The organism is Ruminococcus sp. N15.MGS-57 (assembly GCF_000980385.1).
GTDB lineage: Bacteria > Bacillota > Clostridia > Oscillospirales > Ruminococcaceae > Hominimerdicola > Hominimerdicola aceti.
The window spans coordinates 1-47,123 of sequence record NZ_LARF01000015.1 but is presented as its reverse complement, the minus strand read 5'-3'; the positions used below and the strand labels follow the sequence as shown (position 1 = coordinate 47,123).

Here is a 47,123-nt window from a genome sequence, read left to right as displayed (position 1 = left end):
GGCTTCCGATTTTTTCGTGCTTTCTAATGCGCTGTCTTAAATCAGCTTATCTATTGTATCATATTAGCTAAGCTTTGTCAAGACTTTTCTTTGTGAATTCTTTATGAATTCGTTTGAACTCTTTTGTGAAGTTCTTTTTGAGCTACTCCTCAGGTCTCTTCTGTTCTCCCGAACCTTTTACCTTCGTTTCGCTTCTTCCTCTATCGCTCTCTCTCGAGGCGACTTGTTTATTCTATCACTTTTATGCCCTTTTGTCAACCCCTTTTTTTGCTTTCTGCTTTTTTTACACTTTATTTCCCTTTTCTTATCTCTTTTTGTCCATTTTGCTTTGCTCCTTTGTTCTTTTCATACAAAAAGTGACAACTGTGCGTCGCTCAGCTGTCACTTTGGATTGTTTATTATATTTAGACAAAAAAATAAACTCACAGAACAGAAGCTCTGTGAGTCATTGGAGGCGCCACCCAGATTTGAACTGGGGATCAAGGTGTTGCAGACCTATGCCTTACCACTTGGCTATAGCGCCATATTGGAGCGGATTACGAGGCTCGAACTCGCTACCTCCACCTTGGCAAGGTGGCGCTCTACCAGATGAGCTAAATCCGCATTTAGTGGCATCTACAATATTATATGCAAGATACCGAAACCTGATACATAAGGAATGTATTGGCGACCGGAATGGGGCTCGAACCCACGACCTCTAGCGTGACAGGCTAGCGTTCTAACCAGCTGAACTACCCGGCCATATGAGCGGACTTTATAAGTCCGCTTGGTGGGAACAACAGGGCTCGAACCTGTGACCCTCTGCTTGTAAGGCAGATGCTCTCCCAGCTGAGCTATGCTCCCGTTAGCTGTCGTTTTGAGTTGTATCTCTCAGCGACGATATTTATTATACACTATCCAAAGCCATTTGTCAAGAGTTTTTTTGAAATTTCTCAAAAAAAGTTTAAGTCCGCAAACGCTTTATTATCGGGCATTTGAATAGTGTACATAAAATATTCATTAAATATTATTCTTTTATTAACCCTAAAATCTCCTCAGGAGTAAAGTGATATTTCTTATCACAGAAGTGACACTCAACGTCAGTACCACCATCTTTAGAAAGATCTTCAAGTTCTGCCCTGCCCAAAGATATAAGAGCATTCTCTACTCTTTCCCTCGAACAATCGCAACGATAATTAACCTCAAAATCATCAAGAACGTTCGGTTCAAGACCCTCCAAGGCTTTCATTGCAATAGCTTCTGTGGTCATACCACCACATATAAGCTTTGTTACAGACTCCATTCCGTTTATATTCTTCTCTATCTGATCTATAGCTGACTCAGGTGCAAACGGCAAAAGCTGAATAAGAAATCCACCAGCACAATTCACTGTCAGATCTGGATTTACAAGTACGCCAAGAGCGCAGACGCTTGGCACCTGCTCACTGACAGCAAGATAGTTAGTTATGTCCTCTGCGATTTCGCCTGAAACAATAGGCACTTGTCCGCAGTACGGCTCTTTAAGTCCCATGTCCTTGACCACACTAAGCGTACCATTAGAGCCTACAGCCCCTCTGACATCAAGCTTGCCTTTATTGTTAAGCGGCAGTTCCACCACTGGATTTTGTACATACGCCTTAACATTTCCCATGCTGTCAGAAACGCATATAAGCGCACCTGTAGGACCGTCACCGTCCATTTTTACAGTAATAGAATCATCTTTGCCTTTAAGTCCAAATCCCATGAGCGAAGTACCCATAGCAAGTCTGCCAAGTGCCGCCGTGACCACAGCGGAAGTTTTATGTATCTCCTCAATGCGTGAAACAATATCCTTTCCGTCGATAGCGCTGCACACAACGGAAGCGTCTTTACTTATAACTCTAACTATTCTACCCATAAAATCACCCTCTGTTTATTCTCCTGCACACATAAAGAACTCTCTGCGTTTTATCATTAACTAGCGAGTCCTCAAATCCGTCATACTTTTCTATAAGCTCAAAATCATTTGACTTTACAAGCTCGCTCAAAAACTCGTCCGTATATATCCTCTCTGTGAAATCCTCACTAAAACGACAATAAGAGCCGTCCTCCTGCTCCTCAAAGAAGTCAAGATATATGCTCACGCTGTCATCATCATTAAGCTCATTCTGCCATGCACAGAAAAGCCCATCAAGATCATAGCAGAACGCATTGTCTGCAAGGATCACTCGGTGCTTGTACACAGTATTTACATCAAATATGAAAAGTCCACCATCGCAGGTAAATTTTGATACACACTCAAAAGTCTTTCTGACAGCTTCCTCATTTTCAAGGTGATTTATGCTGTCAAGAACACAAACAACAGCATCAACTGCGCCATACAGATCAAGCTCAGTCATATCCTGCATAAGATACTGTATGTTCAGACCGCTTTCATAGCGCTTATCCATGGCTTCTTCCAGCATTTGATCCGACAGATCAACGCCTACCACATCATAATCAAGACGTGCAAGTGCTTCACTGAGCGAACCTGTGCCGCAGGCAAGATCCAAAACTACCTCATGCTCTGAACTGTATCGTTTTATAAACTCATGACACCGTGCCGCAATTTTTCCGTAATCGACATTCTCTGTAAGCTTATCATAGTAACAGGCAAATCTGCCGTATCCGCTCATTACTTATCTTCCTTCTTATCCAATCTGTCAAAAACGATATTATATCCGCCTGAGCCGTCGTAAGAAAGCGAGCGGTTCACACGGCTTATAGTTGCCGTTGAAGCACCTGTTTCGTTTACTATATCGCTGTAAACATGATCCTTTGTGAGCATTTTTGCAACCTGAAAACGCTGCGAAAGTGCTTTCAGCTCAGGTATAGTGCAAAGATCTTTAAAAAACAACCTGCATTCCTCGACAGTTTCAAGACAAAGCACTGCTTCATAAAGATCGTCTAAATTTTTGATCTCAAGTTTCTCTTTCATGAAAAAAATCTCCTTTACGTTTCATGGTGTAAAGTGTTAAACCATAAATATATTTTAACACAAGTCATGAAAAATGTAAAGGAGAATTATGAATTTTTTATTTACTTACTCTTAATTTTTTCTTCTATTAGGCGTTAGAAAACCGCCGAATGACTTCGGCTCATCAGAAATATCCTCTTTATCATCGTAGTATTCCTCTTCTTCGTCCTCTGTATCGCTTTCTAGTTTCTCTGGTGGCGTTATCTCAGCCCCCTCGGATATATCGTCTATTATTGCCCTCAGTTCATCTACGCCCTCACCTGTGATAGCAGAGAACTCCACACAGGTGATGTCCTCAAAGCATGGTATCTCTGTCTTGAAAGCTTCCATACGTGCTTTTCTGGCGTTAGGCTTGAGCTTATCCGCCTTGGTGAACACGATTATAAATGGTATCTCAGCGTCAATAAGATAATTTATCATCATCAGATCGTCTTTGCTCGGCGGATGACGCATATCCACAAGCTGAAAAACAAGTGCAAGCTGTCTGCTGCCGTCATCAAGATAGCCTCCTATAAGACTGCCCCACTGCCTTTTCTCGGACTTTGATACGCTGGCATAGCCATATCCAGGCAGATCAACGATATAGATATTCTCCACCGAAAAGAAGTTTATTGTAACAGTTTTACCCGGCATAGAGCTTACTCTCGCCAAGTTTTTTCTGTTAAGAAGCTTGTTTATCAGCGACGACTTTCCCACATTCGACCTGCCGGAAAAGGCAAATTCAAGTCTGTCAGACTTGGGTATCTGTGAGAATTTTCCAAAGGAAGTATAAAATTCTGCTTTGTTATAATTCATAGGCGGCCCTTTCTATACCGTTAATTTTTTTCGCTCCGGCTCGTTCTTGCTTAGGAGTTCAAGCGGAACATTATTTTTGCTGTTTGGAACAAGTGCAACGTCAAGCACATCCTGAATAGTCTTTGCGAACACGAACTCGCAACAAAGCTTTACTGTATCGTCAACGTCATCAAGATCGCCCTTATTAGCAAAAGGCACAATAATAGTCTTTACCCCCGCCTTGTATGCAGCCATAGTCTTTTCACGGAGACCGCCTATAGGCAGTACTTTGCCGCTAAGAGTTATCTCGCCTGTCATAGCAACGTCACTGCGTACTTTTATATTACCCAATGCAGAGATAATGCCCGTTATCATGGTAACACCTGCAGATGGACCGTCCTTAGGCACAGCACCCTCGGGAGCGTGTATATGCAAATCTTTTTTCTCGTAAAAGTCTTTATCGATGCCATATTTGTCAGCAACGCTTCTGCAATAGCTTACGGCAATCTTTGCAGACTCCTTCATAACGTCGCCGAGTGAGCCTGTAAGCTCTATTCTGCCCTTTCCGTCAAGTACAAGGACTTCCAAAGGCATGACAACTCCGCCCACTGACGTCCATGCCAGACCATTTACAGAGCCAACAGCATCTTTATCTGATACAACATCAGGGAGATATTTCTCATGGCCAAGATATTTTTCAAGATTATCCGCCTTGAAAGTAACTTTCTTAACGCCGTCTTCAACTATCTCCTTAGCAGCCTTTCGGCAAAGCGAGCCTATCTGTCTTTCAAGATTTCTCACGCCAGCCTCTCTTGTGTAGCTGTCTATAAGCTTATAAATAGCATCATTGCAGATGCGTATCTGAGATGCTTTAAGACCGTTCTTACCTTCCTGCTTTTTAATAAGATGTTCCTTTGCAATATGGAACTTCTCCTCCCTAGTATAGCTAGACAACTCTATGACCTCCATACGGTCGAGAAGAGGTGCTTGAACAGTATCGAGAGTATTTGCAGTTGTAATAAACAGCACATCACTTAGATCAAATGGCACTTCAATATAATGATCTCTGAAAGCATTGTTCTGCTCGCTGTCAAGAACCTCAAGCATAGCAGACGATGGATCGCCCCTGAAATCATTGCTCATCTTGTCTATCTCATCAAGAAGAACGACAGGATTTTTACTTCCTGCAAGCTTCATGGCATTCATTATTCTTCCTGGCATTGCACCAACATACGTCTTTCTGTGACCTCTGATATCACTTTCGTCCTTAACACCGCCCAATGAGACCCTTACAAAGTTTCGATTAAGTGCTCTAGCAACAGACTTTGCCACTGACGTTTTGCCAACGCCTGGAGGACCAACAAGACAGAGGATCTGCCCCTTGACATCAGGAGTAAGCGCTCTTACAGCAAGATTTTCAAGTATTCTATCCTTGACCTTTGCCATGCCATAGTGATCCTTGTCAAGTATCTGCTTTGCCTTTTTAACGTCTGTCCTATCCTTTGTGACAGCATTCCACGGCAATGCAAGCACTGTGTCGAGATAATTTCTCAGCACAACACCCTCTTGTGACATCATACCCATCTTGGAAAGCTTCCTGACCTCGCCCATAAGCTTATCACGAACTTCTTCGGACAGTATAAGTGAATCTATCCTATGTGTGTACTCATCGATCTCATTTACATCTGAGCCGTCTTCATTTTCACCCAACTCATTCTGTAACGCCTTGATCTGCTCACGAATATAGTATTCGCGCTGACTTTCTTCTATCTGAGAATGGACCTGACTATGTATCCTTCTTTCAAGAGATAAAACATTGGTCTCTCGTGAAAGAATAGTGATCATAAGAATTAGCTTATCTAAAGCAGATGGGGCTTCAAGAAGCGACTGTCTGTCAGTAAAAGCTAACGGAATATTAAATGCCAAACTTTCAAAAAGTTGAACAGGCGTTTTAGAACCGAGTATCTGGGCATAAAGCTCTTCAGGCATTTTAGGAACCACCTTAACATACTCTTCAAACTCATCTAAGACCGAACGAAAAACAGCAAGTTGTTCGTCCTCGTCAAGCCTATCCTTTGAATAATTTGGTACAAGTCTTACATCAGCTTCATAGCAATCATCATACTGATAAAACTCAGCAAGTCTCGCTTTACGCAGACCTTCTACATAGCATCTGTATATTCCATCAGGTGCTTTAACGATCTGTCTTACCTTTGCTACAGTACCCACCTTGAACATATCCTTTTTTTCAGGCATTTCAAGATAAACGTCTTTTTGCGCACAAAGAAAAACAAATCGATCGCCGTCCATGGCATTTTTCATGCTCTTTATAGTTCTTGGTCTGCCAACATCAAAATGCATAGACATTCCAGGAAAAACTACCAGATCTCTCGTTGGAACACACGGCATAATATTATTTATTTTAACATCAGTTTTATCTTTCATAGTTGCTCCATTTCCTTACAGCTCTACAAATACTGTAATGCTTTGTTATACAGCTTTAGTATATAATATCACATTTATGATACATTTGCAAGCCCCACTCAGAAACTTCCCCTTAACAAAAAGAGGCACCTATAAAGGTACCTCAAAATAGAAAACACTATTAGTCAGCTACATATGGAAGAAGTGCCACATGACGTGCTCTCTTGATAGCTGTTGTAAGTTCTCTCTGATGATAAGCACAAGTGCCAGTTACACGTCTAGGGAGGATCTTAGCTCTCTCTGTCATGCACTTTCTAAGCTTTGCGATATCCTTATAGTCGATCTTTTCAGCTCTGTCTGCACAGAACATACAAACCTTCTTACGACCTCTCTTCATAGGTCTGCTTGTATTTCTTTCCTTTTCCATGGTAAATTTCCCTCCTTAGAGAAATATTTTTTCAAAACTCCTCTGCTTAGAACGGTACTCCGTCATCGGTCAATACTTCTTCAAAATCATCAAGGTCACCAATGGACAAAGCGTCATTTGATGGAGCATTGTTATAGTTATTCTGATTAGAATTGTTTGCAGGCTGTGAATATCCACCATTGTTCTGCTGGTAATTATTCTGCTGATAACCACCATTTCCGTAGTTATTGGAATAGTTACCTGCTCCCTGCTGTTTTGGTTCACCTGTGAAAGACACACTGTCAACATTGACCTCAGTTGTATAATGCTTTACACCATTCTTGTCATCATAAGAACCTGTTCTTATCTGACCTTCAAGAGCGATCATTCTGCCCTTTGAAAAGTATCTGTTGATAAATTCAGCTCTCTGCCCCCAAGCAGTGCAAGTAATAAAATCAGTTTGCCTTTCAGCACCCTGACGGACTGGTCTGTCAACTGCAACATTGAATCTCAAAACTGCATTTCCACTAGGAGTCTGTCTTACTTCAAGATCCTGAGTGATCCTACCCATTAAAATAACTCTGTTAAGCATAACTTTTCCCTCTTTCGCAGTTTTACTTGACCGTTACTAAGAAACGGATCACGCCGTCTGTGATACCAAGAATTCTCTCAAGCTCAGCTGGAAACTCAGGCGTAGATGTGAATGACCACAGTACATAAGTACCTTCTGTTTCATAATTGATAGCATAAGCCAGCTTACGCTTGCCCCAATTACTAAGTGTAACGTCACTTGCGTTTGCCTCGATCAAGTCATTGAACTTAGCTGTGAGTGCGTTTACAGCCTCCTCGTCAAGCTTAGAGCTGAAAATTACCATAGCCTCATAAGACTCATTAATTTTTGCCATTGCATTTGCACCTCCTTTTGGATTTCGCCTGTGCCGCAATTTGCACAAGCAAGGATAACTCAATTATTATAACACAAGACCGATTATCTGTCAAGTGTCACTTGCGTTTTTTTATGAACTTTTTGTAAAATCATGCAAATATCTTTGTAACACCAAAAATGCCAAACACAACTATCGCAGAATAAACGGCAAAGCCAAGAATAACAGCCCCCCATGACGTACCGCCCTTTGCTACTATCTTTTCGGCTATCTCCTGCTCAGTGCCGTCCTCCGACCTTATCTCACGGATCTTTTTTTGTGCAAACTTATAATACATATAATTGCCGAAAAAGCCTGCCACAAACTGAAGTGCCATTGAAACATACCATGTCGCAGCGGAAATGCCCTGAAAAACCCTTCCGGTCACATCGATGCCGATATCAAGCGAGAAACCCATTGTTCCTGCACTAAGATATTCTATCGCAGTAGGGATATTGAGCAGTGCTGTAGCCACAAGCATGATGATACCCACAAGATTCATTTTTCTAAACAGAAAATATAGGTGTGGAAAAAGAAAAGCCGCAAAGTTTATGGAAATCTTTCCACCAAATTTACCAAAACGTATAAAGTTAGACAAGAATATGAGCGGATTTGTCTTTACAAATTTTGCATAGTCATCTAGTTTAATGCCTTCAAGATCTGAGTCCTTATCAAATACAACCTGTCTGCCAAACGGACCGTAAGGCTGTCCGTCAGGGCCGGTCTGCTGAGCGTTATTTTGCGTGTCCATGTCGTTGAATGGACGTTCCTCAGTATCATTTTTCGTAAGCGGTGTTCCGCACTTTTCACAAAACAGCTTGTCAGGCGGATTTTCAAAACCGCAGCGTATACAGCGTATATTCTCACTTTCTACACTCTCCTGAGTTTGCTCCCAGCTCTGACAACTTTCATGCAAAGTGTCATTTATGCACTTTCCTTCTTTGAGATAACACTCACGATGATAAGGTGTGCCACACTCAGGACATACAACTATATCGTCACCATCTTTGAATACTTCTCCGCAGGAAAAGCATTTTTTTCCTGTATAATTAGCCATATCGGGTTTCCTTTCTTGCTGAAACAGGCTTTTTAAAGCCTTTAAATAATATTATAGCACAACTTTCAGGAAAATGCTATAGTTTTTTTATATTTTTCCTTTACTTTTCACAAAAAAAGTTTTATAATATATAATGATATAAAATAAGGAGAAAAAGATATGGTATTTTTAGAAAACTTAAAGTCAGAGCTTGAAGCTCTTAGACCTATCATCAGCGAGCTGCATGACGTATACGATATTGAACGTTCTCAGGAAAGGATTGCAGAGCTTCACGAAAAAGCCGCAGAGCCTAATTTTTGGGACGACATGGAGAAATCACAGAAGGTTTTGCAGGAAACAAGAAATCTTGAGGGCAAGCTGGAAAAATACAATAAATTCAAGTCGTCATTTGAGGATATCGAAGTGCTTATTGAAATGGCAGCCGATGAGGGTGACGAGGACATGATCGACGAAATACAGTCTGAGCTTAAAACTCTAAAAGAGGGTCTTGACGCCGCACAGCTTGACACTCTGCTCACAGGCGAGTATGATCACAACAACGCTATCATCAACTTTCATGCAGGAGCAGGCGGAACTGAGGCGCAGGATTGGAGCGAAATGCTTTTCAGGATGTATCACAAATGGTGTGAAAGTCACGGCTTCAAAATGACTACTCTTGATTATCTCGAGGGTGCAGAGGCTGGCATGAAGAGTGCCTCCGTTATCGTGGAGGGTGAAAACGCTTATGGCTATCTTAAAAGCGAAGCAGGAATACACAGACTTGTGCGTATCTCACCTTTCGACAGCTCAGGAAGCAGACACACGTCATTCTCAGCGGTGGACGTTATGCCTGAAATAGACGATACAATCGAAGTAGATATCCGTCCTGAGGACATTAAAATGGACGTTTATCGTGCAAGCGGTGCAGGTGGACAGCACATCAACAAAACGTCATCAGCCGTAAGACTTACCCACATACCAACGGGCATCGTTACATCATGCCAGACACAGCGTTCACAGTTCCAGAACAGGGATTATGCAATGAAAATGCTCAAAGCAGAGCTTATCAAAATAAAAGAGCGTGAACATCTAGAGAAGATAGAGGATATCAAGGGTGTTCAGAAAGAGATCGCATGGGGTGCTCAGATACGTTCCTATGTTTTCATGCCATACACTCTTGTAAAAGATCACAGAACGGGTTTTGAAAACAGCAATGTAAACGCTGTTATGGACGGCGACCTGGACGGTTTCATAAACGCTTATCTCAAAGCGCTTTCACTTGGCGAGATCGAAAAATAATTAGCATAAACAAAGGACAGTTCAAATGAGCTGTCCTTATGTTTTTTATGAGATTGTTTTGCCTTTTTTTCTGCTCTCTTTGGTCTTGACAGGAGTTTCTTCCGCCGCTCTATCCTCAAAGAGCTGTTCGTCAGGTTCTGCATTCTTGTATGCAAACTCAGGATTGCTTTCACCACGCTGATCGTAGTAAGGCTGGATAACGTGTTTTCTGATAACAGGATAACAATTGAAGCAAGTCACGAAGCATATGAACGAAAGAGGCCAAAATGGCAATATGAACAGAGAATATGGCAGGAAAAGATACATCATAACAATAACGATAAGCGATGCCAGAAGTGACCAAAGAGACTGCTTTATGCCAAGACTCACAAGATAAAACGAGTTCTTTATTATCTGCTTCATGTTAAGGTTAGTGGAGCTTATCATAAGATAGATGTAAAAGTGCATCATGAAGAATACAATAAGACAGCTTATGCAGATAACAAACGGAATGTATATCATGGAGTTCTGCTCTGCCCAATATTTATACATTGGAATCCCGACCATAAATCCTATAGCGAAGATGATATCTATGGCACCCATGATAGTGCCCTGCTTGAAATTCTTCTTGAAAGAATCCCAGAAATCATGTAGCAGAAACGCATTTCTTTCCTGAGAATAATTTCGGCAAACCTTTGTCATTGCAGCCGTTGCAGGTCCTACCAATACTGACGGTATCGCCAGTAAGAGCCATATTGGATTTGATGTCATAAGCATAAGTATGACCATAAGCGTCATCGGTATGCAGAAAACGAAATACAGCAAATTAAGCTCCATAAGCTTCCACATATGCCTGCCATAGACTTCAAAAAACTTAAAAATACCCTTTTTCTCCTGAGGTGCTTTAAGCACACCTCTGCCAGGGGTATTGTAATTACCAAATAAAGACATTACACCACTCCTTAAAATTAATAGTCCCCGAAATTGCCCCGAATTTTATTTCATTCTTTGTATACTGTATACTAAATTCGTCCTGCAAAAATAATCGTCAGCAGACATTCAAGCGCAGCCGCAACAGCCGCCACCGCTTCAAGCACAAGAAACTTAACAGCATAAAGCCGCACCGTCTGTCGCAGACCGCTATGCTGTCCTTCAGAAAAAACAATGCACAGCAGGATATTTGACATAGCGACAGCTTCCCTTGCGGCTATCATAAGTGCCGCCGCTGTTATGACCGCAGGAAGAAGTACAAACATTGCTGAAAGTAATGCACCATGTCCGCCGTAAATGCTGTAAAGCTGAGACATTGCAACACCCCAGCCCATGCCACGTAACAGCAATACTGCAACAGCTAAAGGCTGTCCAAGTGAAGAAAAACCTGACAAAAACACAACTGCTAAAAAAACAGTCGAACTGAAAAAAGACCTCACAAGAATTTCTTCAAGATCACCTGACGACCTCACGTCAACGAAGCTGTTTGAAAACACCGACAGCATTGAAAGCTCGTCGCTGCCCATAAAGCAAAAAGTAACAGCACCCAAAAGCGCACCAATCAGGATAGCTCCTGCAAAAAATGCAAGAACTCCGCTTTTGTATATGCCTGTCCCGCTGTTCATTATACATCACTCCTTTGAGTAATGTATATGCCACGGTGCAGAAAAAATAACTATTTTGAAAGCTCGTAAGCTCTCTTAGTGCAAGCCTTGCAGCAGTCCTCAACAGCCTTTGGCAGACCGCCCTCACGGAGCTTTTCAAGACCAGCGATAGTTGTGCCACCCTTTGATGATACCATTTCAATAAGCTCGTCAAGTGACTTGCCACTGTCAGTTATCATTTTGGCAGAGCCGATAAGCGACTTTGCAAAAAGATCTCTTGCAACTGTTTCATCGATGTCAACGCTCTTCGCATACTCTACGAATGCCTGAGCATACAGATAGATAAAAGCAGGAGATGAGCCGTTTATTGCTATTATCTCTTTCATTTTATCCTTTGATATGACGGCGTACATACCGCATGAGCCAAAGATATTGCAAACAAGCTCAAACTCCTCATCTGTTACGCTGTCAGAGCGTGAAAGAGCAGTTGCGCCCTCCCCAAGAAGAAGAGGAGTGTTTGGCATAACAAGCACTACCTTTGCGCCAGCCACAGTTTTTGAAGCGATATAATCATCTGTAATGCCTGCGCATATAGAAACTATGACAGTATCTTTCGTTACCGCAGGAGCTATCTCATCAAGCACCTCGTCAAGCTGCTGAGGCTTAATTGCAAGAAAAACATATTCTGACTTTTCAACTACCTCTGCACAGCCTGAACATTTTACTGTTCCAAGCTCGTCAAGTCTATCAAGTATCGGAGCATATTTATCAAAAGCGTAAAGCTGAATATCCTTACCCATTTTACTGCCTGCAATGCCTTTCATGATAGCATAGCCCATATTTCCTGCACCGATAAAACCAACATTTATCATACACTCAAGACCTTTCTGAATAAAAGGCAGAAGCCTGCCTTAAAAATAACTTAATTTTAATTATACACTAAATCTCAACGGATTTCAAGTGTTTCACCTAAATTTCACATTAGTACCCCATTTTTCTTGTATATTTTCACGCAAAAAAACAGCGACATTTCTGCCGCTGCTTTAAATCATATATTTGTCGCTTTATGTCCAAACTGTGTTCTTACTTTTTCATAAGCAAACTTCACAGCAGGCAGGAATATCATTAGCAAGATCAGATCCACAGGGAGCTGGATAAGATTTTTCGCTATTCTCGGTGTGCAGTATGTAAGAAAACCGCTCATTCCTTCTTTGGTGAGGTTTGTGATGCCAAAAGTCTTGTTTACATAAAGTGTATACAGGAAATAAGAATTAAGTCCTATATTACAGAAAAGTATAACACTTCCTCTTGCAATTGCGATCCTTATGTAGCTTTGAAGCTTTTTGTTGTTAAAATCGCACTTATATAACAGACAGCCGTAGATGATACCTGAAATAATAACTACCATTGCAAGCTGTGGGCTGTAGGCTCTCGGAGATTTGTTCTGCACTATATATCCTAGAAAGTCTAGCACAAATGTAGACATTCCACATACCACAGGTCCGTAAAGCATACCTATAGTACAGGTTGCAAGAAAAGTGAAACCAATCCTCAAGTCAGGCGTTACCTCAATGGAAAATGATCTGATAGCAAACGCCAACGCTATCAGTATTCCTGCTGTTGTCAATGTTCTAAGATCTTTCAGTGACTTGAAAGAGTCATAGAACATTCTTCCGAAGCTCTTCATAAATTTACCTCCTTATTCTGCGAGCTTGTCGCTTTGTGCATAACGGAGCATAAAAACAGCTCTGCACACTACCCATGCGGGATGTGCAGAGCCGCTATAAAAAGCTTCAATTACACATTCAGCGGGATGCGAAAACCGAACCGCAAAGATTCTGCCTTTTTCGTTCCGACGGCAACTCCCCGTCCGACGGACACTTAACGCTCAGTTTTCTACTCTGTAATATGTCAAAGTCTTAAAGACTCAGACCTCATGAAAAATTAGAATGCAGTTTCATTGAGGATCTTGTAAAGCTCCTCCTCGAAAGGCTTCTTCATTGAAAGAGCCTCCTGAATATCTACATCATATATCTTGTTGTCCTTCATACCAACAACTCTGTTGCCAATGCCCTGCTCTAGCAGTTCAACAGCGTGATAGCCCATTTCAGTTGCGACAACTCTATCTCTTACTGTAGGAGAGCCACCTCTCTGAACATGACCGAGAATAGTAGCTCTTGACTCGACACCAGTAATATCCTGAAGAGTTCTTGTGATATACTCTGTCTTGCCAACACCCTCAGCAACTACAATGATAAAATGTGTCTTGCCTGACTTCTTTGTCTGCTCCATCTTCTGAGCAATAGCATTGAGGTCATAAGGCTTCTCAGGTGTGATAACAGCCTCAGCGCCTACAGCAGCAGCAACGTTGATAGCAATGTGACCAGCGTTTCTGCCCATTACCTCAACTACTGAACATCTGTCATGTGACTGTGCTGTATCTCTGATCTTATCGATCATTTCCATAGCTGTGTTCATAGCTGTGTCATAACCGATAGTATATTCTGTGCATGAAATATCGTTGTCTATAGTACCAGGCAGACCGATACATGGGATACCCTGTGCTGAAAGGTCAGCCGCACCTCTGAATGAGCCGTCACCACCGATAACTACGATACCGTCAAGACCCATTTCAAGACACTTATCTCTGCCCTTCTTTACGCCCTCGATATCTCTGAATTCAGGACATCTTGCAGTATAAAGACAAGTACCGCCTCTCTGGATTATGCCTGAAACAGTTCTTGCATTCATCTCAATAACTTCACCGTTAAGAAGGCCGTTATATCCCCTGAGGATACCTACGACTTCCATACTCTTTGCAAGACCAGCTCTGCATACTGCTCTGACAGCAGCGTTCATTCCCGGAGCATCTCCTCCGCTGGTAAGTACACCAATTTTCTTAGCCATGTAAAATACCTCCAAACCAGGAAACAATTTATCCTGTTACTTTCCTAATAATCTATAATGAGCATAGCACAAAGCCCCTGAATTGTCAAGGGCTTTGTTTATTTTTTAACATTTTATTAAACGTTTTCGTTATTCAGCAGGCGCAACAGCCGGAACTGGTGTTGTTTCAGAAGAGCTGCCTGTGTTCGTATCAGGTTTAGGCTCTGTTGCCTTTGTTGTAGTGGTCGTAGTCACAAGACCTGCGGAAACTGTAACTGTAAGCACATCACCATTTTTAACATTCACAGTGTTTCCAACATTAACGCTTGTCGCCATAACATATCCTGCAGAAACAGAGCTTGAGAAATCGGTAACGACCTTATACTTGATATTATAAGAATCAAGCAGCTCAAGGTAAGCCTTCTTCGACAGGCCAGAGAAATCAGGAACAGGAACATTTTCAGGGCCTGCACATACTTTAAGAACAAGCTCATTTTTCAAAGACGGATCAAAATCAGTACCCTCTGGTATGCTCTGCTCTTTAACAACGTCCTTATCGTCAACATCAGAATAATAATATTCAGCCTTGATAGTAAAATCCTCACCAAGTTGTTTTACAACAGTATTGTATTCCAGACCCACAACGTTAGGCATTATAGCGCCATAGCCATATTCTGACTGACTTTCAGCATCAGTCACCTTAGGCGTAGCAACTGTGGTGCTGTAAACGAATACCTCGCTGTCAACTCCATCTGCATCATCAGAAGAAATGACCTTATCCTCAGACGAATCATTATTGCTGTCCGACGGACCTGAAAACAACTCATATAGCAGAAAAACTGAAAGCAAAAGCACTATCACAAGCACCGTCCAGCCTATTATCGTAGCCGTTTTATTCTTAGGCTTTTCTTCCTCACGAGTCTGCTGTGGCATTTGCCTTGACTGCGTTCTTTGTCTTGGAACATGCTGTATAGGAATAGTCTGAGTTGAACCCTTAGGGTGTTCCATATGCGTTGTATGCTGCTCAAAAAGTGCAGTAACAAGCTCTGAAACTGTCTGTATTCTTTCTTCGCCACGAACTCTCATAGCTCTTGAAAGAACTCGTGAGATATGCTGTGGTATTCTCGGATTGACTCTGCAAGCTTCGACCATAGTATCATTCTTTGTACGGGTATAAGCATCAAGGGGCATACAGCCTGTTAGTATTCTATAAAGAACTGCAGCAAGTGCATAAACGTCAGTCCATGTGCCCTGCCATTCTAACGAAGAATATTGCTCAGGGGCGGTATATCCTGAATAGAACTCAGGAGAAAGCCCTGTATTAGATGTTCTTATAGAACTTATGCAAAAGCCTGTAAGTTTAAGCTCACAATCAGTTGTAACAATAATATTTTCAGGAGATATTCCCCTGTGTATGATACCTGCATTATGTATAATGCTCAATGTTGTAAACAATGGCACAAAAAGCTTTTTGACCTGTTCCCATGTGAGAAAGCCTGTATTTGACTGTAAAAATTTCTTTAGCGTCACGCCCTCCACATATTCGAGTATGACATAGGTCGTATTATTCTCGCAAAACATATCCTTTGCCGTGGCGATATGCTGAAGATTTCTCATGCGTGAAAGAACTTTGTTCACGTCTGCAAACTCAGACATAAATGTCTTATACTTAGCCAGACAATCTGGATTCACCACAAGTCGCTGACTTTCGCTATCTCTTTCGCAAAGAGTGTCAGGCATATACTCTCTTGCCACACACTTGCATTTGCCAACCATATCGTAGCAAATGTAAGACGCACCCTCACCATTATATGAAAGCATTTTTCCGACTATATATCTGTTGTCAAGCACTGTTCTCGGTGCAAGATAAGCCTGTAAATGCGGGATATCGTCGGTATAGCTACAATAATGACAGCGACCGTCAGAACCAAGTTCGTTCATACAGCCCATACATAATTTAGTACTAGGATCCATACCGAACCTCCTTTTTACGTTATTCATCAATTTATATTAGCAACAAACCGAGCATAAGTCAAGTTTTTTTGTGCAATTGTAGAATTTACGCAACAATTTGTATTTCTTTTGTAACATTATGACCCTTTTACAGATACTCAGGATAAATAAGCGTAGAAGAATAATACAGATACTTATTATCCGTATCGAACGTTACATTAAGCACCACAGGCTGATCATCACCTGCGTCATTCTCATACCAATAGCGGTATATATAATTTTTAGTGTCTTTTGACCATACGATGCCGTAATATTCAAGGTCTATGGCATCTGACAAGCCACTCCACTTTGCTCCTTGTTCAAACTTATCAAGGTTGATAGCTTTACTCTTTTTTTCACCGTTTGCATTGTTTTTAAGCACCTTGAAATTTGAATATTTTACAGTTTGTATACGTTCTTCATCATCAACAGTAACAAGTGCCGCCCATTCAGGATAATTTATGCCATCAACATTAACACTGTCATCAGACTCAATGATATAATCAAAATTCAGTGCATTGTTCACTCCCTGAAAAACCGATTCGTCCTTAAAGTGCATATCAAGCTTTTTCTGAGCCTTTGCAACATCTACGCCGATATATTCAGAAATGCTCTCAGCGGTGTTTTCACCCTTTCCGCTTATAATATTCACAACGATAAGGACGACAAGCACCACAAGGAGCACTACCGCCACTGTTATAAGAATAAGCTTGAGCTTGCTTTCAGACAATTTATGTTTTTTCTCACCCACTATTTCTACGTTTAGCGGTTTATTCTGCTTTTTGAAACGCTTCATGATAGATGTATTTTTGTCTGGTCTTAATCTAGTGTCACAGTTAGGACAGAAAATGTCATCATCGTCAACTGACTTGTGGCATTTAGGACACTCCATAAAAACAACTCCCGTTTGCAACATCCGTGCATTTGCACACTTTTTCAAAACAAGTATACCATAATCTCTGTAAAAAGTCAACAAACGAAAAACAGCGGACAGAAGTCTATCCGCTGTAAAAAACATATATCAGAAGTGCATCTGGTCTGGATCTTCGATATCCTTTGCAAAACAGCCTGCAACAGGTATCGTTTTGCTGCGATATTTTGAAAGGCCTGCTGCTGTCTCATCGTCAACGATAAACGCCTTATCAACAACTGCATTCTTCGCCTTAAGTGTCATGACCTGAACGCCTATAGTATCTCTCGTGGACTTAGGCATAAGAAGTGCAGTATCAAATATCATTGCTCTGCCGTTAGTTGTGCGAAGCATTATCTCAGCGTTATCCTGCACAAAGAACATTCCCACAAGCTTAGCCTTTGCAGAATAAGCGTTGGCAAGCTTCTTTCTGTTGGTCTTTGTTTCATAGGCATTGAGCGGCACTTTTGCCACCTTTCCGTTTTCAAAACAGAATATCATATAGCCCGAATAATCCACAGTATTCACCATGGACACAACGCCCTCACAGTCATCAAAACCAAGCTTTGCAGGAATATAGTCGCCAAGAGAGCTTGCCTTTGTGTCGGCAAACTGCGATACCTTGGTCTTATACACAGCCGCCTTGTCCGAGAAGAACAGAAGCTCCGTTTTGTTGGTGCTTTCCATTTCCTGAAGCGGACCGTCGCCCTCTTTATACTTCTGCTCGCTTGCCATTCTCAGTGATTGCGGAGTACATTTCTTGAAATAACCGCTTTGAGATAGGAAAAGCTTGCAGGCGTAGTCAGGGATATCGTCCTCTATGTCTATCTCCTCGATATCAGTCTTATAATAGAACTGAGTTTTTCTTGGCTGACCATACTTCTTTGAAACTTCCTTTAATTCGGAAATGATGATATTCTTTATTTTTCTGTCGCTTCCAAGAATATCTTCAAGCTCTGCAATAGCTTTTTCAAGGTCCTCAGTTTCGGCAGTTCTTTTGAGGATATACTCACGGTTAAGGTGTCTGAGCTTTATTTCAGCCACATAATCAGCCTGTATCTCATCAATGCCGAAGCCTATCATCAGGTTTGGAACGACTTCAGTTTCTTCCTCTGTCTCCCTGATTATTTTTATAGCCTTGTCTATATCAAGGAGTATCTTTCCAAGACCTTTCAGAAGGTGGAGCTTGTCTTTCTTCTTTGCAAGATCAAATCTTGTTCTGCGTCGAACGCAATCCATTCTGAACGCTACCCATTCTTTAATTATATCATAAACGCCCATTATTCTTGGATAGCCGTGAACAAGTATATAGAAATTGCATGAATATGAGTCCTGAAGCGGTGTCAGCTTATAAAGCTTTTGCATAAGCTTATCAGGGTCTACGCCCTTTTTGATATCTATACCTATTTTCAGACCGTTAATATCCGTTTCATCACGGATATATGATACCTCTCTTATCTTGCCTGCCTTAACGAGAGCGATTATCTTCTCGATTATTGCTTCAACTGTGGTAGTGGCAGGTATCTCAACGATCTCAAGACACCTTGACTCCTTGTCATACTGATATTTTGCTCTCAGCTTAACAGAGCCTTTTCCTGTGCGGTATATCTTATCAAGCTCTTCCTCATCATAGAGAAGTGAAGCACCGCCCGGAAAGTCAGGTCCTTTCAGCGTTTCAAGAGCGTTGAAATCAGGATTTTTCATAAGTCCGATAGTTGTCTCGCAAACCTCGCTGAGATTGAACGGACAAACTGATGAAGCCATAGAAACGCCTATACCAACGTTTGCATTAACAAGTATTGACGGGTAAGTAGCAGGAAGCAAGGTCGGCTCTGTGGTGGTGTTATCATAGTTAGGAACAAAATCCACAGTGTCCTTGTCTATATCTCCGAAAAGCTCCTGACAGATAGGCATGAGCTTTGCCTCAGTGTATCGTGAGGCAGCATAAGCCATATCTCTTGAATATGCCTTACCGAAGTTACCCTTGCTCATTACATATGGGTGCAAAAGCGCTTCATTGCCCTGTGAAAGTCTTACCATGGTTTCATATATAGCGCCGTCTCCGTGAGGATTGAGCCTCATGGTCGCACCAACGATATTGGCAGACTTTGTGAGCTTTCCGTTTAAAAGTCCCATTTTATACATGGTATAAAGCAATTTTCTGTGTGAAGGCTTAAAGCCGTCTATCTCTGGGAACGCTCTTGATACCAAAACGCTCATGGCATACGGCATATAGTTCTTTTCAAGGGACATTGTTATCTTTTCGTCTGCAACAAGTCCTGCACCCTCGATATATGCGTTGTTATTTGGTTTAGCAGTCTTTTTAGGCTCTGCCTTTTTTCTTGCCATAAAATCTATCCTTTCATAAAGTTCGTAAGGTCGGTGCACTTTTTGCCTGTATACTGCATAGCGATCCTGCTTTCGGGATCGGCGTCAAACATATACAGCACCGCAATAAAAATAAATTCAAGTGGTTTCATAAGGATATAGACCACATCTGCACGCAATTTCGTCGATATATGCTGTGAAATGGGATATCCGTGTTTATCGTAAAAGCTTCTCACACATTTGTGAAAACGTGGAAGCTTATCCTGTATAAGCTCTTCAAATGCGTTTGCAACACAAAGCTGTCTGTTCACAACTATCTTATCCCCACGCCGCAGACCCATTCGCTGAGGTTTGACGAGCTTAGCGTGTCCCCCTGCCGCAACTGTGCAAAGATAATGCCCTTGTGAGTAATCAGGCGGCGGAGGTATCTGCTGAGAAAACGTCCAATCGGCTGTTTCCGTGAAAGCCTTTACTATGCTGTCAGGGCGCTGTCCAAATAAAACAAGTATCAAAAGCATCACCGCAAGGAGCGGTATCATTGCCACAAAGCTGATAAGATACCAACCAAGGCTTTTTGTGAGAAGCTTATTAAGCCAGCCCATAAAGCCGCTTTTCTCCGCCGAATTGCTGAGATATCCCGTCTGCGCCTTTATTTCACGGCGAATGAGCCTTACGGACATAAGCATATAATTCATTGGAAAAACCAACATCATCACCGTGAAAAAGTTATCCATATTCTTCAAAAGCTGTATCACCAGCAGTATATCAAGCACATTGCCCATATACACCCCTGCAATGAGCATAGCCGCAAACAACGGCGGTTTTCTCTTTGTTATAACACTCAACAGTACAATGCACACCATAGCTATAAAAAACAGGAAGAAAAAACTAAACCTATACTCCCCTGCTATGGGTGTATGAAATTCCCCATGAACAGTTAGAGGAACATCATATTCAACGCCAAGACCTAACCCGTCAAGGTCAAAAACAGACAGCAGCGAACCGATTACCACCGTCAGCACATCAAACAGCGGTCTGTCCAATTCTTTAGGTGCATTCTCAAAAAGCCTTATAACATTTATTACTGTGAAAAACAATGGAAGTCCAACACATATCACAAGCGCAGACGACCATATAAAAATTGCGTCCATAATGCTCTCACCTCAAACAGCTTATGAAATATCTGCCATATCCAGATAATCAACACCATTATTGGTGATGAAATCTTTTCTGCCCTGCAGATCGTCACCCAAGAGCATATCGAACATCCACTGTGTCTGCTCGATATCGTCAGGCTCTATCTTTATAAGACGTCTTGTGGCAGGGTCCATTGTCGTAAGGCTCATCATCTCCGCCTCGTTCTCGCCAAGACCTTTTGAACGCTGGATATCAAACTTTTTATTGCCTATCATTTTGAGTATCTTTGTCTTTTCGTTCTCGTCATATGCAAAGTAAGTCTTGTCGGAAGTCGTTATCTCAAAGAGCGGTGACTCCGCAATATAAACATATCCTTTTTCAATAAGGGTCGGCACAAGTCTGTAAAGCATTGTGAGTATAAGCGTTCTGATATGGAAGCCGTCAACATCGGCATCAGTACAGATAACTATCTTGTTCCAACGAAGATTGTCAAGATTGAACATAGATATCTCCTTGTTCTTGCCAGTCTTGACCTCAACGCCGCAGCCTATGACTTTTATAAGATCTGTGATTATCTCGTTCTTGAAAATCTTATCATAGTCAGCTTTCAAACAGTTGAGTATCTTTCCTCTCACAGGGATAACAGCCTGAAACTCTGCATTTCTTGCCATTTTTACAGAACCGAGCGCCGAGTCGCCCTCCACGATATAAAGCTCACGCTGAGAAAGGTCTTTTGAACGGCAGTCAACGAATTTCTGCACCTGATTTGAAAGGTCGATAGAGCCTGCAAGCTTTTTCTTCAGGTCTATTCTTGACTTCTCAGCCTTTTCACGGCTTCTCTTGTTTACAAGAACCTGCTCTGCTATCTTCACCGCTTCGTCAGGATTTTCAATAAAGTATATCTCGAGATTGTGCTTCAAGAACTCTGTCATGCACTCCTTGATAAACTTGTTTGTGATAGCTTTCTTTGTCTGATTGGCATATGAAGTCTGTGTAGAAAACGAACTTGAAACAAGCACCAAGCAATCCTCGATATCCTGAAAAGTAATAGGCTTTTCGTTTTTCAGATACTTATTGTTGCTTTTGAGATAAGCATTTATCTGAGATGTAAAAGCACTCTTTACAGCGTCCTCCGGTGAGCCACCATGTTCCAGAAAGCTTGAATTGTGATAATATTCAAGACATTTTACCTGATTAGAGAAAGTGAATGCCACAGAAAGCTTTACCTTGTAATCGTCCTTGTCCTCACGGTCACGACCCTTGCGGTCGCCTGTGAAAAACTGCACCGAGGTCAGAGGCTTTTCACCTGCTATCTCTGCAACATAATCAGCGATACCATTCTCATAATAGAACGTCTTTTCTTCAAAAGAATTGTTCTCACGCTGTATACGCAGGATAAATGTGATATTAGGGTTTACTACAGCCTGCTTTTTCAGAACGTCCTCCAAATATTCGTTCTCAATTTTTATATCAGTGAAAACTTCAAGGTCAGGTCGCCAATGTGTCTTTGTACCTGTCTTTTTCTGCTTTGTTTCTTCCTTTTTAAGACCGCCGACGTTTCTTCCCTTTTCAAAGTGCAGGTCATACTTATATCCGTCACGGAAAACCTCGACGTCCATAAACTCAGATGAATACTGCGTCGCACAAGCACCTAGTCCGTTAAGGCCCAACGAATATTCATAGTTATCTCCGCTGTTATTATTATACTTACCGCCTGCATAAAGCTCGCAGTAAACAAGCTCCCAGTTATATTTTTTCTCACGCTGGTTATAGTCAACAGGACAGCCACGTCCGAAGTCTTCCACCTCGATAGAATCGTCATTGTACTTTGTAACGATTATCTTATCGCCATGACCATCACGAGCCTCATCTATAGAGTTTGAAAGAATTTCAAAAACAGAATGTTTACAGCCCTCAAGTCCGTCAGAGCCGAATATTACCGCAGGACGCTTTCTTACTCTGTCCTCCCCCTTAAGGGATACTATATCTTCATTTGTATATTCCTTTTTATTTGCCATTTCTCATTTCCTTTCTTACGGATCTGAAGAATTTTTTACATACAAATTATATTATAACACAAAGTCAACGATTTTGTAAATACATTAATTAAACATTTCTGAATATCAAGCAGAACATATGTTTTGTGACAAATAAACAAAAAAGCAGACTATTGATTATTTCAGAAAAATATTATATAATATAGATAACTTAGAAATATCGGAGGATAAAATGGATATTACGATAAATATGCCGCAGACTGAAAACAACTCTAATTCTGCAAAGGCATTGTCACTCAACAATGGACTGATATGGTTCATATGCTTTGTGCCGCTTATTGGCTTGTTTCTTGAAAACTACGCAAACTCAGCCACTGCGGGAGCGGTGCTTTGGATACTTGTGCCGCTTTTTATGATAGGCTGTTCAGTCGCAGACTGTAAGCAGCTTATAAAGCATGATATTGCCGCCACCCACCTTTATAAATGGGTATGGCTCACGCCGGTTTATGTATACAAGCGTGAAAAGCTGTGTGGCAGAGAGCTTTACAAAGCGATAATGTGCGGATTTTTCATTATCGCTGCCCTGTTCATGAACGGGTTTACACAAAGCATTAAAATCGACGCTGACTACATGACCGTTTCAGCACAGAACAGCTACGTTCAAAGCCTTGACAACTTCTCAGGCAGCTCTTCAAAGATAATCGGCGAATGTATAGCCTCATACCTTGGCGATGACGCTGAGTGGGACTGCACAAAGGACGGGCACAACTACACAGTGACCGTAAAAGGCAAGCACGGCTCTGATAACTACACTATATCCTTTATAATAGTATACGACGGTTTCACCTACAGAAAGTTCGCTATATCAGACGTTGTGAAAAATGACGTTTCCCTCAGAGATGAAGATTTCAGCTCAGTTTGCAAAGCTATCTTCATTAACGGCGGCGACAGCAGCGATACTGATAGTTCAAGTTCATCAGCAGAATAATTTTTAGAGCGGACATTGTTCCACTCTTTTTTGTTGTCACTATATATGAATGTGCACGATCAGTTGTCACACAGTTTGTATACCTGCACAAAAGTGATGAATTTGTCACTTTTCCATTGACAGAGCAAAACAAGGGTGATATAATTGTCACATAAGGTGATAAATAAATCACTTTGATTATACAGCTGTGTAAAGAACAAAAGAAAGAAGAGATAGTAGTGAAAAACAAAACTGATGAAATATCAAACAAGATATCATATAAAAAATACTACAGACTTATGGGTATCTTAGGTACAGCAGGCGGTTCAATGTGGATATTTTATTGGGTCATGGATAAGTTCCTGCCTGATATCAAAAAAGGACATACGCTCACCAATGTGATAAACCTTATCGTATCTTTGGGAACGCTTGCGCTGATCGCCATATGCATAACAAAGATGATATCCACGGCCGGCAAAAGAGATACAGATGACGAGCTTACTCAGCAGACAACAGCAAAGGTCAATCAGACTTTTATAACGTTCCTGTTCACGATTGCCTGCCTGTTTATTTCAGTTATGACTTTGTTTTCCGATATTTTAGGAAGATTTAAGGTCACACTAAACGAATATGTTATAACGGGCTTGATATGGTTTTGCTATGCGGTGTACAATTTTATAGGGCTGTATTTTGAAAGTAAGTTCGATGATGATGAGAACTAGAGGGATAAAAATGAAAGCGAAAAAAGAAAAGAAAAAGATAACTCTGAGAGAATATCACAAAAAGCGTATGGTAACAGGAATTGCAATACTTGTCACAGAGATATTTGAAAACACTGCGGAGCATTACAAGCTTGATAATACAACATGGGCGACAGTGATATTCGTTGTGTTGGCTGCTATGACGGCATTATTTGCAGTAATATGGCTGTATGCAAGCTGTCAGAAAGTTGACAAAGAGGATGAAATGGCAAAAGAAAATATGCTCAAGGCACATCAAAGTATCACAAAAATGTTTTTGATAATATTAGCAGTGGCGATCTTTATATCAATGTTCTGGGAAGGAAGTATAACCATAAAGATAAACAGCGACAGACTATATCAAGTATGGTTTATATTCTGGTTCAGTTATATGACCCTTGAAAGCGGATTTTTCCTCCACCATGAGGGCAAGCTCAGCACCGATGAGGAGGACGAGTAATGCCGGAGCTAAAAACAAAACTCAAGGAATATCGTGCCAAGCTTGACATGAAGCAGGGTGACCTTGCCGAAAAAGTGGGCGTCAGACGTGAAACTATCATACGTCTTGAAAAAGGACAATACAATCCGTCCCTAAAGCTTGCAATGGATATTGCAAAGGTATTTGGTGTATCTGTAGAGGATATTTTTTCATTTGAAGATGAATAAAGCTGAAAATACAGTAAAGCAGACGGTTTGCAGGATTTTGGTGCAGAAGAAAAGCATATACTGAAAATGCAAATACAGACATATAAGCACATATTCTAACGTATATAGATAAATATTGAATATACGTTGCTTATGCTATGATTATCTTTAGTTTACGCCATATTACTGTGTATATTAGTGTAAAATGCAAAAGTGAAATGAATTGTGAGAAATCGAGAGAAACGGAGCAAAACGAAGAGATTTAAAGAGAATGAGGGATATAAATTAAAAATTCGACGTTTTGACTATTGACAATCGTGAAAAGCTGTTGTATAATAGACAACGTTGTGAGTTCACAGGGCGAAAATGCGGCTGTGAACAGACTTTTTATAATTCTGAATGGAGGAAATAATATGTCAACTTATATGCCAAAAGCAGGCGACATTACTCGCACATGGTATATTCTCGACGCTGAAGGTCAGTCACTCGGTAGAGTTGCTGCTAAGGCTGCTCACATTCTTCGTGGCAAGCACAAGCCAACTTACGCACCACACGCTGACTGCGGCGACCATGTAATCATCATCAACACAGATAAGGCTGTTCTCACAGGCAAGAAGCTTGATCAGAAGTCTTACAAGTGGCACACAGGCTGGATCGGCGGTCTTAAGGAGATCAAGTATTCAGATATGATGGCTAATCAGTCAGACAGAGCTATGACAATTGCTGTTGAGGGTATGCTCCCTAACAACACACTTGGCAGAGCTGCTGCAAAGAGACTCAGAGTATACAAGGGTGCTGAGCATAATAATGCTGCTCAGAAGCCTGTTAAATACGAACTGTAAGGAAGGAGCAATTTAGATGTACGAATCAAAGCAGCCATATTTCTATGGCACAGGTAGAAGAAAACATTCTGTTGCCCGTGTTCGTGTTTACGAGGGTACAGGTAAGATCACAATCAACGGCAGAGACATTGACGATTACTTCGGTCTTGAGACACTCAAGCTCATCGTTCGTCAGCCATTTGCTGTAACAGATACAATGGATAAGTACGATATCGTTTGCACAGTAACAGGCGGTGGAGTAACAGGTCAGGCTGGTGCAATTAGACACGGTCTTTCAAGAGCTCTTCTTCAGGCTAGCGATGAGTTCAGACCTCTCCTCAAGAAGGAAGGCTTCCTCACTCGTGACCCAAGAATGAAGGAAAGAAAGAAGTACGGTCTCAAAGCCGCAAGACGTGCTCCACAGTTCTCAAAGAGATAATTTCATTCTCATTTATCAAACCGTTTCGCAGAAATGCGAAGCGGTTTTTTTATACCCGATCCTAACTGTCAAAATGCACAATCAAAACATCTGTTCGTTGTCAATTTAGCTGAATATCCCCATGCTTATTGTAAATAACAACAAAATATGATATAATTATTGCTGATAAATTAACTTTTAGGAGATAACTGCTATGACGAATGAATACATAAAACCGCCCGTTGAGATACGCTACAAAAATGAACTCGACGCCTTGAAAAGTGTTGATATTGGCAAAAAGCCTGAGAATTGGGTGCTGTCGCCAAAGGCAGTGCGAACATTTATATTAGGCGGAATCATCAAAACTGCCGATGGCAAAATGCAGATAAAGCGCAAATTCTATGGCAATGACGCACTTGTTGAGCGCTGTATAATCACCCTCGCTGGTAACCGTGGACTTATGCTGGTGGGTGAGCCAGGCACTGCTAAAACTATGCTCTCTGAGCTTCTCTCTGCTGCTTGCTGCGGCATAAGCACGAACACAGTTCAGGGTACGGCTGGAACTACCGAGGATATGATAAAATATAGCTGGAACTATGCCATGCTTCTTTCAAAAGGTCCGTGCCGTGAAGCCCTTGTGCCTGCTCCCCTGCTCATAGGCATGGAACAAGGCATTTTCGCACGATTTGAGGAAATAACTCGTACCCCTGCAGAAATCCAGGATAGCCTTATTTCTGTAATGAGCGACCAGATACTCAATATCCCTGAGCTTGAAAACGAAGGACTTGTTTTCGCCAAGCAAGGATTTAATATAATCGGTACTGCAAACACCCGTGATAAGGGCGTAAATGAAATGTCAGGTGCTTTGAAAAGGCGTTTCAATTTTGAAACTGTCGAGCCTGTTCGTGACGTAAGGCTCGAAAAGGAGATCATTATCCGTGAAGCACAAGACCTTGCAAAAACAGGTCATATCGACCAGCCTATAGACACCGACGCTGCTGAACTTCTTGCTGTCACATATCATGAGCTTCGTGAGGGCGTTACCTCAGAGGGAACAAAGCTTGAAAAACCAAACGCCGTTATGAGTACAGCCGAAGCTGTGTCCGTTTTCTATCAAACTATGAGCAGTGCATATTATTATGGTGACGGAAAAACTGATCTCAAAGAGCTTACGCAGAATCTTTTAGGAGCAGTTTGTAAGGAAAACAAAGACGACCTTGAAAAGCTTAAAAGCTATTTCAGGATCGCTGTTAAGGAAAAAAGTGCAAGTGAGGGAGGCATATGGACAGAATATCTGGATACAGCCAAGTATCTGAAATAATACCTTTCGACTATTCTCAGCCATTTATGCTTTTTCCTGTAAGACACCACAGCCCTGTCTGCTCGTGGCAGCTCATCAGAGCAATTAAAGAATATCAGCCCGATGTCATACTTATAGAGGGTCCTGAAAACGCCAATGATATGATAGGTGTGTTGACGGACGAGAGAACAAAACTCCCTGCGGCTTTCTATTATTACTACAAGGACAGAAAAAAGTTTATCAGTGATGAAGCCGAAGACTATAAATGCTACTACCCTTTTATCTATGCTTCACCTGAGTATAACGCTCTGAAAACAGCCGCAGCCATGGATATAGAAGCACGCTTTATAGATCTTCCCTACAGCGAGATACTTATTACCACCGCAGAAAATAAAGGCCTTCGCAGTAATAAGGATAAACACAGCTACACTGATGACAGCAGACTTATATACAGCAAATTCTGCAAAAAGCTTTGCGAGAAAACAGATCTAAGGACCTTTGAAGAGTTCTGGGAGAAGTATTTTGAGATAGAGGGACTCAGACTATCTGTACAAGATTTTGTACAGCAAATGTACACCTACTGCATTATCACACGAAATGACGAAACAGAAGATGATCTTGTGGCAGACGGAACTCTTGCAAGAGAAAACCATATGGCTCTGCGTATCAAAGAAGCACTTAAAGATAACAAAAAAGTCCTTGCTGTAACAGGCGGATTCCACAGTTTGGGACTTTATGAGCTTTTGAAAAGTGATAATATCCAAAAAGAAAAGCTTCACAAGCTCTCTCAAAAAGATGAGGGCTGTTTCCCCGTAGCTTATTCTTATGAAGCAGCAGACGCTCTCAGTGGATATGCCTCTGGTATCCAGCGTCCTTATTTTTATGATTGCGTGATGAACAAGCTAATTCACTGCGATGACCCGGCAGGTGTTTATAGCGACACAGTTCTTGACCTGCTCATAGGCACAGTGAGAGCCTGTGATAAACATGATATCCCAGTGTCAATGGCTGACGCTTCCGCAGCGCAGTCTATGATGAGTGGACTTGCCGCACTTCGTGGCTGTCATGAATGTGGACTTTACGAGCTTGAGGACGCCATAACCTCGTCATTTATCAAGGGAGAGAAAACAATATCCTCTGCCCTGCCTATCGACCTTATGCACAAACTTGCCACAGGCGACAAGACAGGTCATATAGGTGATATAAACCACGTTCCTCCGCTTATCGCTGATTTTGAAGAACAGTGTAAAAGGTTTCGACTTAAAATAAAAACAGTAACCCCTAATAAGACGGAAGTTTCACTTTTTACCACTGCAAACGGCATGGAACTAAGCAGATTTTTCCACAGAATGGTGTTTCTAGGCACAGACTTTGCCCAGCGAACAAAAGGACCTGATTTGCATAGGCGAAAAGACAGAAGTCGTGTCCGTGAAGAATGGGTATACAAAAAAGTTCCTGCCACAGACGTTGCACTCATAGACCATACTGCCGACGGCTTCACCATTGAAGAAGCCTGCCGCACCTGTGCTTCAAGAACACTTCACCATGAAAAGCACTGTGATGTTGCAGCGCATATCCTTGTGGACTGCTTCCAAATGGGCTTAGAACTCTCTGATGATGACAATGCTTGTGCCGAGAACATTCTTAACTCAGATGGTGACTTTTTCTCTGTAGGCAGAGGTCTAAGGCATTTTATCACTCTTATGGAACTCCAACAGCTTTATAATACCGAGTTTTCCGCCGCAGAAAATTGTGCAAAGCGGTGCATGACAAGGATAATCACAGCACTGCCTGATATGGCGTCGGTGAAAGACGACCACATTGCAGAATGTGCAGCGATAATGTACACAATGCAAAAAGCTGTCACTGACGGCTTTAGAGAATATCGTCAGGACTATGAAACCGCCCTGCTTTCCCTCTGCGGTAAATCTGATAAAGACCCATTTGTTTACGGCACAGCACTTGGCATACTTTATGCCTTTGACCCCCACCGCCGCAAGCTTGCTGAGCAGGCAATGTCAAGCTATCTCAAAGGCGACAGGAATGTTCAAATACAAGGAGCGGAGTTTCTTCACGGACTTTTCAATGCCGCCCGTGATATCATCATGACGGACGATTCTTTCATCAGAATGACAGACACGCTTATCTGCGGACTTGACTATGACGATTTTATAGAGATACTTCCCTCCATGAAGCTTGCTTTCAGTTGTTTCACCCCATATGAAATACAGCAAACAACCACCGCTGTCGCAAAGCTTTATGACGCTGACAGTGCTGAGCTTCTTGTGGAAAAACCTATAAACGAAAGGCTATATAGCTTCGGTGGGGAAATAGATAAAGAGATAGTCAAACTTTTGTCTGAGGAGGAAAAGCCATGACAGATGAAAACAAAGCCATATCCGTCAACCGCTGGCGGCTCGTGCTGGGCGGAATGTCTGACAAAAGCCTTTCCTTTACCGGTGACAAAGCAGAGATAATAACGTTTCAGGATATGGAAAAGCTACTCGATTATCTCTATAGCCGTGCGCAAGGTGACGATGTAAGGGACGAGAACAGCAGGCAAGGCGGTCAGGGTGGCAGTGTGCTAAACGCCGCAGAATGGATAACAAAAGTCAGAACGCTTTTTCCAAAGCAGACCGCCGAGGTGCTTGAACGTCAAGCTTTGGAAAGGTTCAACATGACCGAGCTTCTTACCGATAAAAAGGTTCTTGAAGAAATGAAGCCTGATATAGCGCTGCTTAAAACTATCATTCAGCTCAAACATCTCATGAACGGCGAGGTGTTGCAGGCGGCTTTAAAAATAGCAAAACAGGTGGCAGACGATATCAAACAAAAGCTTGATATGACCATAAAGCGAAGCCTTACAGGCAGGCTTGATAAAAACACATCGTCAGTTATGAAATGCTCTGCAAACCTCGATTTCAAAAAGACTATCCGCCGAAACCTGAAAAACTATGACAAAACAAGCAACCAGCTTATACTTAAAGATATCTATTTCAGTGGACGTGTGAAAAAGCATAACAAAAAGCGCATTATCATAGCCATAGACGAAAGCGGTTCAATGCTCGGTTCAGTCATCTATAGTGCAGTAATGGCGCAGATAATTTCCGAACTGCCATTTGCAGAGGTGAAGCTCATCATATTTGATACAAGCATCGTTGACCTCTCAGACCATGCAGACGACCCTGCTCAGACAATAATGAGCGTTCAGCTTGGGGGAGGAACGGATATTGCAAAAGCCCTTACCTACTGCGAAAGCCTTATCGTTACGCCGCGTGACACTTGCGTTATCGTTGTAACAGACCTCTACGAGGGTGGCAGTGAAGCACAGCTTATGAACGTCAGCAAAAATATAATCACAAGCGGAGCACATCTCTCATTCCTTACCGCCCTTGATGAAAATGCCGACCCTGCCTATGACAAGGCGACAGGTCAGAAGCTTGCAGATATGGGCTCATTCGTTGGCGGTCTTACCCCTGATAAGCTTGGGGATTACATCGGAAAAATATTTGCATAGGAGATGACATCTTGGACGTAATCGATAAACAGCTTGGCATTGCAAACGAACAAACGCTTATTGAGCTTTCAAACAAGGGCATTTACAAACGTGCGTTGAAGGAATCCAAAAACATGACCCTTTCGGCTGAAAAAATCCATGAATGTTACATAGTAAAATTAGACGGTGAAACCTGCACCATAAAATCACCTCTTGATGAAAGTCAATGCAGTTGTGTTTCAAGAGGAATGTGCAGGCACATTATCACAGCCATACTGCTTTTGAAAGCACAGCTTCCACAGTACGACGGCGAGGATATCACTCCAGAGGTCATAACCTCCGAGCCTGAACAAGCAGAAATTGAACTACCCGACCAACCTGAAATAAATCCGCTTTCTCAGGATACCCAGAAAAAGATAAAAGGATGTGCCGGACAGTGCATAAAAATAATGTCTGGAATATTTACCCGAGGTCTTGTAAGAGCCGAAGAGAGCGACCCCGATAATTTTGAGCTTGCCGCAGTTTTCTGCCACGCTTTGAGAATGGCTGAGGCAGAAAGACAAATGCGTGAACTTGGCAGCCGACTTAAAGACTGTGTTTCAAGGCGAGCTTCATTCAGTCCGCAGGTATTCACTCACAAAATGTTTGAATATGCTGACAGCATGAACAAGCTTATAAAAGCCGACATCACAGAAGAAATGCTCGGCACCTTCCGCAGAGAATACACCGACTATGAGGGGACGCTCCAACTCCTGCCTATAGGCACAAGAAATGTCAGTGGCGAATACACTGGCTGTATCTACTATTTTCTAAATAAAGACAAAACTTCGCCCCAGCGCTTTTTTACCTACAGCGATCTGCGCCCCACGTTTTATGAAAAAAAGTCAAGACGATTTGCCGAAAGCACAACTGTATGGGATCTTGACAGCTCTCTAAACAGCTATATGTGCACAGAGCTGAAGCTTGAAAACGCCAAGGTGAGCATGGGGCATTTGTCCTCATCGTCAAAGACCAACACCATAGGCGCAGGTCCTGCACAGCTAAACTGTTTTGCCCTCCGTGAGCTTATTGTCAGCGATTTCAAAGAGCTTGCGGAAAAGATCTCCGCAAACAAAAGCGACGAGGAGACCGACCGACTTTATTTCGTTCACCCCAAAGAGTGCGTCGCTTCATATTTTGACAAGCACACTCAACAGCAGATTTTTATTATAAAAGACGGCTGCGATAGACAAATATCTGTCACCGCAAAATACACAGCAGAAAATCGTGAATTTATTTCCACGCTTGAAACCATAGGTGGCAAAATGCTAAAAGAGAAGCACAAAAACTACGTCATGCTGGCTCAGGGGTATATCGACCACGGCAGGCTAACGCTTTTCCCTATAGAGGTCTATGATTTTATTGATCCGCCTGACAATGTTCCTGTACCCATCGAGAATGATACAGACCAAGACTATGGAATGTGTAGTGAACTTCTTGACGCCACCGAAGAAACCGACAAGAGGATAGTCACGGCAATGGAGTGCGGAGTGAACACTGTTATCGCAGATGAACACGTTCAAAGCATACGCCAATGCGGACTTGAAGAACTTGCAAAACGTTATGAATGCTTCACAAAGCTGTGCGAAAATGCAAGACACACCACCGCAGACAAAAGCCTTGATATCTTCACTGCCGCAGGCAACACAATGCGGTATATCAGACTTTGCACACAAAAATTAGCACTGTTCAGTGCGATAAATAATATGGAGGAGAAAAAATGATCTACAACGAAAGCACCAAAAGCTTTATAAAGCTTGAAACCGCCTTAAAGGAGCTTGGTTTTGACCAGCAGACCATAGACCTTGCCCTTGAATATCTTGACATCACAAAGCCTAGAAACAATGACCTGATGAGAAAAATTACAACAAGATACTATCCAAAACTCATGCAGTATAGTTATCGTGAAAAGCTTATCAAAGCTGTAAAAAGTGAGATATCAGGTTCAGATAGTGAGGAGCTTAAAGACCGTTATATTATTTTCAGTTCAATGGCAACGGGCCCATATTTCCGATATATGACAGATGCGTTGTCTGGCAATGCCTATATATATTCCGAAAACAAAGCCATGTATATGAAACCGCTCACTGATTTTTATGGTGAGAACGCAGAAGCAGTCTGGATATCAACCGAGATCTCAAACCGCTCAAATGATTCTATCAGCGTTTTCACTGTAAATCATCCTATCTATTCCGCAGACGATGCCATAAGAACATTCAACTTCGTTAGCCCTGACGATATCATAGCACAGCTTCTCCTGTGCGTTTACGCATTGGACGCAACCGAGCTGCCTAAAAAGAGCCTGCTCGGCAAAACAAAAATTCCCGATACAGCCGCAATTGCCATAAAAAAGCTTTGCGAAGTGGTCGAAAAAAAGCCCAAAACAACTACAGCCGTTTTCTGTCTTTTTCTTGCCGCATATGCAGAAGCGTCATATTTTGTAAAAGAATATCGTGCGTTTTTTAATAAAAACATTGTGAAATATTGCGACGATCTTACCCAAGGGCTGATATATATGAAGCTCTCCACCACCAGGATATTCGACCTTATCGAAGCTCAACCACAGTGCCTTACAGATAGATATATTCTGCACTTTGTCAAATCACCTGACAAAAATGGGAATTATCCAGCGCAAATGGTAAAGCTCGCAAAAGATCACCCACAGCTTTTCATAGAAACAATGAAAAATGCTCCATTTGACACAGCGATCACAATGGAGAAAATGCTCAAAGCCACTAACCCTAAATATAACGCAGAAGCAATTGGTCTTAAAGCTACCCATCAGGAACGTATCGCCAAACTTATTGCCGAACATTTCAAGCACAGTGACGAGATATACGCATATATCATGGGCAAAGCAGAAATAGACACGATACTCCACTTTGCAGACGAAGAAGCCTGCGAGGGCAGACATAAGAATATGGACTATATTGGTGTATATGGAGAGGACGATTTTATTATCCGCTGTATCGCCGCCCTTTCCATAGGCGCGTCTAAAGATACAAGTGACCCCCTCCAACTTATAGGCAACGATCTTTATTATAACACCGAGTTCATTGTCCGTGCAATGGTAAGATCAGGTCTGCCAATAGATATAATTATAAGATCCCTTGGCTGGCAGATAGAAAGCTCTTACTGTAAAGAAGTCATCATCAATAAGATAACCGCTATCATGCCAGAATTTAAAGACAAAGCCACCATTATTGACGTAAGCAAAATGGCTGTGTCCAGCCGACTTTTGTATATAAGGCTTCTTGATATCGCAGACAGCAACAAGTACAAAGACGAATTTTTTGCCATTTGTGACGATAACAGCAAGGTAATAAAAGCAGAGCTTGTGAAAGTTATATCCGTCCACAAGGATTGGAACGATGATGTTTGCAAACTTCTTGCTCAGAAAAAATCAGCCAAGCGTGAAACTGCACTTATGATAATTGAAAATCAAGGTGCTGACGCCTACCGCACAGAGCTTGAAAAAGCCTATGCCACAGAAAAATCTGACAAACTAAAATCGAAAATATCTGAACTTTTGGGCAGCGAAGCAAAGCCTGCCAAAATATCAGATGAAGACCTTGTAACTGCGCTCACCAAAGGCACAAAAAGCAAGAAAGTTCTCTGGCTTTTTGAACAGCCTTTTGCACCTGTTCACTTCACCGATGATACAATCGCAGAGGATATCTATTTGCAGGCTCTCCTGCTTACATATGCAAACGCCGACGAAGGTACCCTCCCACCCGAGGGCAAGGCACTTGCCCAGAAGCTCAAAGCTGATGAGCTTGAAACATTCGCCCTTGAAGTCCTGAGCCGCTGGCTTGAAAAAGGTGCAGAAGCGAAAACAAAGTGGACAATGTATTTTGCGGCCATTTACGGCGGTGATGAAGCAATAAATTGCCTGACGGATTACATAAAAGAATGGTCGAAACAGTCATTAAATATGCGTGTTGCCCTTGCGGTTAAAGCCGTCAATGCCGTAGCTCTGAACGGCAGTTCCTATGCACTTATGACTGTAGACAATATTTCAAGAAAATATAAGAGTCGTGCGGTCAGAGCTGCCGCAGTTGACGCACTTGCCAATGCCGCTAAACAGCTTGGCTTGACAACGCAGGAGCTTGCGGACAAGATAGTACCTGACATGGGCTTTGACGAGAAAATGTGCCGCACCTTTGATTTTGGAAGCAGAAAATTCTCCGTTTATCTCACTCCACAGCTTGATATAGAAATATTCGAGGGCGAGAAAAAGCTTAAAAATCTCCCTAAAATAGGCGTTAATGACGACCCTGCCCTTGCAGAAAAGGCTACTGCTGATTTCAAGGAAATGAAAAAGCAAATGAAAACTGTTGTTGACGCACAGAAACAGCGTCTTGAATATGTGCTTATGCTTGACCGTAAGTGGACAGCAGAAGCTTGGAAAGCTCTCTTTGTAAAAAATCCTCTCATGCACTGCTTTGCGATAGGTCTTATATGGGGTATTTACGAAAATGGCTGCCTTAAAACTTCGTTCCGTTATCTTGACGACGGCAGCTTTACAAACTCAGATGATAATGAGATAGAGCTGTCCGAGGTTATGCAGATAGGGCTTGTTCACCCGCTGGAGCTTACTGAACATGAAAAAGAAGCTTGGCTGGAACAGCTTGATGATTACGAGATAATACAGCCATTCGACCAGCTAAGAAGAAAGGTATACAAAGTAGCGGAAAGCGATAAGAATAAGACCGCCTGCGAGATCTTCAAGAATACCGAGATAACGAACACCACTCTAGTCAACCGCATGACCAAAGCAGGCTGGTATAAAGGTCAGGCACAGGACGCAGGCTTTTTCTATGAGTTCATAAGAAATGATATCTCAGGCAAGGAGAAAGATCCCGACGGCAAGCTCGTCAACATAGGCATGACCGCCGAGCTTAAATTCTCAGGAACATACATCGGCTATTACGAGATAGAGGACGTGACCGTGGAAGAGCTTTACTTCCGACTTCCCGATGCTGCATACAATGACAACATGAAACTTGGCGATGTCAATCCAAGATACTACAGCGAAGTTGTCTTACAACTTAAAAAAGCTATAAACAAGTAGGCATAAAAAAGGCAGTTCTGATTTTTTCAGAGCTGCCTTTTACTTATTTATTTTCCACAGGAAGTCCGTGATCTCCTGCAATGTGTCTGCCTGCCTTGTTCACACAATATATGCAAACAGGAACTATGTACAAGCAAGCCGCTATCCATGCCGCCTGATCTGTGAAGCAGATTGCAAGATAACCGAATTTCGGCACAAATATCATACTTACAGAAATTCGAGCTATCATTTCCGTCACTCCTGAGAATATAGCAAGTCCAGAATATCCAAGGCCCTGCGTACACATTCTGCAAGTGTTGAGTATACCGAGCGTCCAATAGAAAAAGCCTGCGTAGAAAAGATATTTGGCTGAAGCAGTAAGCACTGCTGCGTCTGACTTATTCACAAAGATAAGCGAAAGCTCTCTGCCGAAGAATATAAGTACAATACCGGCTATTACTCCATATGTCATGCCAACGCCAACTCCAATGCGTATACCCTTTTTGATGCGCTTGAGATTTCCTGCACCGAGATTTTGGCTTGCAAAAACAGATGCACCTGTTGCAAAAGCGTCATAAGGACACATTGTGAACTGCTTTATCCTTGCCCCAGCAGTGAATCCTGACACATAAATGCTTCCAAGCTTGTTGTTAGCCGACTGCATGACCATTGAGCCGATAGCCGTTATGGAATATTGAAGTCCCATAGGAAAGCCCATTATTATAAGGTTCAGCACCGCAGGCTTTGACATCACTCTGTCCTCTTTGGTAAGTTTCAGCACGCTGACCTTTTTCATAATAAATATAGCACATAGTATTCCGCTTATCGCCTGAGCAACGACCGTAGCGATAGCCGCACCCATGCAGCCCCACCTGAACACAATAACACACACAAGGTCAAGTGCAATGTTCAAAACCGTTGATATAGCAAGAAATACAAATGGCGTTTTGCTGTCGCCAACAGATCGCAATACGCTTGAAAGCAGGTTATACAAAAGTGTGAACGGTATGCCAAGAAATATCACCAGAAGATATTTATATGCGTCATCAAAAATGTTCGACGGAGTTGAAAGAAGCTTCAATATCTCACTACAAAGCACCGCACAAACTGTGGTCAACACAAACGCAGTAACAGCGGTTATAACAATAGAATTGTAAAAATACTGTTTCAGCTTTTTTATGTCCCCTGCTCCGAAATGCCTTGCAATAGGCACGCCAAAGCCGCAGGCTGTTCCCATGCAGAAACCAAGCACCAAAAACTGCACACTGCTTGAAGCTCCGACACTTGCAAGAGCGTCAGAACCAAGAAATCTTCCCACGATGGCAGCGTCAATAAGATTGTATGTCTGCTGCAACAAATTTCCTAAAAGCAGAGGAAGCGCAAAGCTCATTATAAGCTTGAACGGACTGCCTGTTGTCATGTTTTTTGTCATTACTTTTCCTCCAAAAATCTAACTATTACATTTATCATCTTTAATTTTTACTATCACATTCTATCATCAATATATGAAAAAATCTATAACACAAATTAAATTTACTTTTGTGATTTTAAACAAATATAATAACAAAAAACATACATATTGCACATAAAAAAGGCAAGCATATTTCAGCCTGCCTTTGTGTAGCTTACGCTTTATACGTTAAATCTGAAAAGAACGATATCGCCGTCCTGCATAACGTAATCCTTACCCTCAAGACGAACAAGACCCTTTTCCTTAGCCGCCGTCATAGAGCCACAGCTCATAAGATCGTCAAATGAAACAACTTCAGCTCTGATGAAGCCCTTTTCAAAGTCAGTGTGTATCTTTCCTGCCGCCTGTGGAGCTTTAGTTCCCTTTTTGATAGTCCAAGCTCTTACCTCAGGTTCGCCTGCTGTCAGGTATGAAATAAGACCAAGAAGTGAATAGCCCTCCTTGATTATTCTGTTAAGACCTGAAGTTTCAAGACCGAGGTCTGCAAGGAACATTTCCTTGTCCTCATCGTCCATGTCAGATATCTCAGCCTCTATCTGCGCGCATATCGGGAACACAGCCGAGCCTTCAGCTTTTGCGATCTCGCAAACTTCCTTGTAATGCTCGTTGCTTTCGATATTGTTTCTGAAATCATCTTCGCAAAGGTTAGCCGCATAGATAACAGGCTTAAGTGAAAGAAGCGGTGTTTCTTTAAGTATCTCCAGCTCGTCCTCTGTCATGTCATAAGAACGTGCAGGCTTGCCGCTTTCAAGATGCTCTTTAAGCTTTTCAAGGAACTCTACAGCAGAAGCAAGAGATTTGTCGCCTTTCATTGCCTTTTTAGTTCTGTCAAGCTTTCTCTCGATAAGCTCAACGTCAGAGAAAATAAGCTCAAGGTCGATAGTTTCAATATCTCTGCGAGGATTGATAGAACCGTCAACATGAATGATGTTAGGGTCATCAAAACATCTTACAACGTGAACGATAGCGTCCACCTCTCTTATGTTTGAAAGAAATTTGTTTCCCAGTCCCTCGCCCTTTGAAGCACCCTTTACAAGACCTGCAATGTCAACAAATTCAAGTGTTGCAGGAGTAAACTTTACAGGGTGATACATCTCAGCCAGCTTGTCAAGTCTTTCATCAGGCACCGAAACAATGCCCACATTCGGTTCGATCGTGCAAAACGGATAGTTTGCAGATTCTGCACCCGCATTTGTGAGTGCATTAAAAAGTGTTGATTTTCCTACGTTAGGAAGTCCTACCATGCCAAGTTTCATATCAATATACGCCTTTCGTTAAAATTTTACGCCATCATGGTCAAAATCATCTTCATCATCATCAAAGTTATAATCATCATAATACTCGTCAGGGTCAAAATGATCATTACAGCCACCCTTGTCTATCTTGTTGTTACAACCGATAGTAACGCCTTTCTTGATAGGCGAAACAAACAGACCAATTATAACGCCAAGGAGAAAAAGTGCAAGACCTTTCCAAAAATAGCTTACTGTGCAGTTATTTTCAGTATCGCAGTTTTCTTCAAAAATATCCATAATAATACCTCCGTCTATTCTACTGATTTTAAAGATTCTACCATATCTATCTTTTTAAGCTTGAAATGAAGAACCAAATTAACTATAAATGCAAATGCCAATGTGAGCAATGCACCAAGCACATACGCCCACCAAACAAGCTGTCTGTTGAACAGCACAAGGTCGACCTCAGAAGTTATCACTACAAAATAGTGCAATATCTTTCCTGCCACAAGACCCACGATAATGCCCACAATCGTCGATATCAGATTTTCTCTGTAAATATACGCTGAAGTCTCACCGTCATAGAATCCAAGCACTTTTATTGTCGCTATCTCACGAACACGCTCAGTTATGTTTATGTTTGCCAAATTGTAAAGCACCACAAACGCCAAGCCTCCCGCGCAAACGATGAGCAAAATAACGATAGCGTCAAGGCTGTCCACAGAATTAAGGAAACCTCTGCTTGAATCATTTTTAAAGCTTATTCCATAAAACTCGTCATTTGAAATAAGCTGTTCCTTGAAAGAGTTTTCATCAGTGTCTTTCTTTAAGTCAATAAAAGAAAGATTATAAACAGGCTTCTCACCGTATACACTTTCAAAATCATCAGGAGTGATGTAAATATAATGCAAAGCATAGTTCTTGCTTACTCCGCCTATCTTGAACTCTTTCTCCTCATGACCACTGAGCTTTATAGTAATAGTGTCACCCGTTTTCAGGTCAAGAAGCTTTGCAAGCTTTTGTGTTATGATAACAGAACCGCTTTTCACTTCAAGGTTTGATCCATTCTCAGCAGATACAAGATCGATATAATCTCCCATATTTTCAGGAGTTTTCGGCACGATCATAGAAACAGACTGGTTTTCACTTTCATTTTCTGCAATGCCATCTGTACTCTGCATAAGCATAGATTTGTCTACCTGTGCGATACTGCTTATCTTGTCCTCCAATTGTTTCTCGTCAAAATCAGCTGAATTAAGTACCGCAATACCATCATACAGAAATATCTCATTGAATTGCTTTTCGGCAATAGTCTTTATAGAATATTTCAAACCAAAACCCGTGACTATCAGTGCCGTGCAGCCTGCCACTCCCACAATTGTCATAAAGAAACGCTTTTTATATCTCAGCAAATTTCTCACAGTGACCTTTGCAAGAAAGTCAAGCCGATTCCATATAAAATCCACACGCTCCAGCAAAACACGCCTGCCATTCTGCGGTGGCTTTGGACGCATAAGCTGTGACGGCTGTGACTTAAGCTCTTTGACACAAGCGTAAAGCACCGCCGAGCAAGTGCAAATAACCGACACCACCAAGCAAAGCACCATATAAACAGGCTTGAACGGTGTGTCAATATCAGGAATGTTATATAAAATATTATAGCAACTATAAATTATCTTCGGAAAGATCTGCAATCCAACAACAACGCCTATGCAGCTTCCTGCTGATGCCGCTATTGCTGCATAGAAAAGATACTTTCCAGCTATTCTTGCCCCACTGTATCCTAAAGCCTTGTATGTACCTATCTGCGTTCTCTGTTCCTCTACCATTCTAGTCATTGTGGTCAGGCACACAAGCGCCGCCACAAGAATAAAGAACACAGGAAACACCTTTGCAATAGAGTCGACCTTCTGAGCGTCCCCATAAAAGGAACTATAATCAGAGCTAGCCTCAAATCTGTCATACTGATAGAATGCAGGCGTTTTAACGGCTTCAAGTTCTTTTTTCGCTCCGGCTATCTCATCTTCTGCCGCCGCAAGCTGACCATTATATTCATCAAAAGCCGCCGTACTTCCTGTTTTTTTGTCTTCAAGAAGCTTTCCTGCCACTTCTTCAAGCTGTTGTGCTTTTAAAAGCTGTGACCTTGCAAGATACTTTGCACTAGAACCACTCTGTTCAGCCTTATCATAAGCATCCTGAGCTTCCTCTACCGACTTCTGCGCCGTCACCAAAAGCTCCGTAAGCTGATTTTCGTCGCAGGCAAGCGCCTGTTTCAAGATGTCAACTTTCTCCTGAGCGACATCAATACTGTCCTGAGCGTCACTGCTTAGTTTTTCAAACCTTGCGTTCACACTGTCCTCAAAAAACTCCACCGCCTGAACGCTCTTATCTTTCACAGCCTGCTTGTACTCGTCAGAAAACGGGTCAAGCTTGTCCGTGCCTTTGAATTTCACATAAAGCTCAGTGTAATAATCGCACACAAACTCGCTCTCAGGCACAAAAACGTTGCTTACCACAGTTCCGTTGCCCACTGTGGTCGCATCACGCTCATAGCCGATATAAAGCGGTGAAGCCACAATACCAACTATCCTGTATGTGTCAGTTGCCAAAGTATCAGTTATATTTTTTGACGAGTCAGGCTCGTTGATCTTTATCTCTCCGCCCACCTTAAAGGTGTTAGGTGAACTCATTTTTACCTCTACTGCGCACTCGCCTTTTTTTTCAGGAAGCCTGCCCTCTAGTAAAACAGGCTTATCAAGATTATTAGGGCTGTTCTCATCAACAACATTATTGAAGGACATGAATTTCAGCACAAGGTTTTGATTTTCATGATAGTAGAAAACGTCCTTAGAATATCCCGCCATAACGCCCTGAACATCATCAGCTTTTTTCACAGCCTCAACGTCCTCAGACTTAACGCCTATAGACGACATTAACTTAATATCCATAAGTCTGTTATCACTGAAATATTTCTCCGCCGTGTCTATCATATCAGGCATAGTCGCCTTGATACCAGAGAAAAATCCACAGCCAAGAAGAACTATCAGAAAAATAGAGAGAAATCTGCCCAACGAGTGCCTTATCTCTCTGACAGTATCCTTTTTCAATGCACTTTTCATGACAGACCTCCCCCTTGTAATATCATTCTTCCCCGTCACTATCCGAAAAATCATCAAGACCTATCCTGCCCGATAGAATAAAATAAACAATCGCTGCAAGGACAAAAACAACAGGAGCAAAAATTATAATAGCTTTTTTAGCCCACTCAACCCCCAACGCTCCCGCAAGCATAAGACCCAGCACTCCTGAGATATCAAAAAACAAGATACAAAAATACGTCCTAAGTGCCGATACCGCAGGTGCAGTGTCCCCATCAGGGTCAGCTTTATCACTGAAAATATTTATCCTGCCTGCTGAAAACACAAGCAGAATAAACACCGCCATAGCAAGAAGACTCAGCACAAGATCCACCACATAAGGCTTTGTCCTGCCTGCCGTCATGCCCACTATCAGCACAAAGCAATCACACCCCATGCAGAACATTAGAGCTGCCGTATTTACCACCGTAAGCACAAGCTGAAAAGGCGTAAAAGGAACTTTTTTCATTTTATCTTAATCGCCGAACATTTCCTTAGAAAGCTTGCCAAGCTTCTCACAGCCGTCGATTATCTGTTTGTCTGTAGGAGTTGAGAAGTTCAATCTGAATGAAGCTGTCTTGTCAGACTCGCTTACCATGAAAGCATTGCCCGGAACAACGGCTACCTTATATTCTGCAACAGCCTTTTTGCAGAAACCAGTCATGTCACTGCCCTCCGGAAGAGTACACCAAATGAACAGACCGCCCTCAGGTCTTGTGAACTTGATCTGTGAAGAGAAATTATTCTCGATCTGCTTTATCATAAGTTCGAGCTTATGCTTGTAGATCACTCTCAGCGAAGCAAGATGCGCTTCCATATCATTGTCCTTCATGAAGTTGTAAGCCAGCATCTGCGCCCAGATGTTTGTATGTACATCAGCCACCTGCTTGCAGACAACTATCTTTCCGATTATCTCCTTTGGAGCGGAAATGTAGCCAACTCTGATACCAGGAGCAAGTATCTTCGAGAATGTTCTTGAATACATAACAAGACCGTCCTTGTCCATGCTCTTGATAGACGGGATAGCCTCACCCTTTATTCTCAGGTCGCCGTATGGGTTATCTTCAAGTATCATAACACTGTACTTCTTAGCAAGCTCGTAGATAGCCTTTCTCTTTTCAAGAGAAGTTGTAAGACCAGTAGGGTTCTGGAAGTTAGAGATAATGTAGAATACCTTTACCTTGCCGGTAGCGAAAGCTTCTTCAAGCTCTTTCAGGTCAACTCCGTCTTCATGAAGCGTGATACCCTTAAGCTCAACATTGTAAGACTTGAATGCATTAAGTGAGCCTATAAAGCTTGGAGCTTCACAGCAAAGAACGTCGCCTGGGTCGCAGAGAACTTTACAAGCAAGCTCGTTAGCCTGCTGAGCACCGCTTGTGATGATAAGATCGTCTCTCTCAGGATCAAATTCTCCCTTCTTTTCAAGTTCTTTCTTAAGAAGATCTCTCAGCGGAGTGTATCCCTCTGTAAGGCTGTACTGGAGTGCGCCGATAGGATTTTTCTTGAATATCTCTTCTGATATCCTATTAAGCTCGTCCACAGGGAATGCCTCAGGAGAAGGATTACCTGCCGCAAATGAAATTACCTCTGGGTCAGAAGTAAATTTAAGTATCTCTCTGATAGCAGAAGCCTGCAAATGAGAAACCTTTTCTGAAAACTTATAAGTCATATCTTTTTTACCTCTTTTTCTTAAAATACATAATATGATTATATCACATTTTTCCTATAAAATAAAGTGTTTACGCAAACTTTTTTTTAGTATTAACACTCTAAGCTCTATTTTTGTGCAATTTAAACAACTGCATATCCACCTGACATATGGACAAACCGTAATAAAACCCACCATAACAGCATAAGATCATATAAAAAAAAGTCAGAAAGCAGGTTGACAGATGAAAAGACAAGGCTTTATAAAAGGCTCAGCAATATTGCTTGCAATGGTTCTGATAACAAAAATTCTGGGACTTCTCTATAAGATACCTCTTACTAATCTTCTGGGCGGCACAGGCATGGGATATTTCGCTTCAGCATTCTCAGTTTTCACACCAGTTTTCGCCATAGTCGTTTCAGGTATCCCCTCCACCATGGCTCGCCTTACCGCTGAAAACTATGCCCTTGAACGCTTTTCAAATATGCGTCATACCAAGCGAACTGCATTTTTTCTTTTCACGATCATCAGCGCAGCCGCTGCTGCAGTAATGATACTCACCTCAGATTTTCTGTCACGCAATGTAGTCGGCGAGCCAAGTACAAAATATGCTCTCATGTGCGTTGCCCCATCTATTATTTTCTGTACCATTATGTCAGTGGAACGCGGTTACTGTGAGGGCTTGCAGAATATGATACCGACCGCTGTATCAGAAGTGATAGAAACCCTTTTCAAACTTATCCTAGGTCTTGGTTTCGCCTACGGACTAATGTATCATATCTCCGATATGTATGATAAAACAGGCATGATATTCGGCACAGCCTATGAAAACTCACGTCAGGCAGCCTCCGCCGCACTTCCATTTATAGCTGCCGCAGCTATCCTAGGTTCGTCCATAGCCTCTGCGATCGCCTGTCTGTATATTCTCATATCAGGCAAGATCAAAGGCGACAGCATAACAAAGCAAATGCTTCAAAGAGATACCATAACAGACCCCACAGGTGCAACAGCCAAAAAGCTTGTCGTCTGCTGTCTTCCGATCGCACTTATCTCAGTGATAATGACCTTTGCCAACATGATAGATATGCTCACTGTCAATCCGTGTATCAAAACCGCCATGAAAGCTTCTCCACACACATTTGACAGCCTGCTTTCTGATAAGCTCACCGCCGATATGCTCCCGAACTTCATCTACGGCTCTTATACTGGTCTTGCAGTGACAGTTTTCGGTCTTGTTCCGACCATCACCGCAATGTTTGGCAAAAGCATACTCCCCTCACTTGCCGAAAGCTGTGCCAAAAACGATAAAAAAGCCATGCAGTCAGGCCTTACAAAAATGCTCATCGTCACCAGTATCATAGCCATACCCGCAGGCATGGGCATAGCAGTTTTGTCAGAACCTATCCTGCGTTTTCTTTTCGGAGGCCGTGAAACTGAGATACAGGTCTGTATAATACCAATGTCCATACTTGGAATAGCAGTAATATTCCTTGCCATAGCAACTCCTTGCTTTTCTATCCTGCAAACCCTCGGAAAACCTCACAAAGCAATAATAATTATGTTGGCAGGTGGAATTATCAAGCTATTTCTGAACATTATACTTATAAGACAGCCCATAATAAATATATCAGGAGCAGCTATTTCTACTCTTGTTTCAGAGGTTTTCATATGCGTCCTATCCGTACGCTCAGTTTGCAAAATGGCGAATCTAAAACCAAAAGTGAGCGAAATTTTCGTAAAGCCCACCTACGCCGCTATCATGTGCAGTGTGACAACCGTTTTGTCACACGAAACACTTACGAAAATAGCCCATTTGCAAATAAATCATAGATTTGTGACCCTTTTTTCTATAGGAATTGGTAGCACAATGTACTTTTTTTGTTTATATTTATTGTGCGAAACGCCGAAAAATATTGTAAATTACATATTTTCAAAAAAAAATCCGCAAAACCCTTGAAATTTTGAGCAAAATGGTTTATTATTAATAAGCACCCTTTTGGAAAGGTAATGATGTAATGAGCGATAAAATTAAGGAATTGCTTGCTAAAGACAGCTTTGATATCAATGATCTTGCGGATATCGTGGTAATTCTCAGAAGCGAGAACGGCTGCCCGTGGGATAAGGTCCAGACCCATAAGTCTATCAAGAAAGATTTTCTTGAAGAAGTCTATGAGGTCATGGAGGCTATCGACTGTGACTCTCCTGAAATGATGAGAGAAGAACTTGGCGACGTTCTTTTGCAGGTGGTTTTCCATACAGTTATCGAGACCGAAAACAACAATTTCAGACTTGACGATGTGATAACTGATATCTGTAAAAAGCTTATCATCAGACACCCACACGTTTTCGGAAGCGTAGAAGCTGACAACGTTGAAACAGTGCTTAAAAATTGGGACACTATCAAGAAAGAAACCAAGGGACAGGAAACTTATTCCGATACCCTTAAAAGCGTTCCAAAGAACTTTCCTGCACTTATGAGAGCTCAGAAGTTAAGCAAACGTGCCGCAAGAGCAGGTATCGAGTATGACAATGCTCATGATATCAGCGCACTTGAAAATGCTGTTAAGGCTCTTGAAAACAGTGCTGACAGTGATAAAGCCGTAGTTGCAAAACAGCTTGGTGAGATAATGTTCACTTGTGCTTCACTTGCAAGAAAGCTTGACCTTGACGCTGAAGAAGTGCTGACGGATACAAATAATAATTATATCGAAAAGTTTGAGAAAACAGAAAATGCTGTAAGGCAAAACGGGCAGGATATGACCGCCCTGAGCATAAATGAGCTTGACGCTTATTGGCGAGAGCAAAATGAATGAATAACTTTATTCGTTAAAAATAATTTGGAGGTAAAAACAATGACAAAGGCAGAACTGATCAATCTTATCGCAGAAAAGGGCGATTATTCAAAGAAGGACGCTGAGAAGGCACTTACAACTGTTATTGATTCTGTATCAGAGACACTTTCTAACGGCGAGAAGATCTCACTGGTAGGTTTCGGTACATTCGAGGTTAGAGAGAGAGCTGAAAAGACAGCTATCAATCCTCGTACAAAGGAGCAGATCACTGTTGCAGCTAAGAAAGTTCCTGCATTCAAGGCAGGCAAGGCTCTTAAGGACGCTGTAAACAAGTAATCTAAAGCTTATGCCACTCAGACCTAGCCTGCGGGTTAGGTCTTTTTTACTACAAAGGAGGAAAATATGCGGCTTGATAAATACCTGAAAGTCACAAGACTTATTAAACGACGTACCATTGCAAACGAAGCTTGCGATGCAGGCAAGGTGCTTGTGAACGATAAAATTGCAAGAGCTTCATATGACGTGAAAGTTGGCGACATTATCACCATAAATATGGGTCAGAAGCCTGTCAAGGTGGAAGTTCTCAATGTCACCGAGTATGTAAAAAAAGAAGAAGCAGCCGAGAATTATCGTGTTATCAGCTAAAAAAAGGGGCTGTAAAAAAAGTCCCCAAGAAAAAAGGCTGCGATCTTGCCAAAAAG

Annotated in this window: 41 protein-coding genes, 4 tRNA genes and 1 riboswitch; of the genes, 16 read left to right on the top strand and 29 right to left on the bottom strand. The window is 42.0% G+C overall.

Annotated features, from left to right (window positions below; translation table 11 throughout):
• Nucleotides 1-449: 449 nt before the first annotated feature.
• From WS40_RS04575 to WS40_RS04515, 13 genes are all read right to left on the bottom strand, one after another.
• Nucleotides 450-523, bottom strand: a tRNA-Cys gene (locus WS40_RS04575).
• 4 nt (nucleotides 524-527) lie between these two features.
• Nucleotides 528-603, bottom strand: a tRNA-Gly gene (locus tag WS40_RS04570).
• 61 nt (nucleotides 604-664) lie between these two features.
• Nucleotides 665-741, bottom strand: a tRNA-Asp gene (locus WS40_RS04565).
• A 26-nt stretch (nucleotides 742-767) separates the two neighbouring features.
• Nucleotides 768-843: transfer RNA gene (locus tag WS40_RS04560), tRNA-Val, on the bottom strand.
• A 163-nt stretch (nucleotides 844-1,006) separates the two neighbouring features.
• Complete coding sequence (gene hslO / locus WS40_RS04555; protein ID WP_022287524.1) at nucleotides 1,007-1,876, bottom strand: Hsp33 family molecular chaperone HslO; 870 nt, start codon at nucleotides 1,874-1,876, stop codon at nucleotides 1,007-1,009.
• Nucleotides 1,877-1,880: 4 nt separating this feature from the next.
• Complete coding sequence (locus tag WS40_RS04550; RefSeq protein WP_046440548.1) at nucleotides 1,881-2,633, bottom strand: class I SAM-dependent DNA methyltransferase; 753 nt, start codon at nucleotides 2,631-2,633, stop codon at nucleotides 1,881-1,883.
• Nucleotides 2,633-2,935: a YerC/YecD family TrpR-related protein gene (locus tag WS40_RS04545; protein ID WP_041337345.1), complete on the bottom strand. Its 303-nt coding sequence runs from the start codon at nucleotides 2,933-2,935 to the stop codon at nucleotides 2,633-2,635. Before WS40_RS04545 ends, WS40_RS04550 begins: the two co-directional genes overlap by 1 nt.
• A gap of 111 nt (nucleotides 2,936-3,046) precedes the next feature.
• Entirely contained in the window at nucleotides 3,047-3,769 is a 723-nt protein-coding gene (yihA, locus tag WS40_RS04540) for a ribosome biogenesis GTP-binding protein YihA/YsxC (protein WP_041337343.1), read from the bottom strand.
• A gap of 12 nt (nucleotides 3,770-3,781) precedes the next feature.
• Nucleotides 3,782-6,193 (bottom strand): endopeptidase La, encoded by a 2,412-nt coding sequence (gene lon / locus WS40_RS04535; RefSeq protein ID WP_138339010.1) that lies wholly within the window; start codon nucleotides 6,191-6,193, stop codon nucleotides 3,782-3,784.
• Between the two features lie 160 nt (nucleotides 6,194-6,353).
• A complete protein-coding gene (gene rpsR / locus WS40_RS04530) occupies nucleotides 6,354-6,599 on the bottom strand; it encodes a 30S ribosomal protein S18 (protein WP_022287519.1) in 246 nt (81 codons plus the stop codon).
• 46 nt (nucleotides 6,600-6,645) lie between these two features.
• Complete coding sequence (locus WS40_RS04525) at nucleotides 6,646-7,170, bottom strand: single-stranded DNA-binding protein (RefSeq protein WP_022287518.1); 525 nt, start codon at nucleotides 7,168-7,170, stop codon at nucleotides 6,646-6,648.
• Between the two features lie 22 nt (nucleotides 7,171-7,192).
• Nucleotides 7,193-7,483, bottom strand: a complete 291-nt coding sequence (gene rpsF, locus WS40_RS04520) for a 30S ribosomal protein S6 (RefSeq protein WP_046440545.1) — start codon at nucleotides 7,481-7,483, stop codon at nucleotides 7,193-7,195.
• 130 nt (nucleotides 7,484-7,613) lie between these two features.
• Nucleotides 7,614-8,558, bottom strand: a complete 945-nt coding sequence (locus WS40_RS04515; RefSeq protein WP_046440544.1) for an RING finger protein — start codon at nucleotides 8,556-8,558, stop codon at nucleotides 7,614-7,616.
• Nucleotides 8,559-8,717: 159 nt separating this feature from the next.
• On the opposite strand from WS40_RS04515, the gene prfB reads away from it, so the two are divergent.
• Nucleotides 8,718-9,836, top strand: a complete 1,119-nt coding sequence (gene prfB / locus WS40_RS04510) for a peptide chain release factor 2 (RefSeq protein WP_022287515.1) — start codon at nucleotides 8,718-8,720, stop codon at nucleotides 9,834-9,836.
• Nucleotides 9,837-9,881: 45 nt separating this feature from the next.
• Here prfB and WS40_RS04505 read toward each other — a convergent pair whose 3' ends face one another.
• From WS40_RS04505 to WS40_RS04460, 10 genes are all read right to left on the bottom strand, one after another.
• Nucleotides 9,882-10,766 carry a YesL family protein gene (locus WS40_RS04505; RefSeq protein ID WP_046440542.1) on the bottom strand — a complete coding sequence of 295 codons (885 nt, stop codon included), beginning with the start codon at nucleotides 10,764-10,766 and terminating at the stop codon, nucleotides 9,882-9,884.
• Nucleotides 10,767-10,837: 71 nt separating this feature from the next.
• Nucleotides 10,838-11,431 (bottom strand): stage II sporulation protein M, encoded by a 594-nt coding sequence (locus tag WS40_RS11420; protein ID WP_215648942.1) that lies wholly within the window; start codon nucleotides 11,429-11,431, stop codon nucleotides 10,838-10,840.
• Between the two features lie 50 nt (nucleotides 11,432-11,481).
• Entirely contained in the window at nucleotides 11,482-12,282 is an 801-nt protein-coding gene (gene proC, locus WS40_RS04495; protein WP_046440540.1) for a pyrroline-5-carboxylate reductase, read from the bottom strand.
• A 176-nt stretch (nucleotides 12,283-12,458) separates the two neighbouring features.
• Entirely contained in the window at nucleotides 12,459-13,097 is a 639-nt protein-coding gene (locus WS40_RS04490; RefSeq protein ID WP_117864641.1) for a folate family ECF transporter S component, read from the bottom strand.
• 117 nt (nucleotides 13,098-13,214) lie between these two features.
• Nucleotides 13,215-13,316: riboswitch (THF riboswitch) on the bottom strand.
• A gap of 38 nt (nucleotides 13,317-13,354) precedes the next feature.
• Entirely contained in the window at nucleotides 13,355-14,317 is a 963-nt protein-coding gene (pfkA, locus tag WS40_RS04485) for a 6-phosphofructokinase (RefSeq protein WP_046440537.1), read from the bottom strand.
• A gap of 129 nt (nucleotides 14,318-14,446) precedes the next feature.
• The gene (locus WS40_RS04480) at nucleotides 14,447-16,270 is read right to left on the bottom strand and encodes a protein kinase domain-containing protein (RefSeq protein WP_325208414.1); all 1,824 of its coding nucleotides are present in this window, start codon (nucleotides 16,268-16,270) and stop codon (nucleotides 14,447-14,449) included.
• A gap of 127 nt (nucleotides 16,271-16,397) precedes the next feature.
• Nucleotides 16,398-17,180, bottom strand: coding sequence for a zinc ribbon domain-containing protein (locus WS40_RS04475; RefSeq protein ID WP_046440535.1), 783 nt, complete (start codon nucleotides 17,178-17,180; stop codon nucleotides 16,398-16,400).
• 129 nt (nucleotides 17,181-17,309) lie between these two features.
• Nucleotides 17,310-19,547: a DNA gyrase/topoisomerase IV subunit A gene (locus WS40_RS04470; RefSeq protein ID WP_046440533.1), complete on the bottom strand. Its 2,238-nt coding sequence runs from the start codon at nucleotides 19,545-19,547 to the stop codon at nucleotides 17,310-17,312.
• Between the two features lie 5 nt (nucleotides 19,548-19,552).
• Entirely contained in the window at nucleotides 19,553-20,677 is a 1,125-nt protein-coding gene (locus WS40_RS04465) for a DUF6688 domain-containing protein (protein WP_022287506.1), read from the bottom strand.
• Between the two features lie 21 nt (nucleotides 20,678-20,698).
• On the bottom strand, nucleotides 20,699-22,681 hold the full coding sequence (locus WS40_RS04460; RefSeq protein WP_046440531.1) for a DNA gyrase/topoisomerase IV subunit B: 1,983 nt from the start codon (nucleotides 22,679-22,681) through the stop codon (nucleotides 20,699-20,701).
• 211 nt (nucleotides 22,682-22,892) lie between these two features.
• Between WS40_RS04460 and WS40_RS04455 the strand changes: the two genes are divergently transcribed.
• The 11 genes from WS40_RS04455 to WS40_RS11415 all read left to right on the top strand — a co-directional run bounded on the left by WS40_RS04455 (nucleotide 22,893) and on the right by WS40_RS11415 (nucleotide 36,160).
• Nucleotides 22,893-23,648, top strand: a complete 756-nt coding sequence (locus WS40_RS04455) for a hypothetical protein (RefSeq protein ID WP_046440530.1) — start codon at nucleotides 22,893-22,895, stop codon at nucleotides 23,646-23,648.
• Between the two features lie 218 nt (nucleotides 23,649-23,866).
• Nucleotides 23,867-24,349 (top strand): hypothetical protein, encoded by a 483-nt coding sequence (locus WS40_RS04450; protein ID WP_046440528.1) that lies wholly within the window; start codon nucleotides 23,867-23,869, stop codon nucleotides 24,347-24,349.
• Nucleotides 24,350-24,359: 10 nt separating this feature from the next.
• Entirely contained in the window at nucleotides 24,360-24,827 is a 468-nt protein-coding gene (locus WS40_RS04445; protein ID WP_041337332.1) for a hypothetical protein, read from the top strand.
• Entirely contained in the window at nucleotides 24,827-25,033 is a 207-nt protein-coding gene (locus WS40_RS04440) for a helix-turn-helix transcriptional regulator (RefSeq protein WP_022287501.1), read from the top strand. Before WS40_RS04445 ends, WS40_RS04440 begins: the two co-directional genes overlap by 1 nt.
• Before the next feature lie 392 nt (nucleotides 25,034-25,425).
• Nucleotides 25,426-25,854, top strand: coding sequence for a 50S ribosomal protein L13 (gene rplM, locus WS40_RS04435; RefSeq protein WP_022287500.1), 429 nt, complete (start codon nucleotides 25,426-25,428; stop codon nucleotides 25,852-25,854).
• A gap of 16 nt (nucleotides 25,855-25,870) precedes the next feature.
• Nucleotides 25,871-26,272 carry a 30S ribosomal protein S9 gene (rpsI, locus tag WS40_RS04430; RefSeq protein ID WP_041337331.1) on the top strand — a complete coding sequence of 134 codons (402 nt, stop codon included), beginning with the start codon at nucleotides 25,871-25,873 and terminating at the stop codon, nucleotides 26,270-26,272.
• Nucleotides 26,273-26,465: 193 nt separating this feature from the next.
• Nucleotides 26,466-27,572 (top strand): ATP-binding protein, encoded by a 1,107-nt coding sequence (locus WS40_RS04425; RefSeq protein WP_022288208.1) that lies wholly within the window; start codon nucleotides 26,466-26,468, stop codon nucleotides 27,570-27,572.
• Nucleotides 27,533-29,929: a DUF5682 family protein gene (locus tag WS40_RS04420; protein WP_046440526.1), complete on the top strand. Its 2,397-nt coding sequence runs from the start codon at nucleotides 27,533-27,535 to the stop codon at nucleotides 29,927-29,929. Before WS40_RS04425 ends, WS40_RS04420 begins: the two co-directional genes overlap by 40 nt.
• Nucleotides 29,926-31,068 (top strand): VWA domain-containing protein, encoded by a 1,143-nt coding sequence (locus WS40_RS04415; RefSeq protein ID WP_046440524.1) that lies wholly within the window; start codon nucleotides 29,926-29,928, stop codon nucleotides 31,066-31,068. Before WS40_RS04420 ends, WS40_RS04415 begins: the two co-directional genes overlap by 4 nt.
• Before the next feature lie 11 nt (nucleotides 31,069-31,079).
• On the top strand, nucleotides 31,080-32,810 hold the full coding sequence (locus tag WS40_RS04410; protein WP_046440522.1) for a hypothetical protein: 1,731 nt from the start codon (nucleotides 31,080-31,082) through the stop codon (nucleotides 32,808-32,810).
• A complete protein-coding gene (locus WS40_RS11415; protein ID WP_325208413.1) occupies nucleotides 32,807-36,160 on the top strand; it encodes a DUF4132 domain-containing protein in 3,354 nt (1,117 codons plus the stop codon). The genes WS40_RS04410 and WS40_RS11415 overlap by 4 nt, the downstream gene beginning before the upstream one ends.
• Before the next feature lie 43 nt (nucleotides 36,161-36,203).
• Here the strand turns inward: WS40_RS11415 and WS40_RS04400 are convergent, their stop codons facing one another.
• The 6 genes from WS40_RS04400 to WS40_RS04375 all read right to left on the bottom strand — a co-directional run bounded on the left by WS40_RS04400 (nucleotide 36,204) and on the right by WS40_RS04375 (nucleotide 43,651).
• Nucleotides 36,204-37,571: an MATE family efflux transporter gene (locus tag WS40_RS04400; RefSeq protein WP_046440520.1), complete on the bottom strand. Its 1,368-nt coding sequence runs from the start codon at nucleotides 37,569-37,571 to the stop codon at nucleotides 36,204-36,206.
• A 200-nt stretch (nucleotides 37,572-37,771) separates the two neighbouring features.
• Nucleotides 37,772-38,866, bottom strand: coding sequence for a redox-regulated ATPase YchF (gene ychF / locus WS40_RS04395; protein WP_041337323.1), 1,095 nt, complete (start codon nucleotides 38,864-38,866; stop codon nucleotides 37,772-37,774).
• Between the two features lie 18 nt (nucleotides 38,867-38,884).
• Entirely contained in the window at nucleotides 38,885-39,142 is a 258-nt protein-coding gene (locus tag WS40_RS04390; protein ID WP_022288215.1) for a hypothetical protein, read from the bottom strand.
• Between the two features lie 14 nt (nucleotides 39,143-39,156).
• Nucleotides 39,157-41,964 carry an ABC transporter permease gene (locus tag WS40_RS04385; RefSeq protein WP_046440517.1) on the bottom strand — a complete coding sequence of 936 codons (2,808 nt, stop codon included), beginning with the start codon at nucleotides 41,962-41,964 and terminating at the stop codon, nucleotides 39,157-39,159.
• A 22-nt stretch (nucleotides 41,965-41,986) separates the two neighbouring features.
• The gene (locus tag WS40_RS04380; RefSeq protein WP_046440515.1) at nucleotides 41,987-42,451 is read right to left on the bottom strand and encodes a hypothetical protein; all 465 of its coding nucleotides are present in this window, start codon (nucleotides 42,449-42,451) and stop codon (nucleotides 41,987-41,989) included.
• A gap of 6 nt (nucleotides 42,452-42,457) precedes the next feature.
• Nucleotides 42,458-43,651: an aminotransferase-like domain-containing protein gene (locus WS40_RS04375; RefSeq protein WP_046440513.1), complete on the bottom strand. Its 1,194-nt coding sequence runs from the start codon at nucleotides 43,649-43,651 to the stop codon at nucleotides 42,458-42,460.
• A 223-nt stretch (nucleotides 43,652-43,874) separates the two neighbouring features.
• Here WS40_RS04375 and WS40_RS04370 point away from each other — a divergent pair, with 223 nt between their 5' ends.
• From WS40_RS04370 to WS40_RS04355, 4 genes are all read left to right on the top strand, one after another.
• The gene (locus WS40_RS04370; protein WP_046440511.1) at nucleotides 43,875-45,587 is read left to right on the top strand and encodes a putative polysaccharide biosynthesis protein; all 1,713 of its coding nucleotides are present in this window, start codon (nucleotides 43,875-43,877) and stop codon (nucleotides 45,585-45,587) included.
• A gap of 58 nt (nucleotides 45,588-45,645) precedes the next feature.
• On the top strand, nucleotides 45,646-46,443 hold the full coding sequence (gene mazG, locus WS40_RS04365) for a nucleoside triphosphate pyrophosphohydrolase (RefSeq protein ID WP_022288220.1): 798 nt from the start codon (nucleotides 45,646-45,648) through the stop codon (nucleotides 46,441-46,443).
• 24 nt (nucleotides 46,444-46,467) lie between these two features.
• Complete coding sequence (locus tag WS40_RS04360; protein WP_272114610.1) at nucleotides 46,468-46,758, top strand: HU family DNA-binding protein; 291 nt, start codon at nucleotides 46,468-46,470, stop codon at nucleotides 46,756-46,758.
• Between the two features lie 66 nt (nucleotides 46,759-46,824).
• Nucleotides 46,825-47,067, top strand: coding sequence for an RNA-binding S4 domain-containing protein (locus WS40_RS04355; RefSeq protein WP_022288222.1), 243 nt, complete (start codon nucleotides 46,825-46,827; stop codon nucleotides 47,065-47,067).
• Nucleotides 47,068-47,123 lie beyond the last annotated feature (56 nt).

Excerpts from the sequence above, each read along its gene's own strand:
- WS40_RS04475 (WP_046440535.1), bottom strand. The coding sequence starts at position 17,180 with ATGGAGTGTCCTAAATGCCACAAGTCAGTTGACGATGATGACATTTTC.
- rplM (WP_022287500.1), top strand. The coding sequence starts at position 25,426 with ATGTCAACTTATATGCCAAAAGCAGGCGACATTACTCGCACATGGTAT.
- yihA (WP_041337343.1), bottom strand. The coding sequence starts at position 3,769 with ATGAATTATAACAAAGCAGAATTTTATACTTCCTTTGGAAAATTCTCA.
- WS40_RS04385 (WP_046440517.1), bottom strand. The coding sequence starts at position 41,964 with ATGAAAAGTGCATTGAAAAAGGATACTGTCAGAGAGATAAGGCACTCG.
- WS40_RS04490 (WP_117864641.1), bottom strand. The coding sequence starts at position 13,097 with ATGAAGAGCTTCGGAAGAATGTTCTATGACTCTTTCAAGTCACTGAAA.
- WS40_RS04355 (WP_022288222.1), top strand. The coding sequence starts at position 46,825 with ATGCGGCTTGATAAATACCTGAAAGTCACAAGACTTATTAAACGACGT.
- rpsI (WP_041337331.1), top strand. The coding sequence starts at position 25,871 with ATGTACGAATCAAAGCAGCCATATTTCTATGGCACAGGTAGAAGAAAA.
- WS40_RS04550 (WP_046440548.1), bottom strand. The coding sequence starts at position 2,633 with ATGAGCGGATACGGCAGATTTGCCTGTTACTATGATAAGCTTACAGAG.
- WS40_RS04515 (WP_046440544.1), bottom strand. The coding sequence starts at position 8,558 with ATGGCTAATTATACAGGAAAAAAATGCTTTTCCTGCGGAGAAGTATTC.
- WS40_RS11415 (WP_325208413.1), top strand. The coding sequence starts at position 32,807 with ATGATCTACAACGAAAGCACCAAAAGCTTTATAAAGCTTGAAACCGCC.
- lon (WP_138339010.1), bottom strand. The coding sequence starts at position 6,193 with ATGAAAGATAAAACTGATGTTAAAATAAATAATATTATGCCGTGTGTT.
- WS40_RS04505 (WP_046440542.1), bottom strand. The coding sequence starts at position 10,766 with ATGTCTTTATTTGGTAATTACAATACCCCTGGCAGAGGTGTGCTTAAA.
- WS40_RS04440 (WP_022287501.1), top strand. The coding sequence starts at position 24,827 with ATGCCGGAGCTAAAAACAAAACTCAAGGAATATCGTGCCAAGCTTGAC.
- WS40_RS04420 (WP_046440526.1), top strand. The coding sequence starts at position 27,533 with ATGGACAGAATATCTGGATACAGCCAAGTATCTGAAATAATACCTTTC.
- WS40_RS04480 (WP_325208414.1), bottom strand. The coding sequence starts at position 16,270 with ATGGATCCTAGTACTAAATTATGTATGGGCTGTATGAACGAACTTGGT.
- rpsF (WP_046440545.1), bottom strand. The coding sequence starts at position 7,483 with ATGGCAAAAATTAATGAGTCTTATGAGGCTATGGTAATTTTCAGCTCT.
- WS40_RS04460 (WP_046440531.1), bottom strand. The coding sequence starts at position 22,681 with ATGGCAAATAAAAAGGAATATACAAATGAAGATATAGTATCCCTTAAG.
- WS40_RS04370 (WP_046440511.1), top strand. The coding sequence starts at position 43,875 with ATGAAAAGACAAGGCTTTATAAAAGGCTCAGCAATATTGCTTGCAATG.
- WS40_RS04375 (WP_046440513.1), bottom strand. The coding sequence starts at position 43,651 with ATGACTTATAAGTTTTCAGAAAAGGTTTCTCATTTGCAGGCTTCTGCT.
- WS40_RS04400 (WP_046440520.1), bottom strand. The coding sequence starts at position 37,571 with ATGACAAAAAACATGACAACAGGCAGTCCGTTCAAGCTTATAATGAGC.
- WS40_RS04455 (WP_046440530.1), top strand. The coding sequence starts at position 22,893 with ATGGATATTACGATAAATATGCCGCAGACTGAAAACAACTCTAATTCT.
- rpsR (WP_022287519.1), bottom strand. The coding sequence starts at position 6,599 with ATGGAAAAGGAAAGAAATACAAGCAGACCTATGAAGAGAGGTCGTAAG.
- WS40_RS04465 (WP_022287506.1), bottom strand. The coding sequence starts at position 20,677 with ATGGACGCAATTTTTATATGGTCGTCTGCGCTTGTGATATGTGTTGGA.
- WS40_RS04415 (WP_046440524.1), top strand. The coding sequence starts at position 29,926 with ATGACAGATGAAAACAAAGCCATATCCGTCAACCGCTGGCGGCTCGTG.
- WS40_RS04470 (WP_046440533.1), bottom strand. The coding sequence starts at position 19,547 with ATGGCAAGAAAAAAGGCAGAGCCTAAAAAGACTGCTAAACCAAATAAC.
- WS40_RS04380 (WP_046440515.1), bottom strand. The coding sequence starts at position 42,451 with ATGAAAAAAGTTCCTTTTACGCCTTTTCAGCTTGTGCTTACGGTGGTA.
- prfB (WP_022287515.1), top strand. The coding sequence starts at position 8,718 with ATGGTATTTTTAGAAAACTTAAAGTCAGAGCTTGAAGCTCTTAGACCT.
- WS40_RS04545 (WP_041337345.1), bottom strand. The coding sequence starts at position 2,935 with ATGAAAGAGAAACTTGAGATCAAAAATTTAGACGATCTTTATGAAGCA.
- WS40_RS04425 (WP_022288208.1), top strand. The coding sequence starts at position 26,466 with ATGACGAATGAATACATAAAACCGCCCGTTGAGATACGCTACAAAAAT.
- WS40_RS04390 (WP_022288215.1), bottom strand. The coding sequence starts at position 39,142 with ATGGATATTTTTGAAGAAAACTGCGATACTGAAAATAACTGCACAGTA.
- WS40_RS04445 (WP_041337332.1), top strand. The coding sequence starts at position 24,360 with ATGAAAGCGAAAAAAGAAAAGAAAAAGATAACTCTGAGAGAATATCAC.
- WS40_RS04525 (WP_022287518.1), bottom strand. The coding sequence starts at position 7,170 with ATGCTTAACAGAGTTATTTTAATGGGTAGGATCACTCAGGATCTTGAA.
- hslO (WP_022287524.1), bottom strand. The coding sequence starts at position 1,876 with ATGGGTAGAATAGTTAGAGTTATAAGTAAAGACGCTTCCGTTGTGTGC.
- mazG (WP_022288220.1), top strand. The coding sequence starts at position 45,646 with ATGAGCGATAAAATTAAGGAATTGCTTGCTAAAGACAGCTTTGATATC.
- proC (WP_046440540.1), bottom strand. The coding sequence starts at position 12,282 with ATGATAAATGTTGGTTTTATCGGTGCAGGAAATATGGGCTATGCTATC.
- ychF (WP_041337323.1), bottom strand. The coding sequence starts at position 38,866 with ATGAAACTTGGCATGGTAGGACTTCCTAACGTAGGAAAATCAACACTT.
- WS40_RS11420 (WP_215648942.1), bottom strand. The coding sequence starts at position 11,431 with ATGAACAGCGGGACAGGCATATACAAAAGCGGAGTTCTTGCATTTTTT.
- pfkA (WP_046440537.1), bottom strand. The coding sequence starts at position 14,317 with ATGGCTAAGAAAATTGGTGTACTTACCAGCGGAGGAGATGCTCCGGGA.